The sequence below is a fragment of the Falsiroseomonas oleicola genome (genome assembly GCF_019029495.1).
Lineage (GTDB): Bacteria > Pseudomonadota > Alphaproteobacteria > Acetobacterales > Acetobacteraceae > Falsiroseomonas > Falsiroseomonas oleicola.
In genome coordinates this window covers 1,164,690-1,219,427 of record NZ_JAERQM010000001.1, presented here as the reverse complement: position 1 = coordinate 1,219,427, position 54,738 = coordinate 1,164,690, and the positions used below count along the sequence as shown (strand labels likewise).

53 protein-coding genes, 1 tRNA gene and 1 pseudogene (1 of these 55 cut by a window edge) are annotated in these 54,738 nt (G+C 70.9%); 21 read left to right on the top strand and 34 right to left on the bottom strand.

Annotated elements, in window-relative coordinates:
• Positions 1-61: 61 nt before the first annotated feature.
• Entirely contained in the window at positions 62-751 is a 690-nt protein-coding gene (locus tag JJQ90_RS26835) for a hypothetical protein (protein ID WP_329959381.1), read from the top strand.
• On the opposite strand, the gene JJQ90_RS05825 is transcribed toward JJQ90_RS26835, so the two are convergent.
• Entirely contained in the window at positions 744-2,969 is a 2,226-nt protein-coding gene (locus tag JJQ90_RS05825) for a primosomal protein N' (RefSeq protein ID WP_216873500.1), read from the bottom strand. The two genes, JJQ90_RS26835 and JJQ90_RS05825, sit on opposite strands and share 8 nt — an antisense overlap.
• Before the next feature lie 100 nt (positions 2,970-3,069).
• Here JJQ90_RS05825 and fsa point away from each other — a divergent pair, with 100 nt between their 5' ends.
• From fsa to JJQ90_RS05810, 3 genes are all read left to right on the top strand, one after another.
• Positions 3,070-3,726, top strand: coding sequence for a fructose-6-phosphate aldolase (gene fsa, locus JJQ90_RS05820; protein WP_216873499.1), 657 nt, complete (start codon positions 3,070-3,072; stop codon positions 3,724-3,726).
• Positions 3,727-3,835: 109 nt separating this feature from the next.
• Positions 3,836-4,549, top strand: coding sequence for a DUF484 family protein (locus tag JJQ90_RS05815; RefSeq protein ID WP_216873498.1), 714 nt, complete (start codon positions 3,836-3,838; stop codon positions 4,547-4,549).
• Positions 4,550-4,608: 59 nt separating this feature from the next.
• Positions 4,609-5,541, top strand: coding sequence for a tyrosine recombinase XerC (locus JJQ90_RS05810; protein ID WP_216873497.1), 933 nt, complete (start codon positions 4,609-4,611; stop codon positions 5,539-5,541).
• Between the two features lie 63 nt (positions 5,542-5,604).
• Here JJQ90_RS05810 and JJQ90_RS05805 read toward each other — a convergent pair whose 3' ends face one another.
• The 4 genes from JJQ90_RS05805 to lpdA form a co-directional block, all read right to left on the bottom strand.
• Complete coding sequence (locus JJQ90_RS05805) at positions 5,605-6,138, bottom strand: DUF4142 domain-containing protein (protein ID WP_216873496.1); 534 nt, start codon at positions 6,136-6,138, stop codon at positions 5,605-5,607.
• A gap of 98 nt (positions 6,139-6,236) precedes the next feature.
• Positions 6,237-6,584 (bottom strand): hypothetical protein, encoded by a 348-nt coding sequence (locus JJQ90_RS05800; protein WP_216873495.1) that lies wholly within the window; start codon positions 6,582-6,584, stop codon positions 6,237-6,239.
• Positions 6,581-7,651 (bottom strand): DNA adenine methylase, encoded by a 1,071-nt coding sequence (locus JJQ90_RS05795; protein ID WP_268958600.1) that lies wholly within the window; start codon positions 7,649-7,651, stop codon positions 6,581-6,583. Before JJQ90_RS05795 ends, JJQ90_RS05800 begins: the two co-directional genes overlap by 4 nt.
• Positions 7,652-7,865: 214 nt before the next feature.
• On the bottom strand, positions 7,866-9,257 hold the full coding sequence (gene lpdA / locus JJQ90_RS05790) for a dihydrolipoyl dehydrogenase (protein ID WP_216873493.1): 1,392 nt from the start codon (positions 9,255-9,257) through the stop codon (positions 7,866-7,868).
• Between the two features lie 123 nt (positions 9,258-9,380).
• Between lpdA and JJQ90_RS05785 the strand changes: the two genes are divergently transcribed.
• Together JJQ90_RS05785 and JJQ90_RS05780 are read left to right on the top strand one after the other, a co-directional pair.
• The gene (locus JJQ90_RS05785; protein WP_216873492.1) at positions 9,381-10,250 is read left to right on the top strand and encodes an AraC family transcriptional regulator; all 870 of its coding nucleotides are present in this window, start codon (positions 9,381-9,383) and stop codon (positions 10,248-10,250) included.
• Between the two features lie 8 nt (positions 10,251-10,258).
• Entirely contained in the window at positions 10,259-11,353 is a 1,095-nt protein-coding gene (locus tag JJQ90_RS05780) for a serine hydrolase domain-containing protein (protein WP_216873491.1), read from the top strand.
• Positions 11,354-11,363: 10 nt separating this feature from the next.
• Here the strand turns inward: JJQ90_RS05780 and JJQ90_RS05775 are convergent, their stop codons facing one another.
• Complete coding sequence (locus tag JJQ90_RS05775; protein WP_216873490.1) at positions 11,364-11,756, bottom strand: RidA family protein; 393 nt, start codon at positions 11,754-11,756, stop codon at positions 11,364-11,366.
• Positions 11,757-11,874: 118 nt separating this feature from the next.
• Between JJQ90_RS05775 and JJQ90_RS05770 the strand changes: the two genes are divergently transcribed.
• A complete protein-coding gene (locus JJQ90_RS05770) occupies positions 11,875-12,480 on the top strand; it encodes a TetR/AcrR family transcriptional regulator (protein ID WP_216873489.1) in 606 nt (201 codons plus the stop codon).
• Here the strand turns inward: JJQ90_RS05770 and JJQ90_RS05765 are convergent.
• A complete protein-coding gene (locus JJQ90_RS05765; protein WP_216873488.1) occupies positions 12,477-12,938 on the bottom strand; it encodes a DUF3237 domain-containing protein in 462 nt (153 codons plus the stop codon). The two genes, JJQ90_RS05770 and JJQ90_RS05765, sit on opposite strands and share 4 nt — an antisense overlap.
• A gap of 59 nt (positions 12,939-12,997) precedes the next feature.
• On the opposite strand from JJQ90_RS05765, the gene JJQ90_RS05760 reads away from it, so the two are divergent.
• Positions 12,998-13,969, top strand: coding sequence for a Bug family tripartite tricarboxylate transporter substrate binding protein (locus tag JJQ90_RS05760; RefSeq protein WP_216873487.1), 972 nt, complete (start codon positions 12,998-13,000; stop codon positions 13,967-13,969).
• Between the two features lie 4 nt (positions 13,970-13,973).
• On the opposite strand, the gene JJQ90_RS05755 is transcribed toward JJQ90_RS05760, so the two are convergent.
• From JJQ90_RS05755 to JJQ90_RS05725, 7 genes and pseudogenes are all read right to left on the bottom strand, one after another.
• Positions 13,974-14,291, bottom strand: coding sequence for a hypothetical protein (locus JJQ90_RS05755; RefSeq protein ID WP_216873486.1), 318 nt, complete (start codon positions 14,289-14,291; stop codon positions 13,974-13,976).
• Positions 14,292-14,370: 79 nt separating this feature from the next.
• A complete protein-coding gene (odhB, locus tag JJQ90_RS05750; RefSeq protein ID WP_216873485.1) occupies positions 14,371-15,612 on the bottom strand; it encodes a 2-oxoglutarate dehydrogenase complex dihydrolipoyllysine-residue succinyltransferase in 1,242 nt (413 codons plus the stop codon).
• 31 nt (positions 15,613-15,643) lie between these two features.
• The gene (locus tag JJQ90_RS05745) at positions 15,644-18,535 is read right to left on the bottom strand and encodes a 2-oxoglutarate dehydrogenase E1 component (RefSeq protein WP_216873484.1); all 2,892 of its coding nucleotides are present in this window, start codon (positions 18,533-18,535) and stop codon (positions 15,644-15,646) included.
• A gap of 114 nt (positions 18,536-18,649) precedes the next feature.
• Positions 18,650-19,546 (bottom strand): succinate--CoA ligase subunit alpha, encoded by an 897-nt coding sequence (sucD, locus tag JJQ90_RS05740; protein ID WP_216873483.1) that lies wholly within the window; start codon positions 19,544-19,546, stop codon positions 18,650-18,652.
• 4 nt (positions 19,547-19,550) lie between these two features.
• A pseudogene (gene sucC, locus JJQ90_RS05735) lies at positions 19,551-20,747 on the bottom strand (ADP-forming succinate--CoA ligase subunit beta); the annotation flags it as partial.
• An 88-nt stretch (positions 20,748-20,835) separates the two neighbouring features.
• Positions 20,836-21,789 (bottom strand): malate dehydrogenase, encoded by a 954-nt coding sequence (mdh, locus tag JJQ90_RS05730; protein ID WP_216873481.1) that lies wholly within the window; start codon positions 21,787-21,789, stop codon positions 20,836-20,838.
• A 225-nt stretch (positions 21,790-22,014) separates the two neighbouring features.
• The gene (locus JJQ90_RS05725; protein ID WP_216873480.1) at positions 22,015-22,248 is read right to left on the bottom strand and encodes a hypothetical protein; all 234 of its coding nucleotides are present in this window, start codon (positions 22,246-22,248) and stop codon (positions 22,015-22,017) included.
• Between JJQ90_RS05725 and JJQ90_RS05720 the strand changes: the two genes are divergently transcribed.
• Entirely contained in the window at positions 22,235-22,660 is a 426-nt protein-coding gene (locus tag JJQ90_RS05720) for a hypothetical protein (protein WP_216873479.1), read from the top strand. The genes JJQ90_RS05725 and JJQ90_RS05720 overlap by 14 nt on opposite strands.
• Before the next feature lie 124 nt (positions 22,661-22,784).
• Here the strand turns inward: JJQ90_RS05720 and zapE are convergent, their stop codons facing one another.
• The gene (gene zapE / locus JJQ90_RS05715; protein WP_216873478.1) at positions 22,785-23,948 is read right to left on the bottom strand and encodes a cell division protein ZapE; all 1,164 of its coding nucleotides are present in this window, start codon (positions 23,946-23,948) and stop codon (positions 22,785-22,787) included.
• Positions 23,949-24,057: 109 nt separating this feature from the next.
• Between zapE and JJQ90_RS05710 the strand changes: the two genes are divergently transcribed.
• The gene (locus JJQ90_RS05710; RefSeq protein ID WP_216873477.1) at positions 24,058-25,743 is read left to right on the top strand and encodes a glycosyltransferase family 4 protein; all 1,686 of its coding nucleotides are present in this window, start codon (positions 24,058-24,060) and stop codon (positions 25,741-25,743) included.
• A complete protein-coding gene (locus JJQ90_RS05705; protein ID WP_216873476.1) occupies positions 25,740-26,366 on the top strand; it encodes an HAD family hydrolase in 627 nt (208 codons plus the stop codon). Before JJQ90_RS05710 ends, JJQ90_RS05705 begins: the two co-directional genes overlap by 4 nt.
• A 239-nt stretch (positions 26,367-26,605) precedes the next feature.
• On the opposite strand, the gene pip is transcribed toward JJQ90_RS05705, so the two are convergent.
• Positions 26,606-27,556, bottom strand: coding sequence for a prolyl aminopeptidase (pip, locus tag JJQ90_RS05700; protein WP_216873475.1), 951 nt, complete (start codon positions 27,554-27,556; stop codon positions 26,606-26,608).
• Between the two features lie 116 nt (positions 27,557-27,672).
• Here pip and JJQ90_RS05695 point away from each other — a divergent pair, with 116 nt between their 5' ends.
• The 3 genes from JJQ90_RS05695 to JJQ90_RS05685 all read left to right on the top strand — a co-directional run bounded on the left by JJQ90_RS05695 (position 27,673) and on the right by JJQ90_RS05685 (position 30,692).
• Positions 27,673-28,425 carry a hypothetical protein gene (locus tag JJQ90_RS05695; RefSeq protein ID WP_216873474.1) on the top strand — a complete coding sequence of 251 codons (753 nt, stop codon included), beginning with the start codon at positions 27,673-27,675 and terminating at the stop codon, positions 28,423-28,425.
• An 87-nt stretch (positions 28,426-28,512) separates the two neighbouring features.
• Positions 28,513-29,475: a metal ABC transporter solute-binding protein, Zn/Mn family gene (locus JJQ90_RS05690; RefSeq protein WP_216873473.1), complete on the top strand. Its 963-nt coding sequence runs from the start codon at positions 28,513-28,515 to the stop codon at positions 29,473-29,475.
• A complete protein-coding gene (locus JJQ90_RS05685; RefSeq protein WP_216873472.1) occupies positions 29,472-30,692 on the top strand; it encodes a hypothetical protein in 1,221 nt (406 codons plus the stop codon). Before JJQ90_RS05690 ends, JJQ90_RS05685 begins: the two co-directional genes overlap by 4 nt.
• A gap of 8 nt (positions 30,693-30,700) precedes the next feature.
• On the opposite strand, the gene JJQ90_RS05680 is transcribed toward JJQ90_RS05685, so the two are convergent.
• Positions 30,701-32,581 carry an AI-2E family transporter gene (locus JJQ90_RS05680; protein WP_216873471.1) on the bottom strand — a complete coding sequence of 627 codons (1,881 nt, stop codon included), beginning with the start codon at positions 32,579-32,581 and terminating at the stop codon, positions 30,701-30,703.
• 137 nt (positions 32,582-32,718) lie between these two features.
• Between JJQ90_RS05680 and JJQ90_RS05675 the strand changes: the two genes are divergently transcribed.
• Positions 32,719-33,663: a methyltransferase domain-containing protein gene (locus JJQ90_RS05675; protein WP_216873470.1), complete on the top strand. Its 945-nt coding sequence runs from the start codon at positions 32,719-32,721 to the stop codon at positions 33,661-33,663.
• On the top strand, positions 33,660-34,622 hold the full coding sequence (locus JJQ90_RS05670; protein WP_216873469.1) for a Bug family tripartite tricarboxylate transporter substrate binding protein: 963 nt from the start codon (positions 33,660-33,662) through the stop codon (positions 34,620-34,622). The genes JJQ90_RS05675 and JJQ90_RS05670 overlap by 4 nt, the downstream gene beginning before the upstream one ends.
• Positions 34,623-34,634: 12 nt before the next feature.
• On the opposite strand, the gene JJQ90_RS05665 is transcribed toward JJQ90_RS05670, so the two are convergent.
• Complete coding sequence (locus JJQ90_RS05665) at positions 34,635-36,155, bottom strand: phospholipase D-like domain-containing protein (protein ID WP_230410348.1); 1,521 nt, start codon at positions 36,153-36,155, stop codon at positions 34,635-34,637.
• Positions 36,156-36,609: 454 nt separating this feature from the next.
• A complete protein-coding gene (locus JJQ90_RS05660) occupies positions 36,610-37,221 on the bottom strand; it encodes a gamma-glutamylcyclotransferase (RefSeq protein WP_329959378.1) in 612 nt (203 codons plus the stop codon).
• 40 nt (positions 37,222-37,261) lie between these two features.
• Between JJQ90_RS05660 and JJQ90_RS05655 the strand changes: the two genes are divergently transcribed.
• Positions 37,262-38,344, top strand: a complete 1,083-nt coding sequence (locus JJQ90_RS05655; RefSeq protein ID WP_216873468.1) for a DUF2125 domain-containing protein — start codon at positions 37,262-37,264, stop codon at positions 38,342-38,344.
• Here the strand turns inward: JJQ90_RS05655 and JJQ90_RS05650 are convergent.
• Positions 38,341-39,732, bottom strand: coding sequence for an amidase (locus JJQ90_RS05650; protein WP_216873467.1), 1,392 nt, complete (start codon positions 39,730-39,732; stop codon positions 38,341-38,343). The genes JJQ90_RS05655 and JJQ90_RS05650 overlap by 4 nt on opposite strands.
• Positions 39,729-39,917: a hypothetical protein gene (locus JJQ90_RS05645; RefSeq protein ID WP_216873466.1), complete on the bottom strand. Its 189-nt coding sequence runs from the start codon at positions 39,915-39,917 to the stop codon at positions 39,729-39,731. The genes JJQ90_RS05650 and JJQ90_RS05645 overlap by 4 nt, the downstream gene beginning before the upstream one ends.
• Positions 39,918-40,041: 124 nt before the next feature.
• Here JJQ90_RS05645 and JJQ90_RS05640 point away from each other — a divergent pair.
• Together JJQ90_RS05640 and JJQ90_RS05635 are read left to right on the top strand one after the other, a co-directional pair.
• Positions 40,042-40,118 (top strand) — tRNA-Arg (locus tag JJQ90_RS05640).
• Positions 40,119-40,339: 221 nt separating this feature from the next.
• The gene (locus JJQ90_RS05635; protein ID WP_216873465.1) at positions 40,340-41,116 is read left to right on the top strand and encodes a hypothetical protein; all 777 of its coding nucleotides are present in this window, start codon (positions 40,340-40,342) and stop codon (positions 41,114-41,116) included.
• Between the two features lie 592 nt (positions 41,117-41,708).
• Here the strand turns inward: JJQ90_RS05635 and JJQ90_RS05630 are convergent.
• The 5 genes from JJQ90_RS05630 to JJQ90_RS05610 all read right to left on the bottom strand — a co-directional run bounded on the left by JJQ90_RS05630 (position 41,709) and on the right by JJQ90_RS05610 (position 46,570).
• Entirely contained in the window at positions 41,709-43,403 is a 1,695-nt protein-coding gene (locus tag JJQ90_RS05630; protein WP_216873464.1) for a solute carrier family 23 protein, read from the bottom strand.
• Between the two features lie 119 nt (positions 43,404-43,522).
• Positions 43,523-44,401: a hypothetical protein gene (locus JJQ90_RS05625; RefSeq protein WP_216873463.1), complete on the bottom strand. Its 879-nt coding sequence runs from the start codon at positions 44,399-44,401 to the stop codon at positions 43,523-43,525.
• Positions 44,402-44,475: 74 nt separating this feature from the next.
• On the bottom strand, positions 44,476-44,892 hold the full coding sequence (locus JJQ90_RS05620) for a DUF6524 family protein (RefSeq protein ID WP_216873462.1): 417 nt from the start codon (positions 44,890-44,892) through the stop codon (positions 44,476-44,478).
• Positions 44,889-45,500: a hypothetical protein gene (locus JJQ90_RS05615; protein WP_216873461.1), complete on the bottom strand. Its 612-nt coding sequence runs from the start codon at positions 45,498-45,500 to the stop codon at positions 44,889-44,891. The genes JJQ90_RS05620 and JJQ90_RS05615 overlap by 4 nt, the downstream gene beginning before the upstream one ends.
• An 8-nt stretch (positions 45,501-45,508) precedes the next feature.
• Positions 45,509-46,570, bottom strand: coding sequence for a hypothetical protein (locus tag JJQ90_RS05610; RefSeq protein WP_216873460.1), 1,062 nt, complete (start codon positions 46,568-46,570; stop codon positions 45,509-45,511).
• 18 nt (positions 46,571-46,588) lie between these two features.
• On the opposite strand from JJQ90_RS05610, the gene JJQ90_RS05605 reads away from it, so the two are divergent.
• On the top strand, positions 46,589-47,188 hold the full coding sequence (locus tag JJQ90_RS05605; RefSeq protein WP_216873459.1) for a hypothetical protein: 600 nt from the start codon (positions 46,589-46,591) through the stop codon (positions 47,186-47,188).
• A gap of 11 nt (positions 47,189-47,199) precedes the next feature.
• On the opposite strand, the gene JJQ90_RS05600 is transcribed toward JJQ90_RS05605, so the two are convergent.
• The 8 genes from JJQ90_RS05600 to JJQ90_RS05565 all read right to left on the bottom strand — a co-directional run bounded on the left by JJQ90_RS05600 (position 47,200) and on the right by JJQ90_RS05565 (position 54,425).
• Complete coding sequence (locus tag JJQ90_RS05600; protein WP_216873458.1) at positions 47,200-48,000, bottom strand: bestrophin-like domain; 801 nt, start codon at positions 47,998-48,000, stop codon at positions 47,200-47,202.
• A 64-nt stretch (positions 48,001-48,064) separates the two neighbouring features.
• Entirely contained in the window at positions 48,065-48,379 is a 315-nt protein-coding gene (locus JJQ90_RS05595; protein WP_216873457.1) for a hypothetical protein, read from the bottom strand.
• A gap of 29 nt (positions 48,380-48,408) precedes the next feature.
• Positions 48,409-48,843 carry a hypothetical protein gene (locus JJQ90_RS05590; protein ID WP_216873456.1) on the bottom strand — a complete coding sequence of 145 codons (435 nt, stop codon included), beginning with the start codon at positions 48,841-48,843 and terminating at the stop codon, positions 48,409-48,411.
• 21 nt (positions 48,844-48,864) lie between these two features.
• Positions 48,865-49,596 carry a hypothetical protein gene (locus JJQ90_RS05585; protein WP_216873455.1) on the bottom strand — a complete coding sequence of 244 codons (732 nt, stop codon included), beginning with the start codon at positions 49,594-49,596 and terminating at the stop codon, positions 48,865-48,867.
• Positions 49,597-49,619: 23 nt separating this feature from the next.
• On the bottom strand, positions 49,620-50,675 hold the full coding sequence (locus JJQ90_RS05580; RefSeq protein ID WP_216873454.1) for a PstS family phosphate ABC transporter substrate-binding protein: 1,056 nt from the start codon (positions 50,673-50,675) through the stop codon (positions 49,620-49,622).
• Positions 50,676-50,710: 35 nt separating this feature from the next.
• Positions 50,711-51,547 (bottom strand): hypothetical protein, encoded by an 837-nt coding sequence (locus JJQ90_RS05575; RefSeq protein ID WP_216873453.1) that lies wholly within the window; start codon positions 51,545-51,547, stop codon positions 50,711-50,713.
• Between the two features lie 113 nt (positions 51,548-51,660).
• Positions 51,661-53,151 (bottom strand): dihydropyrimidinase, encoded by a 1,491-nt coding sequence (hydA, locus tag JJQ90_RS05570; protein WP_216873452.1) that lies wholly within the window; start codon positions 53,149-53,151, stop codon positions 51,661-51,663.
• A gap of 368 nt (positions 53,152-53,519) precedes the next feature.
• Positions 53,520-54,425, bottom strand: coding sequence for a LysR substrate-binding domain-containing protein (locus tag JJQ90_RS05565; protein WP_216873451.1), 906 nt, complete (start codon positions 54,423-54,425; stop codon positions 53,520-53,522).
• 251 nt (positions 54,426-54,676) lie between these two features.
• Between JJQ90_RS05565 and accD the strand changes: the two genes are divergently transcribed.
• Positions 54,677-54,738, top strand: partial view of an acetyl-CoA carboxylase, carboxyltransferase subunit beta gene (accD, locus tag JJQ90_RS05560; protein ID WP_216873450.1) — the 5' portion only. Its footprint extends 877 nt past the window's final position; only the first 62 of its 939 coding nucleotides appear in the window; it begins with the start codon at positions 54,677-54,679; its stop codon lies beyond the right edge, outside the window.

The following is a 54,738-nucleotide window of genomic DNA, read 5'->3' as shown; positions in this document are numbered from 1 at the left end:
AATTGACCAGCCGCATCTGCGCGGATAGTGCTGATGTGGAAACAATCTGCGGAAGGCCGGGGTGGCTTCATTCGAGCAGGCCCATTTGGCCTACACCTCGAGAGAACTCCAGGAGTTGCCGGCGGTCATCTCGGCGCCGCGCTTCGCCACCTACCTCCAGGCCCGCGCCAATGATCGCGCGGAAGCGCTTGCGCTCTACGACTGGAATCTGGCCGTTTCGGCTGCCTTTCTCGTGCCCCTCCAGATTTGCGAAGTCGCCATGCGCAACGGCGTGGCCGAAGCAGTGCAACGGGTTCATGGTGCGACATGGCCATGGTCCAATGGCTTCCTGCGCAGCCTTCCACGTCCCAGGCGCCAATCGGACTACAATCCGGAAGCCGATCTGCGTGCCGTCGCCGCCCGCCAGCCCACAACGGGCAAGGTCATTGCCGAGCTGAAATTCGCCTTCTGGGAGAATCTGTTCACGGTGGGACAGGATGACCGCCTATGGGCACCGAACTTCCGGGCAGCCTTCCCAGATGCGCCCTCTGCAGCGCCCATCGCTTTCCTGCGGGCCATTGCCTTTCGGGACCTGCAATTGATCCGTCGCTTCCGCAACCGGATTGCGCATCATGAGCCGATCTTCAAGCGCGATCTGACAGCGGATTACCAGCGGCTGCATGAACTGGTGGGCTGGCGTAGTCAGACCGCGGCACAGTGGATGCATCGTCGCCAGCAGGCGACGATGCTGATCTCTCGCATGCCTACATGAACCCCACCGGGTCCACATCCACCTGGACCCGCACGGAATTCGGCAGCACAACCCGTGCCAGCCATTCCCGGATCAGAGACTGCACCTGCACATCCTTCCGGGCTTTCAGCAGCAGCCGTCGCCGATGTCGCCCGCGCAGCAGGGCCAGCGGTGCCGGCGCCGGGCCCAGCACCTCCACCCCCTCCGCCCGCGGCGCCGCGAGGCCGAGGTCGCGGGCGGCGCGGTCGGCCTCCCGCTCATCCTCGGAACTCACCACCAGGGCCGCCAGCCTGCCGAAGGGCGGCCAGTGGCCCGGCCGGCGTCCGGCGGCCTCGGCACTCATGAAAGCTTCGAAATCGTGGGAAACGAGGGCCTGCATCACCGGATGGTCCGGGTTGAAGGTCTGCATCAGCACCCGCCCCGGCGCCTCGGCCCGCCCGGCACGGCCGGCCACCTGGTGCAGCAATTGCAGCGTGCGCTCCGCGGCCCGCAGGTCGCCGCCGGCCAGGCCGAGATCCGCATCCACCACGCCGACCAGCGTCAGCCCCGGAAAGTGCCAGCCCTTGGCGACGATCTGCGTGCCGATGATGAGGTCCACCTGCCGGTCGGAAATCGCCGCTGCCGCCGCCGCGGCCGCCGCGGGGCCGGGGATGGTGTCGCTGGCCATGACGATGCGGCGTGCATCGGGGAACAGCGCCGTGGCTTCCTCCACCACCCGCTCCACCCCCGGGCCGACCGGGGTCAGCGTGCCGGGGGCGTTGCATTCGGGGCAGACCGGCGGGATCGGCTCGGCATGGCCGCAATGGTGGCATTGCAGGCGCTTCTGGGCGCGGTGTTCCACCAGCCAGGCGGTGCAGTTCGGGCAGCGCATGCGGTGGCCGCAGGCGCGGCAGAGCGTCAGCGGCGCATAGCCGCGCCGGTTGAGGAACAGCATCGCCTGCTCCCCCCGCGCCAGTGTTTTCTTGATGGCCTCCACCAGGACCGGGGAAAGGAAGCGGCCGCGCTCGGGGGGGAATTTGCGAAGGTCCAGCGCCTCCACCACCGCCATCCCTGCCGCGCCGTGGCGCTCCGGCAGGTCGAGATGGTGGTAGCGGCCGGACTCCACATTGTTCAGGGTTTCGAGGGAAGGCGTGGCGGAGACCAGCACGATGCTCGCCTTGGCCAGCCGGGCGCGCACCACCGCCATATCGCGGGCGTGATAGACCACGCCCTCCTCCTGCTTGAAGGCGGTCTCATGCTCCTCATCCACCACGATCAGGCCGAGATCGGGGAAGGGCAGGAACAGGGCCGACCGGGCGCCGACCAGCACCTGCACCTCGCCTTCCGCCACCGCCCGCCAGGTCCTGGCCCGGGTCTTGGAGCCCAGCTCGGAATGCCACAGCGCCGGATCGACGCCGAAGCGCTTGCGGAACCGCTCCAGCCACTGCGCCGACAGCGCGATTTCCGGCAGCAGCACCAGCGCCTGCCGCCCCTGGCGCAGGCATTCCGCCACGGCGTCGAGATAGACCTCGGTCTTGCCCGATCCGGTGACGCCGGTCAGCAGCGTCACGCCGAAGTCCCGCGACGCCACCTGCGCGCGCAGCGCCGCCGCCGCTGCATCCTGCTCCGGCCCCAGTACCGGGCCGGGGCGCGCCAGGTCCGGCGGGTCGAAGGCAAGCCCCGGGGGCAGCAGCGCCGGCACCAGCAGCCCGGCATCGGCCATGCCGCGGATCACGCCGGGGGAGACGCCCGCCGCCGCGGCGAGGTCCGGCCCGGCCCGCACCTGCCCCGGCGCCAGCGCCGCCAGCACCCGGGCGCGACCCGGGGTGAGTTTCGTTGGCGGCCCGCCCGGCGCCGCCTGCCAGCCGGCGCGGGCCGGCGGCGGTTCCAGGCCGGCCGGGCTGCTCATCGCCATGCGCAGCACGGCGCCGGGCGCGCTCAGCGTGTAGCCGGCGACCCAGGCGACGAAGCGGCGCAGCGTTGCCGTCATCGGCGGTGCCGCCATCACCCCGGCGATGTCGCGCAGCTTGCGCTCCGACAGGTCGGGATCGGGCTCCCCATCCCAGGCGACGCCCACCAGCTCCCGCCCGCCCAGCGGCACCACCACGAAATCGCCGGGCGCTACGGACAGGCCGGCCGGAATGCGGTAGTCATAGGCTCCGGCGGCAAGTGGCAACGGCAGCAGCACCGGGATTCGTGGCGCGGAAGCCACGCCCGGCAGTTGGTTCGGTTGCGATGACTTCCACCCGGGCAGGGGCATGCTCTAGGCTCCGAGACGAACGAAACCGAAACAAGTTTGTTGGGAACGCCGCGCGGCCAGATCATTCGCCGCCACGGCGCGCCCGAAGGAAGTGCGGCTGATGAAATTCTTCGTGGACACCGCCGATGTGGCCGAAATCCGGTCCCTGGCGGAATCCGGCCTGGTCGATGGCGTCACCACCAATCCCAGCCTGATCGCCAAGTCCGGGCGCAAGATGGCGGAGGTGATCGCCGAGATCTGCGCGATCACGGAAGGCCCCGTGAGCGCGGAGGTCACCGCGACCGACTTCGCCGGCATGCTGGCCGAGGGCAAGTATCTGCGCGACATCGCCCCCAATGTCGCGGTGAAGGTGCCGCTGACGGAGGCCGGGCTGCGCACCTGCCGGGCATTGTCGCAGGAAGGCACGCCGGTCAATGTCACGCTGTGCTTCTCCGCCGCCCAGGCTTTGCTCGCGGCCAAGGCCGGCGCCGCCTTCATCTCGCCCTTCGTCGGCCGGCTGGACGACATCGCCACCGATGGCATGACGCTGATCGGCGACATCGTCCAGATCTACCGCAACTATCCGGGCATCAAGACCGAGGTGCTGGTCGCCTCCGTCCGCCACCCGATCCACCTGGTGCAGTCGGCCAAGCTGGGCGCGCATGTGGCGACCCTGCCGCCCGCCGTCATCCGGCAATTGCTGAAGCACCCGCTGACCGACAGTGGCCTCTCCGCCTTCCTCGCCGACTGGGCCAAGACGGGGCAGAGCATCCTGTGAGGTCGACGCCGCGACATGCCGGCGCACGCCATGGGCGTGACCAAGGCGCGTCGTGGCCGCCTGGCCGGTGGCATGCGCCGGCCATAGCCAAGAAGGTCTCGATATCGTCATGAGACGCTGCGCCGCGACCCTCCTCGACCCGTCCCTTGATGCGATGGCCGAGGAGGTCGCGGCGTATCTGCGGGACCACCCGGATTTCCTGGCCCGGCGGCCGGAGCTCTATCGCGCCCTGGTGCCGCCGCGCCGCATCCATGGCGAGAACCTCGCCGACCACATGATGGCCATGGTGGCCGCCGAGCGCAGCCGCACCCGGGCGCTGGAGGCGGAGGTGCTGGCCGCCGTCGAGGATGGCCGGGCCGGCGCCACGCTGGTTATGCGGGTGCGGCTCGCCGTGCTGGCGCTGATGCGGGCGCGCGATGTGGTGGAAAGCGTCACCCAGGAACTGCCCGCCCTGATGCGGGTGGAAAGCTGCAATCTGCTGGCCGAGCCCAGCCCCGCCGCGCCCGACCGGCAGCGCCCGCCCGAACTGGCCTTCGCCTTCCGCCGCGCCGGCATCCTGCCCCTGCCCGCCGGGGCGGTCACCCGGCTGGTCGGCCGGGGCCGCGATGCGCGGGTGCGGACGGAGGTGACGGAGGCGACCCTGCTGCATGCCGAGGCCGCCGCGCTGGTGACGCGGGATGCGCTGGTGCGCGTGCCGCTGGCCTGCGGCACGCCCTGCCTGCTGGCGCTCGGCGCGCGGGATGCGGTGGCGCTGCCGACGCGGCAGGTGGCGACCACGCTCGCCTTCCTCGGCCGCACCGTCGCCGCGGCGCTGTCGCGCTGATGACCAGCGCGCGGATGGTCAGGCGCTGATGACCGGCGCGCGGATGGTCAGGCGCTGAAATGGGGGGCGTGGAAGCCCTGGCCGGCTGGCTCGCCATGCTGGCCGCCGAACGCCGCGCCAGCCCGCATACGGTGGAGGCCTATGGCTCGGATCTCGGCCTGTTCCTCGGTTTCCTGACCAGGCATCTGGGGGAGGAGCCGGATGTGGCGGCGCTGGGCGCCCTGCGTCCCGCCGATCTGCGCGCCTTCATGGCCGATCGGGTGCGGGAGGGTGATGGCAATGCCACGCGCGCCCGGCGCCTGGCGGCGCTGCGCGGCTTCCTGCGCCATCTGGCGCGCCGGCATGGCCAGCCGACCACGGCGCTCACCGGCCTGCGCGGCCCGCGCGCGCCCAATTCCGTGCCCCGCGCCCTGACGGTGGAAGAAGCGCGGGAGGTCGCCTTCGGCATCGGCGCGGTGCATGACCCGGACCGGGCGGAACTGCCGAAGATGCAGGCGGCGCGCGACGTGGCGCTGTTCACCCTGCTCTATGGCTGCGGCATCCGCATCGCGGAGGCATTGGCGCTGGATGTTCGCGATGCGCCCAGGCCGGGGCAGGACGCGGCGCTGCGCGTGACCGGCAAGGGCAGCAAGCAGCGGCTGGTGCCGGTGCTGCCGGTGGTGCGGCAGGCGATGGGCGCATGGCTGGCCGAACATCCGGACCCGGCGCCGGACTCGCCCCTGTTCGTCGGCGCGCGCGGCGCGCGGCTCGATCCTGGCGTGGCACAAAGGTCGCTGCGCAACTGGCGGCGGCTGGCGGGGCTTCCGGAACATGCCACGCCGCATGCGCTGCGGCATTCCTTCGCCACCCATCTCCTGGGCGCCGGCGCCGACCTTCGCGCGATCCAGGACCTGCTGGGCCATGCCAGCCTGTCCACCACCCAGCGCTACACCCGCGTCGACGCGGCCGGGTTGCTGGAGACCTGGCGCGCCGCGCATCCGCATGCGGATTGAGTCACGCATGGGCGTCGTGGACGAAGGGGGCGCTTCACCGCCCCCTTCATCAAGCAGACAGGATCAGGCCGGCGGCGCCTGCAGGGCTTCGGCGCGCTGGAGGAAGTTGCGGATCGCCGGCTGGTGCTTCACCGCGAAGGCCTTGAGCGCCGGCACCTCGCCATTCTGGGCGTAGGAGTCGAACAGCATCACCGTCTCCTTATAGGCCTCGACCTGCATCTGGACGTACCAACGGTTCAGCTCGTCGCCGTCCAGGCCGCGCAGCCGCTCCAGCTTCGCCAGCATCGGGCCGTCGCCGGCGGAGGGCAGGCGCGTGGTGGCTTCCGGCATGGCGCGCAGCTCGGCCGCCATCGCGTTGTGCGCGTTCGTCGTATCCTGGGCGAACTGGCGGATCTGCGGATGGGTGCTCTTGGCCAGCAGCATCTCGCCGGACTGCGCGGCGAAGCTGTCGGCGATCGTCGCCCGTTCCACGAAGCGGTTCGCGCCAACGCTGGTGCTGTTCAGCAGGTCGAGCACGCCGGTCGGGCGGTCCTGCGCCATCAGCGAAGCGGCCGGCAGTAGCATGGCGGCGGCAAGGACAAGGCTGCGACGGTTCATGGCGTGTGTCTCCTGAATGGGTCTCGTTGTGCTTCAGGAAACGTCGCAGGCCGGTCAGGGTTGCCCGATGCGCCGGCTTTGGTGACAGACAGGGCAGATCAGCTTCGGCGGAACACCCGCCGCGTTCGGGCCTTCACGCCCTGCCAGCCGGCCTCGCTGCGCAGGATCAGGCGGGTTTCCATCACCTCCACCTTAGCCACCATCTTGGGCCAGCGCCGATCCGCCCAGTTCAACCCGCGATGCGCCCAGTGATACTGATGACGCAGCACGAACAGCCCCAGCGCGAAGAACACCGCCCCCGGCAGGATCGGCAGGACACCGCCGATCGGGCTGATGACGATGAGCGACCAGCCGGCGCATTTGCGGCGGAGGCAGGGGCGATATTCCATCATGGAAGCGGGCAGATGGCCCTTCCCGGCCAGCAAAGCAACATGGGCGCCGGTCAAGTCCCCGGGCAAGCCCCCGGCTTGCGCACCTCGCGCCAATCCTGGTCGCTGGGCAGGTCCAGCCGGCGCGCGCTGGCCAGGTAGATCCGCTCCATCGTCCCGGCCGGCCCGGGCGTGCCCACCTTCTCCCCGCGCGCGTTATGGATGCCGAGCCGGGTGCCGGCATAGCGCCGATGCGGCACCTCCAGAACCTGAAGGTAGCCGCGCCCCGCCAGCATCCGCTCCAGCGTCGCGCGGTCCAGGAACCCCTCCGCGCCGAAGGACACGACCAGGGTCGGCGCCCTCAGCGCGGCCACCAGCCGGGCGAAGGCCGGGCCGATGCCGGCGCGGCTGTTGAAGGCGCTGCGGTGGCTGCGGCAATCGAGGCGTTTCCGCGCCCGGCCATAGACCTCCGGCCGGTCCCAGCGCACCAGCGTTTCCCACAGGTGATAATTGGCGAGATAGGCGTGCTGGTCATAGGGCGGGTCGAGATAGGCGACCTCGCAATCGATCGAGCCGGCCAGCCCCACCGCATCCTCCCCCAGCGCCAGGCAGGGGCCGGCGGCGGGGCGGGGCAGCAATTCGGGCAGGCGCAGCGCCAGCGGCTTCAGGGCGCGCGGCGCCAGTTCGCGCAGGAAGGCCATCTGGTGGCCGGGGCTGCTATCCACCCGGTCCGCGGCCTGGACCAGCGCGGTCAGCAGCACCGCCTCCAGCTCCGGCTCCAGCTCCAGGCGCGCGATCGCCTGGCGCATCGCCTCCAGCCGCGCAGCATTCACGGGATGCAGATAGCGGGCCTGGACGGCATAGGTCTCGGTGAACCAGCCGGGGGCGGGCGGCAGATGCGACAGCTCCGCCAGAAATTTGCGCGCCCGCTCCCCCCAGACCTCCAGATCAGCCTGCACCATGCCGCGCGCCAGGGTCGCGGCAAAGCGCAACGCGTCATTCGCCAGCACCCGCCAGCCGGAGGCCTTCAACGCATGCGCCACCCGGGCGGACCCCGAAAACAGATCCGCGACAACGGCCCTCTCCCCAGCCGCCACCCCCACCGCCCCCAGGATCGGCCCCAACAGCGCCTTCTTCGACCCCAGGTATTTTATCAGGCTGCCGCTCCCGGCCGGCCAAGCGGGCCGGCGATCCGGCAGGGATAAGTGCTGGCTGCACAGCCCCTAAGGGCAGCGCGCACTCTACCGCGCGCTGTGGCCGCGAATGCGGCCCGCGCCCAAACCATCAACGCGGCCGGGCGCAGCAGTGCACCGGCGCGAAGGCAAGCGGCCGGAGGCCGCGCCCGCCGTTTGAGGGCAATTAAATATGCAAAGCCCGGCCGTCGACGGCCAGTGCGGCCTCCTTGACGGCCTCGTTCAGGGAGGGATGGGCGTGGCAGGTGCGGGCCACATCCTCGGCGCTGGCGCCGAATTCCATGGCGATGGCGATCTCGGCGATCAGCGTGCCGGCATCGGGGCCCATGATATGGGCGCCCAGCACCCGGTCCGAGGTCTTGTCGGCCAGGATCTTCACGAAACCATCGATATCGCCCATGGCGCGGGCGCGGGCATTGGCGGTGAAGGGGAATTTTCCCACTTTGTATTCGGCGCCACGCGTCTTCAGTTGCTCTTCCGTCTCGCCGATGCTGGCGACCTCCGGCCAGGTGTAGACCACGCCCGGAATGGCATTGTAGTTCACATGGCCATGCTGACCGGCGAGGATCTCGGCCATGGCCACGCCCTCCTCCTCCGCCTTATGGGCGAGCATCGGGCCGACGATGGCATCGCCGATCGCGTAGATGCCGGGGATATTGGTGGCGTAATGCGCGTCGGTCACGACGCGGCCGCGCTCGTCCAGCGCCACGCCGATCTCCGCCAGGCCGAGGCCGCCGGTGAAGGCGCGGCGGCCGATGGCGACCAGCACCACATCGGCCTTCAGCGACTCCGCCGCGCCGCCCGCCGCGGGCTCCAGCGTCAGCGTCACGCCGTCCGCGGCCTTGGTCGCGCCGGTGACCTTGGTCTTGAGCTTGGTCTTGATGCCCTGCTTGCCGAGCACGCGTTCGAACTGCTTGCCCACCTCGGAATCCATGCCCGGCACCAGCCGGTCGAGGAATTCCACCACCGTCACCTCGGCGCCGAGGCGGCGCCAGACGCTGCCGAGTTCCAGCCCGATATAGCCGCCGCCGATGACCACCAGGTGGCCCGGCACCTTGGTCAGCTCCAGCCCGCCGGTGGAGGTGACGATCTGCGTCTCGTCCACCTCGACGCCCGGCAGCGGAATGCTCTCGCTGCCCGTGGCGATGACGATGTGCTTCGCGGCGTAGGTGGTGCCTTCCACGGTCACCTGACCGGGCGCCGGGATGCTGGCGGCGCCCTTCAGCCAGGTCACCTTGTTCTTCTTGAACAGGAACTCGATGCCCTTGGTGTTGGAGGACACGACCTCCCCCTTCCGCGCCTGCATCCGCGCCAGGTCGATCTTCACGCCTTCGACGATCACGCCGTGATCGGCCAGCTTGTGCTTCGTCTCCTCATAATGTTCGGAGGAGTGCAGCAGCGCCTTGGAGGGGATGCAGCCGACATTGAGGCAGGTGCCGCCCAGCGTCGCGCGCTTTTCCACGCAGGCCACCTTCATGCCGAGCTGTGCCGCGCGAATCGCGCAGACATAGCCGCCGGGGCCGGCACCGATGACAATGAGGTCGAAGCTCTCGGACATGAAGATGATCCTGCGAATGCTGGGCGGACCATAGCCCGCGGCCCGCCCCGTGCAAGTCGTGGCAGGATCGCAAGCGCGATCAAGCCGGCATCGGTCAGGATGTGAAGGTCAAAGGATGCGCGGATGGCCACGAAACTTCTCACCCAGCAGGATTACGGCCGGCGCATCGCCCGGGCCATCGCGCTGATCGCCGCCGACCCGGCCCGCAATCCGGGGCTGGAGGCGCTGGCGGCGGCCGCCGCCTTCAGCCCCTATCACTTTCACCGCATCTACCGGGAGATCACCGGCGAGACCCCGGCCGATACCCTGCACCGCGAGCGCCTGTCGCATGCCGCCGGCCTGCTGGTGCGGGGCGGGCAGCCGGTGGCCGCGGTGGCCAGGGCCTGCGGCTATGGCTCCGCCGCCGCCTTCACCCGCGCCTTCCGCACCGCCTATGGCATCCCGCCCGCCGCCTATCGCGACTCCGGCGGCATCGGCCTGCGCCTGCCCATCCGACCGCATGAGGAGACGACGTTGTTCCCGATCGAGATCCGCCAGGAAGCGCCGCTGCGCCTGGCCACCCTGCCCCATCGCGGTGCCTATACCGCCATCGGTTCCACCTTCGACCGCCTCATCGCCTGGGCCGCCGCGCGCCGGCTTCTTGGCGCGCAGACCCGCTTCATCGCGCTGTATCACGATGATCCGAGCAGCGTGGCGGCCAAGGACCTGCGCTCCGAGGCCGGGCTGACGGTGCCGGAGGGTGTGGAGGGGTCGGAGGGCGTGACGATCCGCGACCTGCCGGCCAGCCGCTTCGCCGTGCTGCTGTTCCAGGGCCCCTATGCCGAGCTGGAACGCGCCTATACCTGGCTCTACCGCGACTGGCTGCCCTCCAGCGGCGAGGAACCGGCGGATGAGCCGGTGCGGGAGGAGTACCTGAACGACTGCCGCAGCCTGCCGCCCAGCGAATGGCTGACCGCGGTGATGCTGCCGCTGCGCCCCCGGACGGCCGCGTGAACCGCGCCATGCCCCGCCGCGCGCTGCTCGCCGCCAGCCTCGCCACGCCCGCCGCTGCCCAGGCGGAATGGGGCCGCGCCACGCCGGCGGAGGGCGGCTTCGTGGCCGACCTGGCGGAACGGCTGGATTTCGGCGTCCGGTCCGGCCTGCTGCGCGGCCTGCACGGCGTGCTGCTGGCGCGGGAGGGGCGCATCCTGCTGGAGCGCTACGATGACGGGGCGGACGAGGCCTGGGGCCGGCCGCTCGGTCAGGTGGCGATGGGGCCGGAGACGCTGCACGACCTGCGCTCCGTGACCAAGAGCGTGGTTGGGCTGCTCTATGGCATCGCGCTGGCGCGCGGCCAGGTGCCGCCGCCGGAGGCGCCGCTTTACCCGTGCTTCCCCGAGTTTCCCGATCTTGCCGCCGATCCGGCGCGGGCCGGCATCCGGGTGGAACATGCGCTGTCCATGACCATGGGGCTGCGCTGGGACGAAAGCGGCCCCTACCTCGATGCCCGCAACAGCGAGATCGCGATGGAGCAGGCGCGGTCGCGGCTGCGCTACGTGCTGGAACAGCCGGTGGTGACGCCGCCGGGCCAGCGCTGGATCTACAGCGGCGGCGCCACGGAGCTGCTCGGTGGGCTGATCGCGCGCGGCAGCGGCCAGTCCCTGCCGGATTATGCGCGGGAGGTGCTGTTCGGCCCGCTCGGCATCGGACGCTTCGAATGGCATGGCCGGGAGGCCGGCGAGGAATCCGCCGCCTCCGGCCTTCGGCTGACCCTGCGCGACCTGGCCCGGATCGGGGAGCTGGTGCGGCAGGACGGCGCGGTGGAGGGCCGGCAGGTGGTGCCGCGCGACTGGATCGCGGCCATGACCCGGCCCGTCATCCCCACCGGCGACGGGCTTCGCTATGGCTGGCACTGGTATCTCGGCCGCGAAGCCCTGGGAGCGGGGTCGCCATCACCCTGGTTCGGCGCCTTCGGCAATGGCGGGCAGCGGCTCTGGGTGCTCCCGGCGGCGGGACTGACGCTGGCGATCTTCGCCGGCCGCTACAACACGCCGGATGCCTGGACCGGCCCGACCCGTGTGTGGCGGGAGATCGTGCTGGCCAACCTGCGGCCGTGAGGCATCCGGCTCAGCCGGGGATGCGCGCGATGACCTTGATCTCGAAGTCGAAGCCGGCGAGCCAGGTCACGCCCACCGCGGTCCAGTTCGGATAGGGCGGGCCGCCAAAGGCCTTCAGCCGCTCGGCCGCCACCGTCTCCATCTGACGGGCCGGGTCGGTGTGGAAGGTGGTGACATCCACCACATCCTGAAAGCCGCAGCCGGCCGCTTTCAGCACCGCCGCGAGGTTGGCGAAGGCCTGGGCGACCTGGCCGGCGAAATCGGGCTCCGCCGAGCCATCCTCGCGGCTGCCGACCTGGCCCGAGACGAACAGCAGGTCGCCGGAGCGGATCGCCGCCGAATAGCGATTGGTCTCGTAGAGGGCCTGGCGGCCGGCGGGGAAGATCGCTTCGCGTGTGGTCATGTGTCGCTCCATCCAGATGGCGGGCCTAGCCCGCATTGCGGCGGTGGCACGTGAAAGATATACGCACCGTATGTCCAACTGGCGACATACGCGGCGTATGTCAATTGTGGAGATGCCGATGGTCGCGACGCGGCGGGCGCAGATGGTGGAGGAAACGCGCGCCCGGCTGATCCGCGCCGCGCGCGCCGCCTTCGCCACACAGGGCTATGCGGCGGCCTCGATGGATGAGCTGACGGCGGAGGCCGGGCTGACGCGCGGCGCGCTGTATCACCATTTCGGCGACAAGACCGGGCTGATGCAGGCGGTGGTGGCGCAGATCGACGCCGAGATGGCGACCCGCCTGGCGGAGGTGCGGGACCGGGCGCCGGATGCCTGGCAGGGGCTGCTCGATGAATCGGTGGCCTATATCGAGATGGCGCTGGAGCCGGAAATCCGGCGCATCATGCTGCTGGACGGGCCGGCCGTGCTCGGCGACCCCTCCCGCTGGCCGAGCCAGAATGCCTGCCTGCGCACCACCACGCAGACCATCCAGGGGCTGATGGACCAGGGAATTGTCCAGCGCCTCGATGCGGAGGCGACGGCCCGGCTGTTGAACGGTGCCGCGCTCAGCGCCGCGCTGTGGATCGCCGCGGCGGAGGACCCGCCTGCCGTGCTGGCCAAATCCATCCAGGTCTTCCGCAACCTGGCCACCGGCCTGCTGCGCCCGGCGGAGGGCGCCGGTTAGACGGCGAAGACGCGGATCAGCACGGCATCCGGCCGCCGCTCGCCGAGGCCTACGAACAGACCGCGGGTCAGCCACAGATGCGCCGGCGCCGCCGTCTCGAAGGCCGGCGCGGTGCGGAAATAGACCCGCTCCGGCGGCACCGGCTCGCCGCGCAGCAGCCGCGCCATATCCTCCGGCGCCGCATGGCGCAGGCCGCGATTGGTCACCTGGACCAGCGCGCCATCGGCCAGGCGCAGCGTGTAGCGCGCCTCGATCTCCGCCACGCCGTCGGGGCGGATCAGCTGGAAGTCCGCGCCGCCGGGCAGAACCTCCCCCACCAGCCGCGGTCCCGCGATATGGCCGCCGAGGATCGGCACGATGCGCCGTTCCCCGAGCGGCCCGGCGCCGAGAGAGACCGGCGGGCCGACCGCCACCTCCGCCAGCGCCACGAATTCGGAAGCCAGTGCCGCGCTTTTCATTGCCGATCCGTCCCCCGCCTTGCTTATTATGCAGCATAACAATCAAGGAGGACCCGTCCATGCCCCAGCCGCATCTGCCGCGCCGCGCCTTGCTGGCCGCCGCCGCCTTCCTGCCGCTCGCCGCCCAGGCTGCCCTGCCCGAAAGGCCGATCCGGCTGGTGCTCGGCTTCCCGCCGGGCAGCGGCCCGGATGTGGTGGGACGCCTGCTGGCGGAGGCCCTGCGCGAGGCCTGGCCCGCCGGGGTTGTGGTGGACAACAAGCCCGGCGCCGCCGGTGCCATCGCGGCGCAGGAGGTCGCCCGCGCCGCGGCGGATGGCACGACGCTGCTGTTCGGGGAGGTCGGCCAGCTCGCCATGGCGCCCAGCACCTATGCCCGACTGCCCTACGACCCGGCGCGCGATTTCGCCGCGGTGGCGGAGGTGGCGGCGATCGACTTCGCCTTCGTGGTACCGGCCAGCCTGCCGGTCGAGGAGCTGGACAGCTACGTCGCCTGGGGCAGGTCGCGGTCGCAGGTCTTCATGGGCACCTTCGGCGCCGGCACCCCCGGCCATTTTGGCGCCACCATGCTGGCCGCGCAGGCCGGGCTGCGGGCCGAGGCGGTGCATTTCCGCGCCACCGGGGACGCCATGGCCGCGATCCTGGGCGGCGATGTGCAGGGCATGTTCGGCACCATCGCCCTGGTCGCGCCGCATGTGCAGGCGGGGCGGCTGAAGGCGCTGGCGGTGACAGGGCCGGCCCGCGCGCCGCTGCTGCCGCAGGTGCCGACCATGGCGGAGCTCGGCCGGCCAGGCCTCGGCTTCCATGCCTGGTTCGGCCTGGTGGCGCCGGCCGCGACGCCCGCGCCGGTGCTGGCGGCGCTGGAGGAAGGGGTGCTGCGGGTGCTCGCGGCGCCACCGCTCCGCGCCCGCCTGGCCGAGACCGGCTTCCGGCCCGCCGGCCATGGCCGGGTGGATTTCGCCCGGATGATGCAGGCGGAGACGGTGCGATGGGCGGAGGTGGTGCGCGCCACCGGCTTCCGCGCCATCGAATGATGGTTCAGGCCAGCAGCGCGCCGACCAGCAGGCCCAGTCCGAACACGCCCGCCGCCATGGAGGTCAGTCCCCACCAGCGTTCCGGCGTGAAGCCGCCGGCGAAGGCGAAGACGGCGCCGAGCAGATAGGCGCCCGCGCCCTGTGCCACGTCGATGCGGGCCATCACCACCAGCGGCCCGATGGTGGCGAGCAGCCCGGCCAGGGTGCCGAGGCCGCGCCATATGCGGTCCGTGCGGGGTTCAGGGCGCAAGGCGGGCTCGCCGCGGGCGCGGTATTCGAGGGCGGCGCAGAGGGCGAGGAAGCCGAAGGCGAGGATCAGCATCGGGTCACCCTGGCAGCGGACATGAAAAAGCCCTTCCCCACGCCGGGCGGGGAAGGGCTTTTCGAGGCGTTCCGAAGAATCAGAGGTCCAGCATCAGCCGGCGCGGATCCTCGATGCTTTCCTTCACGCGGACCAGGAAGCTCACCGCCTCCTTGCCGTCCACGATCCGGTGGTCGTAGCTGAGCGCGATGTACATCATCGGCCGGATCTCGACCTTGCCGCCAACCGCCATCGGCCGCTCCTGGATCTTGTGCATGCCCAGGATGCCGGACTGCGGCGGGTTCAGGATCGGCGTCGACATCAGGCTGCCGTAGATGCCGCCATTGGTGATGGTGAAGCTGCCGCCGGTCAACTCGTCCAGCTTCAGCGCGCCATCACGCGCCTTCTTGCCGTAGGAGCCGATGGTCTTCTCGATCTCGGCGAAGCTCATCTGGTCCGCATCGCGCAACACGGGCACCACGAGGCCGGAGGGACCACCGACGGCGATGCCCATATGGACGGCGTGCTTGTAGACGATCTCGTCGCCGTCGATCTCGGCGTTCACCGCCGGGAATTCCTTCAGCGCCGCGACGCAGGCCTTCACGAAGAAGGACATGAAGCCGAGCTTCACGCCGTGCTTCTTCTCGAAGGCGTCCTTGTATTCGGTCCGGAGCGCCATCGCCGCGCCCATATCCACCTCGTTGAAGGTGGTCAGCATGGCGGCGGTGTTCTGCGCTTCCTTCAGCCGGCGCGCGATGGTCTGGCGCAGGCGGGTCATCTTCACCCGCTCCTCACCGGCACCCGGGGCACGCGCGGCCTTGGGCGCGGCGGCGGCCGGGGCAGGGGCGGCGGCGGGCTTGGACAGGAAGGCGAGCACGTCGCCCTTGGTCACGCGACCATCCTTGCCCGTGCCGGCGCCGACCTGCGCCTGCGTCACGCCGGCATCGGCCATCGCCTTGGTCGCGGCGGGGCCATTGGCGGCGCCTTCCGCGGGGCGGGAGACCGGACCCGGGGCGGGCTGCGGCGCCTCGGTCTTCGGCTGCGCCGGGGCGGCGGCGGCCGGCTTCGGGGCGGTCGGCGTGCCGGTGGAGGCGGGCTTGGCGCCGGCGCCCTCGGCGATGCTGCCAATCACGGCGCCGGCCTCGACCTCCGCGCCCTCATCGGCGCTGATGCTTTCCAGCACGCCGGCAACGGCCGCGTTGACTTCCACCGTGACCTTGTCGGTCTCCAGCTCCACCAGCGGCTCATCCATCGCCACGGCTTCGCCGGCCTTCTTCAGCCACCGCGCCACAGTGGCGGAGGAGACGCTTTCCCCGAGCGGGGGCACCACGATATCGGTCATCTGTCCTGCCTTCTGCCCTGTGGAGCGCTCATCAAAGGCCGAGCGCCTCGCGCACCAGGGTTTCCTGCTGCTGCTGGTGAACCTTGGCGAGGCCCGTGGCCGGGCTCGCCGCTTCGATGCGGCCGACATAGGTCGGGCGCTTCGCCTTGATCTCGATCTCGCGCAACACGCCCTCGACCTTGCGGTCGATGAAGGTCCAGGCGCCCATATTCTCGGGCTCCTCCTGGCACCAGACCACTTCGGCGTTGCGATAGGGCGCGAGGGTCTTCGCCAGCGTCGTCTTGGCGAAGGGATAGAGCTGCTCGACGCGGATGATCGCCACGTCCTTCACACCCTTCTCCCGCCGCTCCGCCAGCAGGTCGTAATAGACCTTGCCGGTGCAGAGCACGACGCGCTTCACCTGATCCTCCGCCACCAGGGCGTCGGTTTCCGGGATGATGTACTGGAAGGCGCTGCCCGGGCCGAAATCAGCCAGCGGGGAGACCGCCAGCTTGTGGCGCAGCAGCGACTTCGGCGTCATCAGCACCAGCGGCTTGCGGTAGTTCGCCTTCAACTGGCGGCGCAGCGCGTGGTAGTAATTGGCCGGGGTCGTCAGGTTGCCAACGCGCATGTTGCGCTCGGCGCAGAGTTGCAGGTAGCGCTCCAGCCGGGCGGAGGAATGCTCCGGCCCCTGGCCTTCGTAGCCATGCGGCAGCAGCATCACCAGGCCGGACATGCGCAGCCACTTGGTCTCCGCGCTGGCGATGAACTGGTCGATGATGACCTGGGCGCCATTGGCGAAGTCGCCGAACTGGGCTTCCCACAGCACCAGGGTGCGCGGGTCGGCCAGGGTGTAGCCGTATTCGAAGCCCAGCACGCCGAATTCGGACAGCAGGCTGTTGAAGGCCTCGAACTTCGGCTGGTCCGCGCGCAGGTTGTTCAGCGGGATGTATTCCGCCTGGGTCTTCTGGTCGATCAGATAGGCGTGGCGATGGCTGAAGGTGCCGCGCTGCACATCCTCGCCCGAGAGGCGGACGCGATGGCCTTCCAGCAGCAGGGTGCCGAAGGCCAGCGCCTCGCCGGTCGCCCAGTCGATGCCCTCGCCGGTCTCGATCGCCTGCCGCTTCGCCTCAAGCTGGCGCAGGATCTTCGGATTGGCGCCGAAATCCGCCGGCACGCGGGACAGCACGCCGCCGACCTCGCGCAGGGTCTCCAGGCTGACGGCGGTGTCGTGCAGCTTCTCGACTTCCTCGCCCACCGCGACCGACTTCAGGCCGGACCAATGGCCTTCCAGCCAGTCCGCCTTGTTCGGCTTGAAGGAGGCGGCGGCCTGGAAGGCCTCCTCCAACTGCGCGTTGAAGGCATCCAGCACCGCCTTGGAGTCCTCGGCCGGGACCGAACCCTCGCGCGCGAGCTTCTCGGCATAGAGGGTGCGGGTCGTCTTCATTTCCTTGATGCGGCCGTACATCAGCGGCTGGGTGAAGGCCGGCTCGTCCGTCTCGTTATGGCCGTGGCGGCGATAGCAGACGATGTCGAGCACGAAGTCGGCGCCGAACTGCATGCGGAACTCGGCCGCCATGCGGGCGCAGAACACCACCGCTTCCGCGTCGTCGCCATTCACATGCAGGATCGGCACCTGGATGCTCTTCGCCACGTCCGTGCAGTACAGGCCGGAATAGGCATGCGCCGGGACGGTGGTGAAGCCGATCTGGTTGTTGGTGACGATATGGATGGTGCCGCCGGTGCGGTAGCCGATGAGCTGGCTCATCGCCAGCGTCTCATACACCAGGCCCTGGCCGGCGAAGGCGGCGTCGCCATGCAGGGTGATGCCCATGACGCTGCGGCGCGACTTGGTGTCGCCTGCCATGTCCTGCCGCGCGCGAACCTTGCCGATGACCACCGGGTCAACCGCTTCGAGATGCGAGGGGTTCGGCTGGAGCGACAGATGCACCATCCGGCCATTGATCTCGACATCGGTCGAGGTGCCGAGGTGGTACTTCACGTCGCCCGAGCCCTGGACGTCGTCGGGATGGGCGGAGCTGCCCTTGAATTCGCTGAACACCGCGGTGAAGGGCTTCTTCACGATGTTCACCAGCACGTTCAGCCGGCCGCGATGGGCCATGCCGATCGTCACCTCGTTCACGCCCTGGCCGGCCGCGACCTCGATGACCGACTGGATGGCGGGGATGGTGGATTCACCACCCTCCAGCCCGAAGCGCTTGGTGGTGGCGTATTTCTTGGCGCAGAAGGCCTCGAAGCCCTCGGCCTCGGTCAGCTGCTGCAGGATCTGGCGCTTGGCCTGGCCGTCGAAGGCCTTGACCCAGGGCGCACCCTCGATCCGCCGCTGAATCCAGGACTTTTGCTCGGGATCCTGGATGTGCATGAACTCGGTGCCGATCGAGCCGCAATAGCTCGCGCGGCAGATGGCGAGGATTTCGCGGAGTGTCGCGGTTTCCTTGCCCAGCACGAAATCCAGGAAGATCGGGCGATCCATATCGGCTTCGGTGAAGCCGTAGGTCTTGGGGTCCAGCTCCGGATGCGGCTTCATCACCTGCAGGCCGAGCGGATCGAGCTGCGCTTCCAGATGGCCGCGGACGCGGTAGCTGCGGATCAGCATCAGGGCGCGGATGGAATCCAGCACCGCCCGCTGCGCCGCGGCCTTGTCCATGGTGGTGCCGGCGGCGGCGGCCGGGGCGGGTTTGTCGCCCTTCTTCGGCGCCGGGGCTTCCGGGTCCGGGCCGAAGGCGCCGCGGATGCGCGGTGCCCAGCTCGCGCCGACCGCATCGGTCAGCACCGCGCGGCCTTCGTCGTTCAGCGCCCCGAACAGCTCGGCGAAGGAGGGATCGACGCTGTCCGGCTTCTCCGCCCAGCGGGCATAGAGGTCGGCGAGGTAGGTCGCATTCGCGCCCGACATCGCACTTGCGAGGACATCCACTCCGGCCATTTCCGTCTCCGTTGCGCCCAGCCTCTGCCGGCGGGCCGCCACTACATAGGTCACCAGGCCCGCCGCCGTCAGGCCCTGAGACCAGAGCCTGACGCGACCCTGGTGACCGTTACGTTACTTCTTGAGCGCCTTCACCATGGTCGAGCCGAGCGCGGAGGGGCTGTCGGCGACATGGATGCCGGCCTTGCGCATCGCGTCCATCTTGGCTTCCGCCGTGTCGTTGCCGCCCGAGATCACCGCGCCCGCATGACCCATGCGACGGCCCGGAGGGGCCGTGGCGCCGGCGATGAAGCCCACCACCGGCTTGTTCGGCTTGCCCGGTCCGAAATTGTGCTCGGCGAGATACTCGGCGCCGATCACTTCGGACTGGCCGCCGATCTCGCCGATCATGATGATGGACTGGGTCTCGTCATCGGCCAGGAACAGCTTCAGGACATCGATGAAGTCCATGCCCTTCACCGGGTCGCCGCCGATGCCGACGCAGGAGGACTGGCCGAGGCCGGCCGCCGTGGTCTGCGCGACGGCCTCATAGGTCAGGGTGCCGGAGCGGCTGACGATGCCGACCGAGCCGCGGCGGTGGATGTGGCCCGGCATGATGCCGATCTTGCAGGCATCCGGCGTGATGACGCCCGGGCAGTTCGGCCCGACCAGCAGCGACTTGGAACCGGCCAGCGCGCGCTTCACCTTCACCATGTCGAGCACCGGAATGCCCTCCGTGATGCAGATGATCAGCGGCATCTCGGCGTCGATCGCCTCGAGGATGGCGTCCGCCGCGAAGGGGGCGGGCACGTAGATGACGGTGGCATTCGCCCCGGTCGCGTCCCGGCATTCCACCACGGTGTTGAACACCGGCAGGTTCAACTCGGGGTGCATGGTGCCGCCCTTGCCGGGGGTCGTGCCGCCGACATAGGTGCTGCCATAGGCGATGCCCTGGCTGGCATGGAAGGTGCCCTGGGCGCCCGTGAAGCCCTGGGTCATGACGCGGGTGTTGGCGTCGATCAGAACGGCCATGAGCTCAGGCTCCCTTAACCGCGGCCACGACCTTCTGGGCCGCATCCGCCAGGTTGTCGGCCGCGATGATCGCCAGCCCGGACTCCGCAAGGATCTTCTTGCCGAGGTCCACATTCGTACCCTCGAGCCGCACCACCAGCGGCACCGAAAGCTTCAGGTTCTTGGAGGCTTCCACGATGCCGTTGGCGATCATGTCGCACTTGGCGATGCCACCGAAGATGTTGACCAGGATCGCCTTGACGTTGACGTCGGAGGTGATGATCCGGAAGGCCTCCGTCACCCGCGCCGCATTGGCGGTGCCGCCGACGTCGAGGAAGTTGGCGGGGGAGGAGCCGTACAGCTTGATGATGTCCATGGTGGCCATCGCCAGGCCGGCGCCGTTCACCATGCAGCCGATCTCGCCGTCGAGCGCGACGTAGTTCAGGTCGTTCTTGACCGCGTCGAGTTCCTTCGGGTCCATCTCGCTGTCATCGCGCAGCGCCTCGAGGTCCTTGTGGCGGAACAGCGCGCTCTCGTCGAAGGACACCTTGGCGTCCAGCGCGACGATGTCGCCCTTGCCGGTCACGACCAGCGGGTTGATTTCGACGATGGCGCAGTCGAGCTCGAGGAAGGCGCCATACAGCGCGAGGACGAACTTCTGGAAGGCCGCGACCTGCTTGCCCTCAAGGCCGAGGCCGAAGGCGAGCTTGCGGGCGTGATAGGGGAAGATGCCCGAGGCCGGGTCGATCGCGACCTTCAGGATCTTCTCGGGGTGGTCGTGGGCCACCTCCTCGATCTCCATGCCGCCCTCGGTGGAGGCCATCACCGTCACGCGGCTGGTCTCGCGGTCGATCAGCAGGCCGAGATACAGCTCCCGCTTGATGTCGCAGCCATCTTCGACGAACACCCGGGACACCAGCTTGCCCTGCTCGCCGGTCTGCTTGGTGACCAGGACGTTGCCGAGCATCGCCTCGGCCGCTTCCTTCACGGCCTCGATCGACTTGACGACGCGGACGCCGCCCTTGCCGTTCGGGTCATTGGTGAAGCGGCCGGCGCCGCGGCCACCGGCATGGATCTGGGACTTCACGACATAGACGGGGCCGGGCAGCTTCTTCGCCGCTTCCACGGCTTCATCCGCCGTCCAGGCCACATGGCCCTCGAGCACCGCCACGCCGTAGCGGCGCAGCAATTCCTTGGCCTGGTATTCGTGGATGTTCATCCGATGTCTCCGGCAGGCAGGGCGCCCCGAGGGGCGTCAGACAGGCCGGCGGCCCAACGCCTTCAAGGCATTGGGCCGCCGGCAGGCGATCTCAGACGCCGAGCGCCTTGAAGTCCGCGATCAGCTTCTTCACCGCGTCGCAGGACTTGTCGAAGGCGGCTTTTTCCTCGGCCGTGAACTCGACTTCCATGATCTTCTCGACGCCGCCGGCGCCGATGACGACCGGCACGCCGACATAGAAGTCATCCTGGCCGTATTCGCCGTTCAGCTTCACGGCGCAGGGCAGGACGCGCTTCTTGTCCAGCAGGTAGCTCTCGGCCATCGCGATGGCGGAGGCGGCCGGGGCGTAGAAGGCGGAGCCGCGCTCCAGCAGCTTCACGATCTCGCCGCCGCCATTGGCCGTGCGGGCGACGATCGCGTCGATCTTCTCCTGCGTCGTCCAGCCCATCTTGATGAGGTCGGGAACGGGGACGCCGGCGACGGTGGAATAGCGGGTCAGCGGCACCATGGTGTCGCCATGGCCGCCCAGCACGAAGGCGGTGACGTCCTCGACCGACACGCCGAATTCCTGCGCCAGGAACAGGCGGAAGCGGCTGGAATCCAGCACGCCGGCCATGCCGACCACCTTCTCCGCCGGCAGGCCGGAGCGCTGCTGGAGCACCCAGACCATGACATCGAGCGGGTTGGTGATGCAGATGACGAAGGCGTTCGGGGCGTAGGTCTTGATGCCCTCCGCCACCTGGCCGATCACGCCGGCATTCTTGGTCAGCAGGTCGTCGCGGCTCATGCCCGGCATGCGCGGGAAGCCGGCGGTGACGATGACGACGTCCGCACCCTCGATGGCGGAATAGTCGCCGGTGCCGATCATGTGGCTGTCGAAGCCGTCCACCGGGCCGGACTGCATGATGTCGAGCGCCTTGCCAGCGGCGACACCCGGGAAGACGTCGAACATGACGACGTCACCCAGCTCCTTCAGACCGATGAGATGGGCGAGCGTGCCGCCGATGTTGCCGGCGCCAATGAGCGCGATCTTCTTGCGGGCCATGCAGCGGTCCTTGCCTTGTGGTGCTTCGCAGGGATTTCAAGACGGCGCCCCCGTTCAAAGCTCGGGGGCACGCCCTGCGGGGCTTCCTACTCCCGCCCTGCAAGCCGGGCAAGGCGGGGCTGCATGACTTACGGCCTTGCCGGGGCTGGAAAAGGCCATCGAATTGGGCGGATTGCCGCCCATTCAACCAGAATCCCCACCCTTCCGGCTGGGGGCCGCCATCCCCTACAGGGGCATGCAGCGCACAATGTCGCTATGGCCACGCGCCAGGGTGGCGAAGGTGCCCACCGGGCAGTCGCGCTGCGTCATGGTTACCGCCGGCAGGCCGGCCTGCCAGCCGGCGATCCCGCTGGGGCGCATATTGCCGCGGGAAATGGTGGCGGCGGCGGCGCCGCGCACCACGGTGCCCTGGCGCGCGGTGCGCACCGTGACCTGGCGGTTGGCGGTGCGGCTGCGCATCGCCTGCTGGCGCGAGGCCGTGCGGGCGGTGGTCCGGGACGCGGTCCGGCTCGGCGTGCGGGCGGTGGTCCGGGACGCGGTCCGGCTCGGCGTGCGGGCGGTGGTCCGCGCCGCGCTGCGGGTGACCGTGCGCGCTGTGCTGCGCGTCGCGGTCCGCGTCGCGCTGCGGGTGGTCGTGCGTGCCGCGCTGCGGCTGGTGGTGCTGCGCGCCGGCGTGGTCCGGGCAGCCGTGCTGCTGCGAACCGTGCTGCGCGGCGTGGCGCGGGTGGAGGCGCGGGTCGCGGGGCTGGCAGCGGCATTGGTTCTGCTCACCGCCGTTCCGCTCCGGTCGTCACGCCTGGCGGCATCGGCCGGTTGCGGAGCGAAGACAAGCACGGATAGCAGGGCAAGCAGGATCATCCGCATGCGATAATATTCCCCCGATCTTCACGACCCCGCCCCAAGCAGGGCCGTGGCATCCCCCGAACCCCTGAAGGGCTCCCATGCGCGTTACTAGACTGATCGCCCCATGGCCTGTCAACGCGCATTTCTGGATGTTACGTGAGGTGCTGAAGCCCTAGCCAATCCTGGCTTTGCATCTCGTTCAGCCGGCTCGCCGTCCGTGCGAACATGGCAGCATTATGGCCTTCTTCATGCAGCCGGTCCGGCACCGCCTGGGCGCTGGCCAGAAGCTTCACCCGATGTTCATACAGCGCATCCACCAGCGTGATGAAGCGCCGTGCGCGGTCGAAGTTCTCCGGCCCCAGGCGCGGGATGCCGTCCAGCACCAGCGTGTGGAAATGCGTGGCGATGGCCAGGTAGTCGGCCGGACCCAGCGGCTGGCCGCAGAGCGACTCGAAGTCGAACCGCGCCACGCCGCGTGCCGCCTGCGGCACTTCCAGTGACCGGCCGAGCAGGGTCAGGCGGGTGGGCGTGCCATGCGGCTGCCCGGTCAATTCCTCGAAGGCCGTGTCCAGCGCCCGGGTCGCCCGCTCATCGGCCGGCACATGCCAGGTCGGCAGCGCCCGGACCCGGTCGCGCCGGTAATCCCGCGCCGCCTCCAGCGTCAGCACCTCCAGCCGGCGGGAGATCAGGCCGATGAAGGGGAGGAAGGCGTCGCGGCCCGGGCGGCCCTTGAACAGGTCGGCCGGCGCGGTGTTGCTGGTGGCGACAACCACCGTGCCGCGGGCGAACAGCGCCTGGAACAGTCGGCCCAGGATCATCGCATCGGCGATGTCATGCACCTGGAATTCGTCGAAGCAGAGCAGCGCGGCCTCCGCCGTCAGCGTATCGGCCAGCGGCGGGATCGGGTCGGTCGTGTCGCCGTGCTGCTTCTTCCAGGCATGGATGCGCCGGTGCACATCCTGCATGAACTGATGGAAATGGATGCGGCGCTTGCGGGCCACATCCGCCGTCTCGAAGAACAGGTCCATCAGCATGGATTTGCCGCGGCCGACCTCCCCCACCAGATAGAGGCCCATCGGGGTGCCGGCCGGCGCTTCCTCCGCCGCCACAGGCTTGCGGCGGGTGAAGCGGGCGAAGAAGCCGCCCTTCTCGGGCTCCTCCGGATGCGGGTCGTAGCCCCGGGTGCGGCGCCAGAGGTCCTGAAGCACCTCCGCCGCCCGCGCCTGGGCCGGGTCGGCGGCCAGCGCGCCCTCTGCCAGGCGGGCACGGTAGGTGGGCAGCGGACCCCCGCCGGCGGAATGCGGCCGATCGTTCATCGCCGCGCGATACCGCGCCCCGCGCCGCCCGGCAATTCCCTGCCCCGGTCCCGGCCGATGCGCCGCCGATCCGATTGACGCGCCAGCGCCGCTTCCGCAGCCTTCGCCCATGCCGATTCCCGCCGCCGCCGCCCTTCTCTATGCCCCCGACGGCTATGATGACGGCCGCCCGCAGGTGATGGGCCGGCAGGCCGCGGGCGCCGGCCTGCTCGGCGGGCTGGTGCGGCATGCGGGGTTCGACCGGCTGGTGGCCCTGACCCGCGGCGCGGCCGATGCCGCCGCCTTTCGCGCCCAGGTCGCGGCGCTGGGCGCCGCGGTGCCGGCCGAGACGCTGGCCGAGGCGGATTTCGCGCAACTCGCCCGGATCGGCTGCCTGATGCTGCCGGGGCCGGAGCTGTCGGAATATGCCTGGCGCCGCCGCCGGTTGATGGGCGGGGCCGGGCTTTCGCTGGTCGGCATCACCCATACCATCGCCTCCGAGGCCGCGATGGACAGCCTGGCGGAGCTGCTGCTCGCGCCCGTCCAGCCCTGGGACGCGCTGGTCTGCACTTCCACCGCCGTGCGCGGGGCAGTGCAAAGGCTCTGGCAAGGGGAGGGGGCCTATCTGGCGCGGCGGCTCGGCGCCACGCGGGTGGAGGGGCCGGCCCTGCCGGTCATCCCGCTCGGCGTCGACACGGCAGCCCTGGCGCCGGACCCGGCGGCGCGGGCGGAATGGCGGCGGCGGCTGGGCATCGCACCGCAGGACATCGCCGTGCTGCATCACGGCCGCCTGTCCTTCCACGCCAAGGCGCATCCGCTGCCGATGTTTTTGGGGCTGGCCCGCGCCGCCGCCGCCGCGCCCGCCGGCGCGAAGGTGGTGCTGATCCTGTCGGGCTGGTTCGCGGATGCCACGCAGCGCCGGGCCTTCTCCGAACTCGCCAGGGCGCTGGCGCCGGAGCTGCCGATCCGGCTGGTGGAGCGGCCCGAGCCCGGCACCACCCTGCGCGCCGCGGCGGATATCTTCACCCTGCTCTCCGACAACATCCAGGAAAGCTTCGGCTTGGCCCCGGTGGAGGCGATGGCCGCCGGCCTGCCGGTGGTCGCCAGCGACTGGGACGGGCTGCGCGACACGGTGGAACACGGCGTCACCGGCTTCCGCATCCCGACCCTGATGGCCGGCGCGATGCCCGACCTGGCCCAGCGTCACGCCCAGGGCGACGAGCCCTATGACCACTACATCGCCGGCGTGGCGCAGTTCACCGCCGTCGATGTCGGCGCGGCGGAGGCCGCCTTCGCGGCGCTGATCGGCGATGCCGCACTGCGCGCCCGCATGGGCACCGCCGCCCGCGCCCGCGCCATCGCGACCTATGACGGGGCGGCGGTGATGCGCCAATACGCGCAGCTCTGGGCGGAACTGGCGAAGCTGCGCCAGTCCGGCCGCGGGGAGAGGGCGGCGCGGCTGCGGGGAGAGGAGCCGGTGCCGCGCCGGCCGGACCCGGCGATGCTCTTCGCCGACTATCCGAGCCGGCGGCTCACCCCCGAGACGCGGCTGTGCCTGGCGCCCGGCCTGCCGGACGCGGCCGCCGCTTTGGCCCGGCTGCTGGCCATCGCCGCCATCCCGGGCGGCGCCGCGCGGCGCGACCTGCTGCCCGGCGCCGAGACCTTCCAGGCGGTGCTGGCCCAGCTCGAAGCGGGCCCGGCCAGCGCGGGCGCCCTGGTCGCGGACCAGCCGCCGGGATATGCGGCGCGGCTGTTCCGGGCGCTGGCCTGGCTGGTGAAGATCGACGTTCTGCGCGTGGCGGAGGAATCAGCGTGACCATCCAGGCCATCATCTTCGATTGCGACGGCACGCTGGTGGACAGCGAGACGCTCGGCGCCGTGGTGCTGGCGGAGGCGCTGCTGGAGGCCGGGCTGGAGATGACGGCCGAACAGACCCTGCAGGCCTTCCGCGGCAAGCGCCTGGCCCTGGCCATGGCGGAGGCCACCGCGATGCTCGGCCGCCCCTTGGCCGCCGATTTCGAACAGCGCCTGCGCGACCGCACGGCGGAGGCACTGCGCGCCGGGCTGCGGGAGATGGCGGGCGCGACGGCGCTGGTGGAGGCGCTGCACCTGCCCTTCTGCGTCGCCTCCAACGCGCCGCGCGCCAAGACCGAGCTGAGCCTGACCCTCACCGGCCTGCTGCCGCATTTCGCGGGGCGGATCTTCAGCGCCTATGAGGTCGGGTCCTGGAAGCCCGACCCCGGCCTGTTCCTGCACGCCGCCGCCGCCATGGGCACGCCGCCGGCGCACTGCCTGGTGGTGGAGGACAGCGAGCCGGGGGTGCAGGCGGCGCTGGCGGCGGGGATGCAGGTGGTGGCGCTGGTGCCTGAAGCGGCGCCCTGGCTGCCGGAGGGGGTGCGCAGCATCGCCGGGCTGCGTGAGCTGCCCCGGCATCTGTAATACCAGCGGCCGAAAAGGATGACCTGCGGCCGGTGAAGCCGGCCGAGGTCGCGAATGCGGCCCGCCGCTTATGCGGCGAGCCAAGCCCGCAAAGCGGGCGCCCGGCGCCTGAGGGCCTGGAAAGGTATACCAACGGTCGATGAAATCGGCCGTTGGTATAATACCAGCGGACCGGTCTCTTGACCGGTCCGAGCGCCCGAATGGGCGCCGCGGCTTATGCCGCGAAGCCAACGGACAGCTCACGCCCGCCGCCGGAACCGCTCCACCGCGCTGACCAGCGCCGTCCGCACCCCCGGCTCCAGCGCCGAATGCCCGGCATCCGGAATCACCGTCAGCCGCGCCCGCGCCCAGGCGGAGGCCAGTTCGAAGGCGGTGTCGCAGGGGCAGACCATGTCGTAGCGGCCCTGCACGATTTCCGCCGGGATATGGGCAATCTTATCCATGTTCCCCAGCAGCCCCTCGGACGGCAGGAACAGGTCGTGGCGGAAGTAGTGCGCCTCGATCCGCGCCAGGCCGAGTGCGCTGCGGTCCTGGGCGAAGCTCGCCACCGTCTCGGGGCTTGGCAACAGGGTGGAGCAGGAGCCCTCATACAGGCTCCAGGCCCGCGCCGCCGGGCCATGCACCATCGGGTCGGGGTCGCAGAGGCGCGTCAGATAGGCGGTCAGCAGGTCGCCGCGCTCGGCGGGGGACACATGCTCGGCGAAGGCGGCCCAGGCATCGGGGAAGACCCGGCGCAGGCCATAGAGGAACCACTCCACCTCCGAAGCCCGGCCGAGGAAGACGCCGCGCAGCACGCAGCCCGTGACGCGATCGGGATGCGCCTGGGCATAGGCCAGCGCCAGGGTGGAACCCCAGGACCCGCCGAAGAGCAGCCATTTGTCGATGCCGAGGAAGCGGCGCAGCGCCTCGATATCCTCGACCAGATGCGGGGTGGTGTTGTCCCGCAGCTCGCCCAGCGGGCGGGACCGGCCGGCGCCACGCTGGTCGAAGATCACCACGCGCCAGTGATTGGGGTCGAAGAAGCGGCGATGGATGGCGCCCGCCCCGGCACCCGGCCCGCCATGCAGGAACAGCGCCGGCTGGCCGCGCGGATGGCCCACCTGTTCCCAATACATGATGTGCCCCGCCGACAACGGCAGAAGCCCGGTCTCATAGGGGGCAATATCGGGATAGAGGTCGCCGCGGGGCATGTTTGCCCTTTAAGGGCGCGACCCGCCCCGAGTCCATAAGGGTTGTTGCGCCCTTCGATGCGGATTCCCGCACGCGGACCCTTCGCCCCGGGGCCGTTCGTCCCTAGTTTGGTGACATGGCCGAGACCCCTTCGGCCGGCTCCCGCTCCGCCACCGCCAGCGCACTCCGCTGCGGCGTCTGCGGCACGGAGAGCCGGCACGCATCTTTTCGCCCCGCGCCGCCCGAACAGGCGCCGGACCTGGACCTGCGGCCGGGGGAGCCGGTGCGCTCCACCATGGCGCGCTGGCTTCAGCAATGTCCCGGCTGCGGTTATGCCGCGCCCGACATCACCCGCGCCCATCCGGCGGCGGCGGAGGCGGTGCGCGCCGCACCCTTCCGGGCGCTGCTGGCGGAATCCGGCACGCCGCCTTTGGCGCGCCGCTTCCTCGCCTGGGCCCTGGTGCTGGAGGAGACTGGCGCGCTGCATGCGGCCGGGGAGGCGACGCTTCAGGCGGCCTGGGTGGCGGATGACCTGGGGCGCCAGGACCTCGCCCGGGCCTGGCGCCTGGATGCCGTGGCGCTGTGGCGTGGCGGGCCGCAGCTCGATGCCGAGCAGACCGTGCGGGTGATCGACGCGCTGCGCCGGGCGGAGGCCTGGGGCGATGCCAGCGCGACGGCGGAGGCGCTGGCCCTGTCCGAACCGCCGGAGGCGGTGGCGCAGGTGGTGGCGCTGGAGCGGCGGCTGATCCAGGCGCAGGACATCGGGCGGCACACCGTCGCCTCCGCCCTGCCGCCGCCCTCCCGCCGGCCGCATGTGACGCATCATCGCGTCGCACCGCGCGGCGAAGGCCTTCTGGGGTGGCTGCGGCGGCTGTTCGGGCGGGGCTGACCCGCGCGAGGGGCGGGGCAAGGGCCTTGCCCGTCCGCTCCCTGGCGCATAAAGTTACATTATAACATTTCGTAGGACACAGCGCCCATGCGCCGGCGTTCCCTTCTCGCACTGCCTGCCTTGCTGCTGCCTGGCCTCGCCGCCGCGCAAGGCGCGCCACAGGCCCCGCTGGTCGTGGCTTCCTTCTCCATCCTCGGCGACATGGTCGCGCAGATCGCCGGCGACCGGGTGCGGCTGCGCGCCATCGCCGGGCCGAATGTGGATGCGCACAGCTTCTCCCCCCGGCCTTCGGACGCCCAGGCGCTGCGCGGCGCGGCCCTGGTGGTGCGCAACGGCCTTGGTTTCGACGGCTGGATGGACCGCATGCTGCGCGCCGCCGGCTATCGCGGCGCCGTCGCCACCACGACCCAGGGCATCACGCCCCGGATGATGGACAGCGACGGCCATGACCACGGGCATGGGCACAGCCATGGCGGCGGCGGCCGGCGCCACAGCCATTCGGTCGGCCCGCGCCAGGTGCCGGACCCGCATGCCTGGCAGGATCTGCGCTTCGGCATCCAATACGCCCGCACCATCGGAGCCGCGCTGGAAGCCGCCCTGCCGGCCCAGGCGGCGGCGATCCGCGAAGGCACCGCCGCCTATGTCGCGCGGCTGGAAGCGCTGGATGGCTGGGTGCGCGCCGAAATCGCCGCCGTGCCGGAAGCCCGCCGCAAGGTGGTCACCAGCCATGACGCCTTCGGCTATTTCGGCGCCGCCTATGGCGTGACCTTCCTCGCCCCCCAGGGCATCTCCACCGAGGCGGAGCCCAGCGCCGCCGATGTCGCCCGCCTGATCCGCCAGATCCGGGCGGAGGGCATCACCGCCGTCTTCCTGGAGAACATGGGCAACCCCGCCACCCTGACCCGCCTGGCGGAGGAGGCCGGGGTGCGGGTGCGCGGCCGGCTCTTCGCCGATGCGCTGTCCCTGCCCGATGGCCCGGCGCCGACCTATGAGGGCATGTTCCGGCACAATGTCGGCCTGCTGGTGCCGGCGATGCGAGGTGCGGCATGAGGCCGCTTCTCGCGGCGCTCGCCGCCCTGCTGCCCTTCGCCGCCGCGGCCCAGGACAGTGCCGCCGGCTTCCGCCCGCATCTGGCGCAGGAGGTCGATATCGGCCTCTACACCGTGGGCACCACCAGCGCCTCGGACGCCGCCCGGCGCGGCACCAGCACCTATCTCTATGGCGAGCTGGCCGCCGGCCTGCACCTGGCGCCCGGCTTCTCGATCCAGGGCGTTCTGGCCTTCGAGCCGATCGGGGAGGGGGATGCGCTGGGCGGCACGCCGGATGGCGGCACCACCTTCTTCCGCCGCCAGTCGGCCTTCCTGGAAGCGCTGTACCTGGAATGGAAGCCGGATGCGGACACCACGCTCCAGGCCGGCCGCTTCGTCGCCCCCTTCGGCCGTGGCCATCACGACTTTCCGGGTATCCTCACGCGCATTCGCGCGCATGAGGTGAACGCCATCACCGACAGCCTGGGTTTCGGCGCCAGCCGCACCTTCCTCTCCGACCCGGTCTTCGGCGAGCACGACATCTCCGCCGCCATCTTCACCCTGGACCGGACCTTCCTGTCCTCCACCCTGGCCACGCGCCGGCGCTGCTGCGACGAGGCCTATGAGCGCTTCAACCGCAACACCCGCGCCCAGGGCGGCCCCGGCAATACCGGGCAGATGGACAATGCCGTGCTGGCGCTGGATGGCGATGGTTTCGAATGGGCGCCGGGCCTGTCCTACCACCTGGGCGTGCTGACGCGCGGCGCGGGGGATGACGGCACCGCCCGCGAATGGGGCTACACCGCCGCGCTGCGCTACGAACAGCGCTGGTCCCCGACCCAGCGCACGCTGTTCTTCGCCGAGGGGGTGCAGTTCCGCAACGCCGCCGCCCGGCCGCGCACCGAGGTCACGCTGCTGGGCTTCGACCCCGATACGGGTGACGAGGTCGAGACCATGCTCGACACCAGCATCCGCGAACGCCGCAGCTTCACCACGCTGGGCGTGCAGCACCGCATCGGCGAATGGCGCGGCACGCTGGCCTGGCAGCGCGACCAGCGGAAACGCAGCGTCGAGGCAGTGCCGACGGAGAACTACGTCGAAGCCTCCATCGGCACCGACCTGCCCTACAACTTCAGCATCGATGCCGGCTACCAATATGGCCGCTACGCGCGGGAGGAGGTGGGCGGCCTCGGCACCAGCCACGCCGTGCTGATGCGGCTGGGCTGGCGCGGCTTCTGATCCGGCCGCTACTTCGCCGCCGCCACCGTCGGCGCCGCCAGTCGCGGCGCCGCACGGGCCGCATCCGCAACCCGGCCCTCCACCGCCGTGGCACCTTCGCCGCGCAGCGCCTCGGGCAGCCGGCCGTCCAGGCCGGCACCCACCACCAGCGCGGCCACCTTCGCCTCCGGGAAACGGCGGCGCAGACGGCGCAGCAGGTATCGGGAGGCCGCGGTGGATGCGCCGCCTTCCAGCGTGCAGAGCCAGGCCTGCCGCACCGATTCCGCCGGAATGCCCGTCAGATCGCCGCCGCGCACCAGCTCCACCGGGGCGGCGACGGCGCCGATGCCCCGCTTGCGCAGCACCTGCGCCAGGATCCCGGCGGCGGCCGTGTCGAAGGGGCCGCGCCCGGCCATGCAGATCACCGATCCGGGCGGTACCAGCGATTCCGGCGGCTCCGCCACCTTCGCGGCGGGCGGGCCATCGGCGTGATCGGGCTCGGCGATCGGCGAGTCGGGCGGCAGGTCATCCTCCGCCTCCTCCTCCAGATCTTCCACCAGCGTGCCGATGCAGCCGCGCAGGGCCGCCAGCCGTTCCGGCGCGAAGCTGCCGCGCAGCGCGTCACCCTGCGCCAGCGCCAATGCCGGCAGCGCCACCGTGTCGTAGTAGTCGGACAGCCGCTTCTCGCGCAGCGCCACTTCCGCCTGCTCGCCCAGCGCATCGGCATCACCGGCCAGCGCACGCTGGTAGAAGGTTTCAGGGGGATCGAGCGGTGGCCTGTCCCCCAGCGCGACCTCCAGGAATTCGAAGCGCTCCACATGCCGCCCCAGCACCACCAGGCAGACCGTCAGCGGCACGGCGACCAGCAGCCCGATCGGCCCCCAGAGCCAGGTCCAGAAGGTCGCCGCGGCGATCACCGCGATGGGTGACAGGCCGGTGGAATGGCCGAAGACCAGCGGCTCGAACACCTGGCCCATCAGCCCTTCGCTGATCGCGAACAGCACCAGGACCATCAGCGGGATGGACCAGCCGGGATCGACGGCCAGCGCCAGCAGCAGCGGGAAGGCGATGGCGACGATGGTGCCGACGAAGGGCACGAAGCGCATCAGCCCCGCGACGATGCCCCAGAGCATGGGCTGCGGCACGCCGATCAGCATCAGCGCGATGGTGATGAACACACCATAGGCGGCGTTCATCGCCGTCTGCGCCAGGAAGAAGCGGGACAGGCGATAGGCCGCGTCATCCATCGCCGCCATGGTGCGGTGCAGGTCGCCGGCGCCGACCAGGCGGATCACCCGGTCGCGCAGATCCTCGCGATACAGCAGGATGAAGATCACCAGCACCACGACGATCCCGAAGGTCGCCAGCGGATAGAGCAACGGCTCCAGCACGCTCTGCAGCAATTCGAAGGGCTTGGGGTCGGGCATCCGGACTTCGACCGGCAGCGGCCGCACAGCGTCGCCGCCGATCATCGGCGGGGGAGAGGGTGCCGCTGCGCGTTCCGCCCCGGCGGCCAGGCCGCGCAGCATCTCCTGCGCCCGTTCCAGCAGCCCGCCACTGGCGTTCAGGGATGCGAATTTGCGCGACAGCTCATACTGGTAGATCGGAATATCGCCCGCCAGTTCGGCGAGCTGCCGGCCCATGACCAGGCCGAGGAAGCCGATCACCGCCACGGCCGCGAGCACGGCCGCCAGCACGCCCGCCAGGCGCGGAATGCCGACGCGCCGCAGCGCGCGCGCGATCGGCGCCAGCACGAAGGACAGCAGCACCGCCAGCGCCAGCGGCACCAGCAGGTCGCGCGCGAAATACAGCACGGCGACCACCACCAGCGCCGCCTGGGCGATGGCGGCGCCGCTCTGCGGCACCCCCGCGGCGCGCACGCCGCGATGCGCGGACGGGAATTCGGGCATGGGTGGTCGGTCCTTGGGGCGATGTCGCATCCGGAACGCCGTCGCACCGGTTCGGTTCATCGTATTTCAGCAGGAGCGACCGGTTTCCGCCCGGCGCCGCTTTCCGGTAGCCTGCGCCGGACCCCCGCGGAATCAAAATGCCACCCCAGACCGACGCCACCCCCTGCGCACCATCCGTGCCGAACCCGTCACAGGAGGTTCCGGTTCCCCCGGGCTATGCCGCCGGCGCGCCGGTGCCCTGGTGGCTGAAGCTCGGCGTGAAGCTGGTGCTCGGCGCCCTGCCGGTGCCACCCGAGGCCTGGCGCCGGCTCGGCCTGCGCCGCCATTCCTTCGATGCGCTGGACCCCGTGCGGCTGGTGCACCCGCTGTCCTGGCGGGCGCGGCGTTTCGAGGCCCTGGCCGGGCGGCCGCCGCGTGCCGTGCTGGAAGTTGGCCCCGGCGCCATGGTGCTTCGCGCGCCCATTGCCGCCGCCCTCGGCCTCGGCCCGATCTGGTACCTGGATGTGGAGGATGCGGCGCCACGCGACCTCGCCCCCTATCGCGCGGCGGCGGAAGCCGCGCGCCAGGCCGGGCTGACGCCGCCGGACCTGTCCGGCTGCGCGAACCGGGAGGAGGTGCTGGCCGCCTGCCATGCGCGCCTGCTGGTCGGCGGCGCGGCGCGGCTGGCGGAGGTGCCGGAGGCTTCGGTGGACCTCACCTTCTCCGAGGTCGCACTGGAACATGTGCGCAAGGCGGATCTCGCCCCGTTGCTGGCGGCGCTGCGCCGGGTGGCGGCGCCGGGAAGCCTCGGCCTGCATGCGGTGGATTTCCACGACCATCTCGGCGGCCGGCTGCGCCATCTGGCCTTCGGGCCGGGGTTCTGGGAAGGGCGGTCGGTGGCGCGCGCCGGGCTCTACTGCAACCAGCTCGGCCTGTCGCAATTCCTTGCCGCCTTCCAGGCCGCCGGCTTTGCCGCCACGGTGCCGGAGCGCCTGGTCTGGCAAATGCCGCTGCTGCCGCCGGGGGGCGCGCATCCGACGCTGGACCGGGCGCCGGAGGATGACCGAATCTGCCACGCCGCCATCGAGGTGCGACCGAGATGATCCCACGCCGCCTGCTGCTCGCCACCCCCGCCTTGCTCCTTGCAACCGGCGCTTCCGCACAGCCGGCCTGGGCGCCCGAACGGCCGCTGCGCTGGATCCTGGGCTATCCGCCCGGCGGCGGCTCCGACCTCATCGCGCGGCTGCTGGCGCAATCCATGGCCGGCACGCTGGGCCAGCCGGTGGTGGTGGAGAACCGGCCGGGCGGCGGCGCGCTGCTGGCCAGCGAGCTGGCCGCCCGGGCGGCGCCGGATGGCCATACGCTGTTCACCGGCGACAATGGCATCCTGGTCTTCAATCCCTTCCTGCATGACCGGCTGCCCTATGACCCGGTGCGGGATTTCCGGGCGATTGGCGGGCTGGCGCGGTTCCAGCTTCTGGCGCTGGTGCCGGCGGACAGCAATCTGCGCGACCTGGCCGGGCTGCGGGGCCTGGCGGGGCTGAGCTATGGCTCCTCCGGTGTCGGATCGCCGCAGCATCTGGCCGGGGCGCGGCTGCTGCGCCAGGCCGGCGCGACGGAGGCGACCCACATCCCCTATCGCGGCGGCAGCGCCGTGCTGACCGACCTGATGGCCGGACGCATCGGCTTCGCCATGCTGGATACGGCCGCCGCGCTGCCCCAGATCCGTGAGGGCCGGCTGCGCGCTTTGGCGATCGGCTCCGCCCAACGTTTTCCGGCATTGCCCGATGTGCCGACGGCGGTGGAGGCCGGGATGGAGGGCTATGTGGTGGAGGCCTGGCAGGGGCTGGTGGTGCCCGCCGCCACGCCGCAGCCGACGGTGGACCGCCTCGCCGCCGCCCTGTCTGCCGCCCTGGCCGATCCGGCGGTGCTGACCCGCCTCAACGCCGGAGGCATCGGCGCCATGGCCAGCGGCCCGGCGGCATTCGACGCCATGCTGGCGGCGGAACGCGCGAGCTGGGGGCCGCTGATCCGGCAGATGGGCATCCGCCTCACCGGCTGAACCTCCGGCCCGTCAGCCCGGCGGCGGGGGGCGGTGCCGGCGCAGGCGGCTGAAGCGGCGGAACAGGCCGCGCTTCGCGATCGCCTCGAACATCTCCTCCGGCCCTTCCGGGTCCAGCACCTCATGATCCGCCAGCCAGGCCTCCACCGCGCTGAGGTCCGGCGTCTCATAGGCCACCAGGGTCCGGCCGGGGCGGCGCAGCGATTCGATGGTCTGTATCAGCGATCCGCTGCGCGCCAGCGTCGCCGCCACCTCCGCCGGGGTACTGCCCAGATGCTCCGCCAGCAGCCCGTCCCGCACCCCGGCGATGGCGGGGCGCAGCGCCGCATTGGCGTGCAGCCCAGCGTCGATCACCACGTCGCATTCGGTGTCGAGCCGCAGCGAGCGGTTGTTGAAATTGGAGGAGCCGACGCGGAGCACCTGGTCGTCGATCACCAGGATCTTGGCATGCACATAGATCGGCTGCCCGCCCGCCGTCACCGGATGGTAGATGCGGAAGCGGCCATGTGTATCAATGCGGCGCAACGCCTCTCGCAGCCGGGCCCGGGCGGAATCCATGGCGATGGGCTCCAGCCAGCCCTGCGCCGAGTCCGGGTTCACCAGCACGATCTCCGGCCCGTCCGCCTCCTCCAGCCGCCGGGCGATCGCCTCGGCGATGCGGCGGGAGGCGAAGTACTGGCTTTCGGCATAGATCATCCGCCGGGCGCTGGCGATCAGGTCCAGATAGAGCCGCTCGATCTCCCCGACGGCCGGGCAGTCGGGCATTTCCGGCCTGCTGCGGGCGATGCCCAGATCGATGTCGCGGAACTGCACGGGCAGATCCTCGGGCCAGCCATCCTCCGCGACGTCGAGCGGGGCGAGCGGCTGGCCGCCGGCCCGCGCCCACCGGTCCCGGGCCAGTTCGCCGAGCGCCGCCGCCGCGGGGCCGTCGAACGCCATGGTGGCGTCGTGCCAGGGCTGGTAGGCATGGCCACCCGGGTCGGTGCGGCGCGGCTCCGCATCGGCGTGGTCGCTGGTGTCCCAGCGATGCGCGGTCATGTCGATGCCGCCGCAGAACGCGATGGCATCGTCGATCACCACGATCTTCTGGTGGTGGGAGCCGGCGGGCGGATGCCGGCTGTCCAGCCGGGATGTGATGCGCGGATGCGCCTTCCAGCGCAGCAAGGTGAGGATGGTGGTGCCGCGGAACAGGGCCTTCAGCGCGCCGAGGTCCCAGTGCAGCAGGCAGATCTCCAGTTCCGGCCGGCGCTTGACCAGCCAGAGGATGAAATCGCCCAGCCGCCGCGGCGCATCGGGCGAGTCCTCGCCCGGGATGAGCTCGATCCTGGCATCGAAGTCCCAGCCGATCAGCAGGATTCGGCGTCGCGCCGCCAGCATCGCGGCGCGTGCCGCCCGGAAGTAATCCGCCGCGTCGACGACGACCGTCGCCCGACGGGCACGTTCGATACGCCAGCAATTCTCACCCGGCCGCAACAGGCCCGTGGCGCCGTCGCCTGCCGGCGAGTGGTTTTGTGCGAGCTCGGCCTCCATCATCTCCCCTGCTGCGATGCCGCGTCCTGGCCGGGACGCCGTTGCGGACGATGCCATCCTGGCACGCGCTGCAGCGCAGCGGTGGGGTGAAGGTTCCCGTGACGGTTACGGGGCCGCGCCGCTGCTGGCGCCGAGTCAAAGCGGGGTCGAGGGGATGTCAGGGCCTGTGGATAAATCTGTGGGTTGACAGGGGCGGATTGCAGGCCGCTCCGCGCCGCTGCTGCCACCGCCTGTCTCTTTCCCGTTGCAAACCATTGATCGAACGTCAATGCGGTCACGCGGCCACTTTGGCAAGTCTTTGAAAAAACAACGTATTTTAGAATCGGGCCTCCGCGAGCCTTTTGCAGGTCAGGTCGCCGGGCAGGCGAGGCCCCGTGCAGGCGTATGATGGGCGGCGGCGGTGGATTAAATCGGTCTCGCGCCGCACAAATTGACCGGATTCGGGGCGGGCACCTGCTCAATCCGGAAGCGGCGCCGGCACCTCGGGCAGCAGGGCGGCGATGCGCGACAGGCCGCGATCCCGCACCCCCATGGCCGCCAGATGGCTCAGAGTGTTCAGCAGATAGTCACGGTTCGGACCCATCTGCCCCACGCCCTGGGCAATGGCCCGGGCCGCGGCGGCTTCCGCCAGGCCGCGCACATACAGCCGGCAGCCGCGATTGGCCACATAGGTCACCGCCGGCACCACGGGCCGCCCCGGCTGGTCCAGGCAGCGCACCGGCAGCACGCGGCGGTGATAGACCACCTCCGACCCATCAGGCAGTTCACGATCGTCCAGGTAGCGCAGCACCTCCGCCGCCGCCGCGCCGGGCACGCGGAACACCACGCCCCGGCAGGCGCCGCCGCGATCCAGCCCCAGCACCAGGCCGGGCGCCTCCGGCGTGCCGCGATAGCGGTGCGACCACAGGCAGAAGCGGCGATGGAAGCCGGGCAGCAGCGCCGGATGGCAGCCGGCATGGTCGAAGCCGGGCCGCCAGATCAGCGAGCCATAGCCGAAGACCCACATGGCGCCCTGATGCAGCGGCGGCGGTTCGGGCGCGATGGGGAGAATGGAAGGGGGTGCCTGCACGGGGGGACGCGTTCGGGCTATAGCGCCCCGTATCATGGACATGAAGCCCCCCGCCGCCCCGCGACGGCGCCGCCCGCTCGGCCAACGCCTCGCCCTCGGCGTGGTGGTGCTGCTGCTTCTCCTCGGCGCCGGCCATGCCGTGCTCTGGCGGGTGATGGCCAGTCAGCTTGAGGCTGGGCTGGCCACCTGGGTGCAGATCCGCCGCGCCCAGGGCTGGCGTGTGGACCACGCCGCCCCGCAACGCGGCGGCTGGCCCTTTTCCGCCACGCTCACCTTGGGCGCCGTGCGGCTGGAGGGCGGCAGCGCCACCCTGCCGGGCGGCATGGTGCTGGAGGCGGAGCGGGTGGTGCTGCGCGTCACCCTGCCCTGGCTGCACCGCCTGCGGGTGGAGATGCCCGGCGCCCAGCGCCTGCGCATCGCCGGCGGCGAATGGCGCTTCGCGGCGGATGAGCTGGTGGCGCTGGTGCCGCTGGAGCGCGACACCCCGCCGCGGGAGGCGCTGCTGCTGGCCGAGCGGCTGCGGCTTTCCACCCCCGCCGGCCCGATGGAGGTGGCGCGCGCCAACCTCGCCCTCGCCAACTCCTCCACCGCGACGGAGGGCGAGCCGGCCCTGGCATTCTCTCTGGTGGCGGAGGCGGTGGACCTGCCCATGCCGGCCGACGCCCTCGGCCCCTTCGGTCGCCGCATCGAGACCTTCGCCGCGGATGCCGCGCTCAGCGGGCCGGTGCCGGGTGGCCGCGTGCCGGCGCAGCGGGCGGAAGCCTGGCGTGATGGCGGCGGCGTGCTGGAACTGCGCAGCCTGACGCTGCGCTGGGGGCCGGCAGAGCTGCATGCGGCCGCGACGCTCGCGCTGGATGCGGGGCTGCAGCCGACCGGCGCCGGCTCCCTCCGCCTGACCGGCGCCGGGCCAGCGCTTCAGGCGCTGTCCGATGCCGGGCTGGTCGGCCGCCGCGCCGCCGGCACCGCGCGGATCATGCTGCCGCTGATGTCCCGCCCCACGGCGGCCGGCGCCACGGAGATCGAGGTGCCCCTGACGATCGAGGACCGGACCATGGCCGTGGCGCGCATCCCGGTGATGCGCTTCGCGCCGCTGGACTGGCCGGGAACCAGCGCCGCCCGTTAAGCCCCTGCGCGCCGCGCCCGCCAGTTGGTGGCGCGTTCGAAGGCGTGGCCGGCGCGCAGCACCATCGCATCCTCGAAGGGCCGGCCGATGAGCTGGGCGCCGACGGGCAGCCCACCCGCGCCGAAGCCGGTGCAGACCGTCAGCGCGGGCTGGCCGGTCAGGTTGAAGGGGATGGTCAGGCCCGGCGTCTCCAGGCTGGCGAATTTCGGAACATCCTCGATCCGCGGCGCCTCCGCCGGCTGGGCGGCCGTCAGCAGCAGGTCCAGATCCGCCATCGCCGCCGCGACCTGCTGGCACAATTGCCGGCGGCGGCGCTGCGCCTGGAGGTAGTCCGCCGCCGTGACCAGCGCGGCGAGCGCCAGCCTTTCCCGCAGGATTTCGCCATAGTCGCGGAAGCGGCTGCGGAGCCAGGGCTCATGCACGGCATGCGCCTCCGACATCAGGATCAGCCAGCCGGCCGCGTGGAATTCCGCCAGCGGCGGCAGCGTCACCTCCCGGATTTCGGCACCCTCGGCGCGCAGCACCTCGGCCATGTGGTCCACGCCGGCGCGGACGGCGGGGCTGGCCTTCAGGTCGGTCTCGTGGAAGTGCCGGACGATGCCGATGCGCAGGCCGCGCAGGCCATCGTTCAGCCCGGTGAGAAGGTCGGGCGCCGGGCGATCGGCGGAGGAGGGGTCGGCCGGATCATGGCCGGCCATCGCCTGCAGCAGCAGGGCGCAATCCTCCACCGTCCAGGCCAAGGGGCCCGCCGTGTCCAGGCTATGCGCCAAAGGCAGCACGCCGGCGCGGCTGCACAGCCCGTAGGTCGGCTTGATGCCGGCCAGGCCGCAGAGCCCGGCCGGGCCGCGGATGGACCCGCCGGTGTCGCTGCCCGTGGCGCCCAGCACGATGCCGGCCGCCAGGGCCGCCGCGCTGCCGGTGGAGGACCCGCCGGTGAAATGGGCGGGATTCCAGGGATTGCGGGCGGGCGGCCAGGGCAGGTCGAAGGAGGGGCCACCCCAGGCGAATTCATGCGTCGCCGTCTTGCCGATGGTGACCGTGCCCGCCGCCGCCCAGTCCCGCACCGCGGCGGCGTCACGGGTGGGGACATGGTCCTCCAGGATGCGGGAATGCGCCGTGGTGGGGATTCCGGCGGTCTCGTAGATATCCTTGTGGCCGACGGGGATGCCGTCCAGCGGCCCCTTTAGGTCGCCCGCCATCTGCCGCGCCTCGGCCGCCTTCGCCTGGGCGCGGGCGAGGTCCGGCGTCAGGCGGATGAAGGCGTGCAGGGTCGGGTTGCGGCTTTCGGCGGCGGCCAGGGACATCCCGGCCAGTTCCACCGGGGACAGCCGCTTCGCCGCGATCTGCCGCGCCGCCTCGGCGATCGACAGGGGCAGGCCCGTGCTCATGGCCGGGCCGCCTGGAAGATCGTGGCGGGTTCCAGCGCCACATCCGGCTGCGGCCGCAGCCTTTCCAGCGCGGCGGCGAGGTGGCGGGAGGCGCGGTGCACGCTGGCGCGCTCCTCCGGCGTCAGTTGGATGCCGGCGCGGGCCATCATGGCGTCGAACAGCACTTCGGGCAGCGGCTCCGGCATGGCGGGCATCCTTCCTGGCCGTCCGATCATGCGGATATCCGCGCGCCTGTCATCCCATTCCGCGCACGGCGCGGGCCATCCCCCCTCGCGGGGCAGGGCGGGGCTGTGGTAATTGCGCTGCGGCGTCTCCGTAGCTCAGCCGGATAGAGCACCAGATTCCTAATCTGGGGGCCGTGGGTTCGAATCCCGCCGGGGACACCATTAGCCTTTGTTCTCGAATGTTTTTTCCGTTTCCTGCGCTTCAGCCCCACGTTAAGCCCCACACCCGGTGGGGGTGGTCGCAGCACGCGCGGTGAATGTGCGGCGTACTTCTGGGACAATGTGGATCGGCGCACAGCGCGGCGAGGCCACAGCCGGCCCCGTCCTGTAAGGGCTGTAGTGCATCCCGAACGGCGCCCACATTGCCCGGCTACGGAGGTAGGATGCGCGCCGCAATCAAGCAGATAAAATTGATAGGAGCGGAAGCTTTATCAAAGCCGTGGCTATGGTTTTCGCTTAGCTGCTTCTTCGGCGTGCTAGCCATTCTGAAGCATGGAGATGAACCGAAGCTACGCGGCCTCGCCGAGCTTTTCCGCGGCGCATCAGCTATTGCCTGGCCACTGCTGGTCATGTGGGCCGTCTGGATTTTTCGCCGAGAGGCTCAAGCCCTTATCGGAAGGGTTCGGAAGTTTGGACCGGCTGGCGCGGAATTCGCTGACGCGGCGGTGTCCTCACAGCTAGCAAATCGCCCATTCGAGGAAATCCGCAAAAATTTCGGGACAGACGGCGCTCTCGGCGATGTCGTCACTGCAAAAATCAAAGATATCCATACAGTTATGGATACCGACGTAGGAGACAACTCGCTGAAAAGGGAGACGTGGCTGCTCGAGAAGTACGCGAATGCCGCGCTGATAAACAATGCCCTGTTCAACTATCTCGCCATCTTTCGATCTCAACTAGAAGCGCTGGAGGCTATGTTAGCAAGTGCCGATCCGATCGATCTTCGCCCGTTCCACGAGCTGCACGTCCAGCGATACACAGCTGCAACGCAAGACCAAATCGACGTAAAGCCGCCGCTCGATTTCGAAACCTGGCTTAGGTTCTTGCACCTTCAAAATTATGTGGAAGCAAGGGAGAATCACGGTAGCGCTACGGCGGAAGGTTCTGCATTCATTCGATACGTTAGAGCGCAAAACCTTCCTCGTTTTCAGTTGTTTTGATACCTTTCGCGCTGCATCATCGGAAAATCTCGGGATTTATGAAAGACGGGCTCCCCACGCTGGTACCTTGGGCGAGGCGGTTAGAGCACGCTGCGTTCGCTTGAACGCATATTGCTCTATAGATATAGATCTACCACCGCCCCCCGACCGGCGCACTATAGGTCCCTAGCGGGACCTAGGTGCGCCATGCCCCACAGGCCGAACGCGTTGCCGCGCCACACGCGGATTAGGGCGAAGCCGGCTTGTCCTAGTGCGACGTAGAGCGTGCGGTCGGTGAAACCGGGGCGTAAAGCCTCCGCCGTCTTGACGTCCAGAGCCTTGCGGCGCCGCGCCATCTACCCTCGCACCAGACCTTCTAGCAAGGTTTCAGGGAATCGAACTTCAGCGGCCACCACAATCGCCCCCACACTCGGCACTGGTTAGGGGTGATTACGGGTGATCATCTGTGACCATGCCGAAGGGCGCAAAACGCGAGGCCGGGTGCGGCTTTCAGCCGAACTTTGACCACCCGTGACCATCTCTAATTATTCGCAGCGATTGCCGGGGAGACCACTTTCCTTGGTCGCCGGCCGGCAGGTCTGCCCCCCGCCCATCAATGATCGTAATGCAGCCGCAGCTCCTGCCGCCCGTCCGGCAGCACGGCCTCCGTCGCCCGGTCGGCCGCGCGGCGCAGCATCAGCGCGGCGAGGCGCGCGGCCAGGGCGGCGTCCTCGGCATCCTCCAGACTTGGCGGGCTGCCATCGGCGGGCAGCAGCGCCTCGCCGGCCCAGCGCAGCGTGACATCCAGGTTGAACTCGTCGAAGCGCGCCGCCAGCTCCACCGCCGCGCCGGGGGCGAGCAGGCCGGGCAGGGCCTGGGCCACCTCCTCCAGCGCCGCTTCCAGCCGGGCCACCACCTCCGCCCGCGCGCCCCAGGCGGCACCGGACTGGTGGGCGAAATCCTGGAGCACCGCCGCCCCATCCTCCGGCCGCCAGACCAGCCGGCGCTGCTGCGCGGTGCCGATCCGGAAGGCCGCCACCAGCCCCAGCGCCACCACCATGGCCAGCACCAGGGAGGATGACACCAGCAGCCGCGCCGCCGGCGGCAGACCGACAAATATCTGCGGCGCGGCGTCGTAGGACAGGCCGATCACCAGCGCCACGCCCACCACCAGGGTGCGCCGCGCATCCATCAGCCGCTGGGTGACGATGCCCATGCCGGTCACCGCGATGAAGGCCGCCGCGAAGAACAGCGCCGCGCCCAGCACCCCGCGCGGCACCGCCAGCACCACCGCCGCCGCCCCCGGCACCAAGGCGAGGCCGATCCACAGCGCGCCCACCGCCAGCCCGACCCGCCGGGCCGTGACCCCGGTGGCGATGGCGAGGCCGACGCTCGCCGTGTAGCTGTTCACCCCCGGCACGCCGAGCAGGCCGGCCATGCAGGTGCCGAGCCCGTCCGCCAGGGCGCCGGCCCGCATCTGCCCGTAATCCGGCCGCCGCCATTGCGGGTCGGTGGCCCTCTGGCAGGCCACCACATCGCCGCAGACCCGCACCAGGCAGGCCAGCGCCCCCATGGCGAAGCCGGGCAGCAACGTCCATTCCAGCGCCGGCATCGCCACCGGCCAGTGCGGCAGGTGCCAGGCCACCGGCACCGGCAGCAGCGTCCCGCCCATGGCAAGCACGCCGGCCACATGCGTCGCGAAGCCCAGCACCAGCCCGGCGAGCACCGCCACCGGCCGCCAGCGCGGCCCGCCCCAGATGGTCGCGCCGATGATGACCAGCAGCGCCACCGCCGTGGCCGGCAGGTCATCCGTGCCGCGATCCATCCCCGGCCCGAAGCCGAGCATCAGCCGCAGCGCCAGCAGGCCGAGGCTGACGCCGATCATCAGCACCACCAGCCCGACCAGCTCCGTGGGCAGCCAGGGCCGCAGCCGCTTCACGGCGAAGGACAGCAGCACCTGCGTCACCCCCGCGACCAGCGTCATCGCCGCCACCGCGCCAAGCCCGCCGAGCTGCGCCGCGATCAAAGTGGGCGGCAGGTAGATGGCGGTGAAGACGGAGGGCAGCAGGAAGCCGGAGCCCACCCCATGCCGCCCCCAGGCCTGAAGCAGCGTGCCGATGCCGAGCGCCAGCATGGCCAGCGAGAGATAGGAGGACAGCATCCCGGGATCGGCGCCTGCCGCATCAGCGACGATCAGCGGAAAGACCAGGGTGACGGAGCCGAGGCCGATATGCTGGAGCGCGGCGGGCCAGAGGATGCCGGGCGGCGGCGCGCTGCCCAGCGTCCAGTGCGTGGTGGTATCCTCCATCCGCCTCCCTTGGGCCTGCACGGGCCGGTGGGGGAGACTACACGTCCCGGTTGCGAATTGTGAACCGCGACATGGCCGGCGGCCTCATCTTCCCGGGAAGCCCTGGGGGCAACGGCGGTTCAGGCCGCCTTCGCTGGCCCCGCATCCAGCAGCTTCGCGAACCAGGCGATCGAGCGCCAGATGCCCTCCGGCCGCGGTGTCATCCCTTCCCGCTGCAGCAGCGCCGCGGTGCGCCGGCTGGCTTCCGCCGGCGGCAGCACCCCGCCCGCGAGCCGGCGATACAGCGCCGCCGCGCGGGCCACATCGTCGCGCGCCACGCGGCGTTCCCGGTCGGCACGGCTGCGCAGGAACACCACGATCTCCCGTTCCGCCGCCGCGCTGGTGGCCTCCCCGCGCGCCGCGGCGGCGGCGGCGAGCGTGGCGCGGGCGCCTTCCGCCGTCAGGCCGTGGCGGGCGACGCCCTCCACCAGCAGGGCGCGCTCCGCCTCCGGCGGCAGCGGACCATCGGCCAGGCGCAGCCGCACCAGCTCCGCGAAGCCGTTGGGCGGTGGCGCCACCGCCTCCGCCCACAAGGCCGGGCGGGGGCGGGACCCGGTGCAGGCGGCGCAGGGCAGCAGGGTGGTGCTGCCATCCAGCTCCATCAGCCGCAGCTCCACCGTCATGTCGGGATGGCGGCGCAGGACCTCGGCGGCGGCCTGTTCCATCACCGTCTGGTGCTGCACCAGCTCATCCGCCGGGTCATCCGTCAGGCGGCGCTTGGTGAACAGGTTCATCGCCCCGCAGTCGCGGTGATTGACGAAGACCACCTTGCGCACGCCGTGCAACTGGCGCGATGCGGCCAGGTTCTCCCACAGCGCCTGGCTCCAGGCCGGGCGGGCGGGGTCCACGGCGGCCAGCGCCGCGCCGGCGATGCGCAGCTCCGCATAGCGGTTGGTGCGGCCCACCGCCTCCATCAGATGCGTCACGTCATCGACCAGGCGCGGGTCGATGCAGCTCACCAGGAAGACATCCGCCTTGCGGGGGGCCGCAGCAGCGGTGGGCGATGCGGGAGCAGCTGCAGGGGCAGGAACCATCACTTGCCGACCTCCTCGGTATGGCTGATGCCGCCCAGCCGGTGATCGATGTGGGAGTAGGACAGGCCGGCGGTGAACAGCGCCGCGAGGCTGACGAGGCCCCAGATCAGCAGCGATTCCGGGGCAAGCAGCGAGGTTCCGGAAAGCTGTCCGAGCGTCATCCCGGCGCCGATGCAGAACAGTGCCACCAGGATCATGCCGCGCCGCTTCAGCACGCCGCGCGCGGTCTTCCACAGCAGCAGCAGCGCCGTGCAGAGCAGCGCGCCGATGGCGATCTTGGCCCAGAACCAGGCGAAGCCATCCAGCAGCCAGTGCAGGTAGGAATAGCCGGAGGGGTTGTACAGCGCGAAGACGATGAACAGGCTGAACAGCCCCCGCGCCACCACGCCGCGCCAGTCGAAGCGCGCCGCGCTCATCGCCCGGCCAGCGCCTGCGGCAGGGCGGCGCGCCGGGTGACCAGATCGGCGAGCGCCGCGACCGCCGCATCCACCGCGCGACGGCGCTGCAGTTCCGCGCGCCACTCCGCCAGCGCCGCGGCGGCCGGGCCGTGCAGGGTCGCCAGCGCCTGATCGGCGGCCTCCAGCGCGCCCTGGTCGAGCAGCGCCTCCGCCGCCGTGATGGCGGCCAGCGCCGGGCTGTCACCGCCGCCGAAACGCGCGCCGAGGCGCATGGCGGTGGCCATCCAGCGCTGCCAGCGGCTGTCGCCCTGGCCCATCTCCGCCAGCACCGCCGCATCGGCCGCCACGCCGAAGCTGGCGGCGAGCTGGCGCGGCAGCGGCGCGCCCTGCGGCGCGATCGCCTCCAGCGGCGCCAGCAGCGCGACCCAGGCCGGATCGTCCCCGGTCAGCGCCCGGGTCACAGCCAAGGCGCGCGGGAAGGGGGCGGGCCGCGCCAGATGCGGCAGCAGCAACTCCGCCCCGGCCAGCGCCAGAAGGGCGCGATCGGGCGTGACGGGCTGCGCCCGGGCGGGCAGCGCCAGCGCCAGCAACAGCGAAAAGGTCAACAACCCGCGCATCAGCATCATCCGCACCATCATCCGCACCCCTGGGCCTCCGGTCGCAATGCGGCGTGGCGCGTGGCGAGGGCCGCCGCGACCGCCACCCGCCCCTGTTCGGCGATGCGCCGCTCCGCGCGTTCCAGCGCTTCCAGCGCCTGGGCCTCGAAGCTGCTGCGGTTGAGCGCCGAGTCGACGCGGTTCAGCACATAGTCGAGGCCCCAGGACAGGCCGACGCCGCCCGCCACGCCCACCGCGACGCCAGGCGTGCCGCCCAGCGCGTAGCCGAAGGCGCCGCCGGTCGCGACCAGGGACCCAGCCTCGCTGACCCGCAGCGCCACGGCGCCGAGCCGGGCCGCCATCGGCCGCATGGAGCGCAGGAAGACGCTGCTGCTGTCGGCACCTTCCTCCACCACCAGGGTCAGCGGATCGGTGCCGCCCGGATCGGGCAGGGCGTCCGCCAGCGGCCGCGACGCCGCCAGCAGGTCGAGGCGCGGCACCCCCACGGCGGCGGGTGCGATCAAGGCCACCTGCGGCAGGGCCGCGGCCTCCCGCGCCACGCGGGCCAGGGCCTCCTGCCAATCGAGTCCCGCGACGAAGGCGGCATGGGCGCGGTCGGCCTCCAGCGTGCCGGGCGGCAGGACAGGTTCCAGCACGCGCTGGCGAAATGCCTCCCGCACCGGGGTCGCCATGCCCTGGGCGATGCGATCCGACAGGGTGATGGCGGGGTCCTCGCCGGCGACTCCATCGGCCACGCCCTCCGCCACGCCGCGCATGGCGAGGCCCAGGACGCGATAGGCGGTCATGTAGCTCTGCACCCAGCCATAGGCCCAGTCGCCGAAGGCCGGCACCGCCTCCCGCGCCGGGGCCAGGCGCATGGCGGCGGCATCGGCCAGCAGCCGGCCGGCCAATGCCTCCAGCCGCGCGGCCTCGGCGACCAGGCGGGCATCCCAGGCGGCCAGCGCCTGTTCGGGCACGTCGCGCAGGCCGCAGCTTCCGTCCATGTTGCGCACGGCCATCGGCGCGGCGGAGGCCGGCAGGGCGAGCAGCAGGACAGCCAGGGCAATCCCCGCCTCGCGCCATGGACGCAGCCGGGCCATCGGACCTAGCTTCCGCGCATGGAATTCAGCGGCATCGGGACGATTCTCTGGGGCGGGGCGGAGGCGGCGCTCGCCATCCTGCTGGCGCTCGGCCTGCTGCGCCTGGCCAGCATCCTGTACGGCATGCTGGCGCCGCATGATGCGGAGGCCGTGCCCTTGCTGCATGTGCTGGCGCTGGCGGCCGGGCTGGCCAGTGGCGTCGCGCTGCTGCTGGCGGTGCCGCATGGCGATGATTTCCGCCTGTCGCGCATCTTCGTGGCGGAGGGGCCCTGGACCCTCGACCTGCCCGGCTTCCTGGCACGGCACGGCCTGCCAAGCCGCGCCACCCTGGACCATGCGGCGGAGCAACTCCGCCAGGGCGGGCTCGGCGCGATGCCCGGCGGGCTGGCGCTGCTGCTGCTGGCCAGCGGGCCACTTGCGGCGCTGCGCTGGTGGCGCGGCAAGGCGCGGCTGCGGGCGCTGGCCGCCTTCCTGCTGTTCGCCGCCAGCACCGCGCTGCTGCTGCACTACGCCATCCATCTGCTGGCCTGGATGCTGGCGCTGTTGAACTTCTGGCTGTTCGCCGTGCTGCTGGTGCTGTTCCAGCGCTGGCGCTACGCACCCCGTGGACATCATTGAACGGGGGGGCATCACGTCACCTCCATCAACGCCAGGAAGGGTCGCGGCGTCAGCAGCGCGGCGTCGCCGACGAAGGGAAAGGCGAGCTTCAGCGCCACCAGCAGCACCGCGCCGACGATCAGCGCGATCACCGCGCCCATGGTGTAGTGCAGCGCGATGTGGCCGCCGCCGAAGAACCACTGGAAGCTGATGGTGGCGACGGAGACGGTCAGCACCAGCGCCCAGATCAGCCCCGACAGGCTGCGCGACATCACCGAAAGCCGCGCGACGCGCGCCTGCGCCACCTCTGCCAGCCAGCCCGGCATCACCTGGCCCAGCGACTGCTGGCTGGTATTGACGCCATTGGCATCCAGGAAGGTTCGCGTCAGATGCTGGAAGGCGGCTTCGGAACCGGTGCTCGGCACACCCGCCTGCATCGCCGGCCAGTCCTGCGCCACCACGGCCCCGGCATAGAGGCGGATGGCCGTGCGCATCTCCTGCCGCAGCGTCGCGAAATCCGGACCGCTGAAGGTATCGACCGACAGCGCCAGCATGTAGAGGTTGTTGGTTTCCTGCTGCAGGCTGTCGCGCGCGGATTGATAGATGTCCCAGGCGCCTACCAGGGCGAGGGCGGCGACGACGGCGTAGATCTCCACCACGAAGCCGTATTTCACCGCGCCGATCTGCACGTTCGCCGCGAATTCCTGCGGTGTGAAGATCTGGTGCATGACATGGCCCAGGCCGAGCGCGAGCAGCAGCGGCACTGCGGTGGTCAGCGCGATGGCCATCCACCACGACATGGCGGCGATGTGGTGTGGCAGGGAAAGTTCCAATATCGCCCCTCCTGGGCAGGCCGCGGGACCGCCGTGCCATCCTGGGCACGGCGGTGCCTTCGCCTCAGTCGATGTCGATGTCGGCCTCGGTCCAGACCCAGTGACCCAAAGCGAGCCCCGCCGCCGCGCCGATCGCGGTGGCCAGCGCGCCGCCATGGATCAGCGCCGAGCCCGCCACGGCGCCGGCGAACAGGCCGACGCCGAGCGCCATGGCATGGCCCGCCGTGATCCGCTGCGAGGGCACTTCCGGCAGCGTGACCGACGGCAGGGTGACGGAGGGAATCGCCGGCGTCGTCAGCACGGCGGCGCCCTGCGCACGGGCGGCCTGGGGGGCCAGCGCGAGGCCCAGCATCAGCAATGCGGCAAGAAACGTCTTCATCGATTCACCCCTTCAGAGATGGAAAAAACTCAGCCCTCGATCGCGCGATACCAGCGGCGCGTGCGGATCAGGCGGCCGGATGGCTTGGGCTGGAGTTCCAGCTCCTCCATCTGCCGCTTCACCCGCGTCGCCGCTTCCCGCGGCGTCAGACCGTCTCCGGCGCGGGCGCGGTAGAAGGCGACCGCCTTGTCGAAATCCGGCCGCGCGACACGGCCACGGCGATCCGCCATGGTCTTCAGCAACATGCCGGAGGAGCGGCCGAGCTCGCCTTCCATGGCGACCCCGTCCTGCTCCGCGGCGGCGCGCAGCAAGCCGCTGGCCTCCTCCAGCCGCAGGCCGTAGCGGGTCAGCCCTTCCTCCAGCAGCCGGCGTTCCTCCGCCCGGTCGAGGAAGCGGCGGCCCTGGAGTTGCAGCTTCACCAGCTCGGCGAAGCGCATCCGGCCATCCTGGTCGGGAGCATACATGTCCGTCGTCTCCGCTCGGCGTTACAGCGATGCCGGACGCAGCGCGGGCGGCTGCGGCTGCGTCGGCATGTCCATGCCCTGAGGCTGCGTCGCCATGCCCTGCACCCGCGCATTCAGCCGGTCGATGGCGCGCAGGATGCGGCTGGCCTCGATGCCCAGCGGCGCATCCGTCGGCGTCAGCACGAACTTCACGCGCGGCAGCGGGAACAGGTCGACATCCACCTTGTCCACGGTGAAGCCGCCGATCTCCGTCGCATCCAGGATGCCGCGCACGATGGTCCGCTGCACCAGCGCCACCGGCCCCGGATTGCGCGCCGCATGCCGTTCCAGCATGCGCTCGACATAGTCGCGATCGGCTTCCGTCAGCTCCCGCGCCTGGCCGAAGGTCAGGCCGAAGGTCGGGATCAGGCCGATGCTGCTCTCGATCTCCTTCAGCTTGTAGCCGGCGATGTCCATCAGCCAGGTGAAGTCGTCATCCTGCGTCCGGCTGCGGTTCAGCGCGCCGTGGCGGCGCATGAAATGCGTGGTGCCGCCGCTGAAGCCGAACAGGTCCAGCACGCTGCCCAGCAGTTCCTCCGCCCGCTCGCCGATCCCGCCGCTGTCCGGCAGGTCCTGGAGCGGCACGGTGACGCGGGTGCGATCATCCGAAGCCGCGGGCTGCGCCAGCGCCACATCGCCCACGAGCGGCAGGGTGGCGAGGGCACCGGCGAGCAGCCAGGCAGTGGCGCGGCGGGCGGTGGGGGCGATGGGCATGGCGCGGCGCTCCTGCGTTCGGGTCATCGGGAGATCAGGGTCAGGCGCTCGGCGGTACGGCGCTGCGCGGCACGCTCGCCGGGGCCAAGGGGCACCAGGCCGGTGACGGAGAGGTAGCCGCCCGGGCCGGAGGCCGCCTCGCTGGCGGCTTCGTTCAGGAATTCGCGGATGCCGCGCACCACGCCGACGCCTTCCTGCATCCGCGTATGCTGCCGCTTGGCGTAGAGGTAGACGGTGCGCGTCGCGACATAGTCCTGCGCGTAGATCGAGGCCTGCGTCGGCAGCACGCCATCCAGTGACAGCGCCACCAGGTTGCCGCCGCTGGCGAGCAACTGGTCGAAGGAGATCACGCCGATGGTGCCGGGCGGGGCGGCGAGCAGCGCGGCCGGCACTTCAAGCCCGCCCATCCGCTGGATCCGCCCATCGTCCCGCGCCGTGATGCATTTGCCGCGGCGATAGGCAGCCTCGAACAGCAGGCGGATCGCCTTCACGTCACGGCAGCCACCCTCCAGCACCATGTCCTCGAACAGGCCGTTGGTGCCGGTGCCGAGATTGGGGGCCAGCACATGGATCTCCGTGCGCGGCAGGCTCGGCGCGACGTCGGACCACATCGCGCGGCGGTTCGGCACGAATTCCTCGTCGTCGATCCGTTCGGCGGCCAGCGCCTCCCACACCTGGCGGGAGGTCAGATTGGGCGTCGGCTCGCCACGTCGCACCGCCAGCAGCACGGCGCTGAGGCCGAGCCGCATCTCCACCACCTCCCGCACCCCATGTCCCTGGCAGGTTTCCAGCATGGTGCGCGGCATGCGCCGCACCGTGATCGCGATATCCGGGGTCTGCGGCCCGATCCCCGCGCAGAACAGCTCCAGCGCCGCGGTGGTCGGCAGGCCGCGCCGCGTCGGCTCCAGCGCACCCTCGTAGCGCTCGGCGAAACTCGCGCCGATCATGCGGGCGACGGTGCCGGCAGAGGTTGAGCTGATGACAACCAGGCGGTCGCGCATGGCGCCCTGCGCCAGGGCCGGCGCCGCGGCGCCGACGGCCATGGCAAGGCCGAGGAAAAGGCTGCGAAGGTGGCCCATGTTGGACTCCCGGGGGGATGGAGTGAAAAGGGGGATCAGGGCCGGCGGGTGGCGGCGGCGAGCGTGGGCTGCGTCGAGGGGGGGTTCAGCGCGCGCAGAAGCGTTTCCTGCACGGCCTGTTCCACCGCCATGCGGGCACGCGCCTGCGCCAGCCAGCCGGCGACCAGGGGTTGCAAGGCGGGGTCCAGCGCGCCGGCATCGGCCACGGCGCCGGCCAGGTTGCCGCGCCGCAGATGATCCGCGATGCCGGAAAGCCAGCCGCGCAGCGTGCCGGTGGCCTGGTTCAGCAGCGTCGTCTCGCTGGGGGCGCGCGCCAGAAGCTGCGGCGCCAAGGCGTTGAAGCGTTCACGCAGCTCCGCCTCGGCCGGCAGGCCGCGCGCCGCATGGCTCGCCAGCACTTCCGCCAGGGGACGCGGCAGGGCGCCCGGCGGGGCGAGTGCGACCATCGCCTGGTATTCGCGGAGCCAGGGGCGCGGCGTCGCGACGCTGGATTGCAGCAGCAGCGCCGCCATCATGAAGCGATCGGCCATCGGGCCGCGTTCGGCCAGGGTCGCCACGCGCTGCGCGCTGGCCTCGGCCAATTGCGCCGCGCTTTCGGCCCTTGCGATCTCATTCGCCATGCGGGCGGAGGCCTGGCGCAACAGCGTGTCCAGCGCCGCCGCCCGATCCTCCACCGCCAGGACGATGGCGGGGGTGGTGGCGCCAGCGGAAATCGGCGTGCCCGGCCAGAACAACAACAGCGCCGCGGCCGCCGCCGCCGCGCCCAGCGCGAAGCCCGCCAACGGCGCCGCTGCGCGCCGCCGGAGCGCCGCTTGGGGCCGTTCCATCAGGAACGGCGCGGGGTCGTCCCGCAAATTCAGTTCGATCGCCACGATTGTGTCGCCCCTGAACGTCGACCGCTTGTCGGTCGGCGCCCGGAGGATGACGGGGAGTGGTTGTGAAACCGTGAAGGTAACGCCGCGTTATGCTGCGGCGCGAAGTCGGACTACCCGGCGGAGGCCGCGTCGAAGCCATCCGGCACCCGGCCGCTAGGCTTCGCCGTGTCGTAGGCGCCGCGCGCCAGGAAGCGCCCGTCGCCCGGCTGCGCCAGCACTTCCCCGCCGCGCACCGCCACTTTGCCACCCGCGATGGTGACATGCGGAAAGCCCTTAACGGCGAAACCCTCCCACGGCGTGTAGTCGATGGCGTGGTGCAGGTCGGCATTGCGGATGGTTCGCTCGGCATCCGGATCCCAGATCACGATATCGGCATCGGCGCCCGGCATCAGGCTGCCCTTGCGCCCCGCCAGGCCGAACAGCCGCGCCGCATTGGCCGAACTCAGCCGGACGAAGTGCGGCAGGTCGATGCGGCCCTTCGATACGCCTTCCGAGAAAAGCACCGGCAACCGCGTCTCGATGCCCGGCACGCCATTCGGAATCGCGTTGAAGGCCGGCGTGCCATCCGCGCGCAGATTGGCGCTGCCCATGCCATAGCCGCCACTGCCCGGCGCACGCTTCGCCGTCGCGAAGGAAAAGCCGCAATGGTCGGAGGACACCACATCCAGCGTGCCATCCAGGATGCGGCGCCAGACCTTTTCGTTCTCCCCTTTCTCCCGCAAGGCCGGCGAGCACACCGCCTTGGCGCCCGCGAAATCCGGCCCCTGCAGGTCGTCATGCGACAGGGTCAGATACTGCGGGCAGGTTTCACCCCAGACCTTCACGCCACGCGCCCTCGCCCGGGCAATCTCCTCCGCCGCCTCCTCACAGCTCACGTGGAAAATCTGCACCGGCTGGTCCACCAGCTCCGCCAGCGCGATCGCGCGATGCGTCGCCTCCCGCTCCACCACCGGCGGACGCGACCAGGCATGCTGCAAGGGATCGGTCAGTCCGGCCTTCAGCAGCGCATCGATGCGCCAGCCAATGGCCTCGTAATTCTCCGCATGGATGGTGACGAAAGCCTGGTGCCGCCGCGCCACCGCCAGCACCTGGATCAACTGCGCATCATCCAGCCGCAGCGGATCATAGGTGAGGAACACCTTCAAACTGCGCACACCCCGCGCGATCAGCGCCGGAATCTCCCGCTCAAGCACCTCCGGCGTCGGATCGGTGATGATCTGGTGAAAGGAATAATCACAGCGCGACCGCGCCGCCCTGGCCTCATAGCCCGGCGCACTGGCCGCCAGCGAATGCCCCTTCCACTGCGGCAAAAAACAGATGAACGAGGTCGTCCCGCCCGCCAGCGCCGCCGCCGAGCCACTGGCGAAACTCTCCTCATGCACCGACCCGTCCTGGCCCAACTCCTCCAGGTGGCAATGCGGATCCAGGCCACCCGGCGTGACAATCATGCCCCGCGCGGACACCTCCTCCCGCCCCGCCGACAAACCGCGGCCCAAAGCCACGATCCGCCCACCCAGAATCCCAATATCCCCCTCAAACACCTCCGCCGCCGTGGCCACCAAACCACCCCGCACCACCAGGTCAAACGCCCGCTCCACCATCACCGAAACCCTCTCATCGCCAAACCATCACCGTGCGCATCCACCCCGCCCTTGTCCACCAGAGGTCGCGGCCGGGATGGCGATGGTTCCGAGGGAATGGCGTGGGAGGTGGTGCTGGTGATTGCAGGGGGACGCTGTCCCCCTGCACCCCCTGCCAGGAGGCAGTGGCCTCCTGGACCTCAGGACCTTGAAGGGAAATGGAGAGGGGCCCGCGGTACCGCATGTTCGACGGTCCCTCTGGCCCCTCTCCATTTCCCTTCATGAATCAAAGGGTTCCAAGGGGCCACTGCCCCTTGGCAGGTGAGGTGCGGGGAGGACAGCGTCCTCCCCGCGAACAACCAGCGCCACCCTCTCCGGGGCCATTCCCCTCAGACCACGCCTTCGGCTGCGCCTGTGGCGAAGGGGGCGAGGCGGCTGCGGATGAGGGTGGCGATGGCGTGGATGGCGGCGCGGCGGGGGAAGGTGGTGCGGGCGACGAGGCGGATTTGGCGGCCGGTGTTGCCGTGCAGGGGGCGGAGGGTGATGCCGGTGTCGCGGGCGGTGCCGGCGGCGAGGCCGGGGATGAGGGTGGTGCCGTAGCCGGCGGCGACCATGTTCATGAGGGTGGAGAGGGAGGCGGCGCGGAGTGCGCCGGCGTGGGGGCCGGCCTGGCCGCAGGCGGCCAGCGCCTGGTCGCGCAGGCAGTGGCCGTCGGCCAGCACCAGGATGTCGGGGGCCAGGTCTTCTTCGTGGATGCGGTCCTGCTGGGTGAGTTTGTGGTCGGGGGGCAGGGCGGCGAGGAAGGGTTCGGTGAACAGGTCCTGCGATTCCAGGTCCGGGGTTTCGCTGTCGGTGGCGAGCAGGGCGGCGTCGAGGTCGTGGCTGCGGAGCCGTTCGAGCAAAGCGTGGGTCATGTCTTCCCAGGGTTCGATGACCAGGTCGGGCAGGGCGTCGCGCAGCGGGCCGAAGACCAGGGGCAGCAGGTAGGGGGCGAGCGTCGGGATGACGCCGAGGCGCAGCCGGCCGCGCAGCGGGTCGCGGGAGGCCTGGGCTAGGGCCAGCATGGCGTCGGCGGCGTCGATGGCGGTGCGGGCATGGGCCAGCAGGGCTTCGCCGGCGGCGGTGGGGACGACGGATTTGTTGGTGCGTTCGAACAGGACGACGCCGAGTTCCTCCTCCAGCTTGCGGAGTTGGGTCGACAGGGTGGGCTGGCTGATGTGGCAGAGTTCGGCGGCGCGGCCGAAGTGGCGGTGTTCCGCCACGGCCAGCGCGTAGCGCAGGTCGCGCAGGTTCATGGGGTGCGGACCTCCCTGGTTTGTCCTTGGCGATTGCCTTTACCAGGGGTGGTTCGCGGAGGATCATTCATCCTGTCTATCGTTGTGGTTGATGCGCGCGATGTCCAGGGGCGCGGTGCGGATGGCATCCGGGTGGTGCGCCCTCTTGCGCCGGGCCGGGTATTGCCCCTACCTCCCGCCCCGCATGGGCGGCCGCAGGCTGTCCGCGCGGCGCGTTCCGGCGCGCGACCGGCGCTTGAGGGCATGGACGCATGAACTGGATTTCCGACTGGGCGCTGCCGAAGGTGAAGGCTCTGTTCGGGCAGCCGCGGGA

What these genes read in the sequence shown, in the direction of transcription:
- JJQ90_RS05630 (WP_216873464.1), bottom strand. Translation starts at nt 43,403, where the DNA reads ATGGAGGATACCACCACGCACTGGACGCTGGGCAGCGCGCCGCCGCCC.
- JJQ90_RS05665 (WP_230410348.1), bottom strand. Translation starts at nt 36,155, where the DNA reads ATGATGGAGGCCGAGCTCGCACAAAACCACTCGCCGGCAGGCGACGGC.
- JJQ90_RS05685 (WP_216873472.1), top strand. Translation starts at nt 29,472, where the DNA reads ATGAGGCCGCTTCTCGCGGCGCTCGCCGCCCTGCTGCCCTTCGCCGCC.
- JJQ90_RS05580 (WP_216873454.1), bottom strand. Translation starts at nt 50,675, where the DNA reads ATGGGCCACCTTCGCAGCCTTTTCCTCGGCCTTGCCATGGCCGTCGGC.
- hydA (WP_216873452.1), bottom strand. Translation starts at nt 53,151, where the DNA reads ATGGTGGAGCGGGCGTTTGACCTGGTGGTGCGGGGTGGTTTGGTGGCC.
- JJQ90_RS05610 (WP_216873460.1), bottom strand. Translation starts at nt 46,570, where the DNA reads ATGGCCCGGCTGCGTCCATGGCGCGAGGCGGGGATTGCCCTGGCTGTC.
- JJQ90_RS05810 (WP_216873497.1), top strand. Translation starts at nt 4,609, where the DNA reads ATGGGGGGCGTGGAAGCCCTGGCCGGCTGGCTCGCCATGCTGGCCGCC.
- JJQ90_RS05815 (WP_216873498.1), top strand. Translation starts at nt 3,836, where the DNA reads ATGAGACGCTGCGCCGCGACCCTCCTCGACCCGTCCCTTGATGCGATG.
- JJQ90_RS05650 (WP_216873467.1), bottom strand. Translation starts at nt 39,732, where the DNA reads ATGAGCACGGGCCTGCCCCTGTCGATCGCCGAGGCGGCGCGGCAGATC.
- JJQ90_RS05655 (WP_216873468.1), top strand. Translation starts at nt 37,262, where the DNA reads ATGAAGCCCCCCGCCGCCCCGCGACGGCGCCGCCCGCTCGGCCAACGC.
- JJQ90_RS05755 (WP_216873486.1), bottom strand. Translation starts at nt 14,291, where the DNA reads ATGCTGATCCTCGCCTTCGGCTTCCTCGCCCTCTGCGCCGCCCTCGAA.
- pip (WP_216873475.1), bottom strand. Translation starts at nt 27,556, where the DNA reads ATGCCCCGCGGCGACCTCTATCCCGATATTGCCCCCTATGAGACCGGG.
- JJQ90_RS05745 (WP_216873484.1), bottom strand. Translation starts at nt 18,535, where the DNA reads ATGGCCGGAGTGGATGTCCTCGCAAGTGCGATGTCGGGCGCGAATGCG.
- JJQ90_RS05585 (WP_216873455.1), bottom strand. Translation starts at nt 49,596, where the DNA reads ATGCCCATCGCCCCCACCGCCCGCCGCGCCACTGCCTGGCTGCTCGCC.
- JJQ90_RS05595 (WP_216873457.1), bottom strand. Translation starts at nt 48,379, where the DNA reads ATGAAGACGTTTCTTGCCGCATTGCTGATGCTGGGCCTCGCGCTGGCC.
- fsa (WP_216873499.1), top strand. Translation starts at nt 3,070, where the DNA reads ATGAAATTCTTCGTGGACACCGCCGATGTGGCCGAAATCCGGTCCCTG.
- JJQ90_RS05620 (WP_216873462.1), bottom strand. Translation starts at nt 44,892, where the DNA reads ATGAGCGCGGCGCGCTTCGACTGGCGCGGCGTGGTGGCGCGGGGGCTG.
- JJQ90_RS05675 (WP_216873470.1), top strand. Translation starts at nt 32,719, where the DNA reads ATGCCACCCCAGACCGACGCCACCCCCTGCGCACCATCCGTGCCGAAC.
- JJQ90_RS05825 (WP_216873500.1), bottom strand. Translation starts at nt 2,969, where the DNA reads ATGCCCCTGCCCGGGTGGAAGTCATCGCAACCGAACCAACTGCCGGGC.
- sucD (WP_216873483.1), bottom strand. Translation starts at nt 19,546, where the DNA reads ATGGCCGTTCTGATCGACGCCAACACCCGCGTCATGACCCAGGGCTTC.
- odhB (WP_216873485.1), bottom strand. Translation starts at nt 15,612, where the DNA reads ATGACCGATATCGTGGTGCCCCCGCTCGGGGAAAGCGTCTCCTCCGCC.
- lpdA (WP_216873493.1), bottom strand. Translation starts at nt 9,257, where the DNA reads ATGTCCGAGAGCTTCGACCTCATTGTCATCGGTGCCGGCCCCGGCGGC.
- JJQ90_RS05760 (WP_216873487.1), top strand. Translation starts at nt 12,998, where the DNA reads ATGCCCCAGCCGCATCTGCCGCGCCGCGCCTTGCTGGCCGCCGCCGCC.
- JJQ90_RS05565 (WP_216873451.1), bottom strand. Translation starts at nt 54,425, where the DNA reads ATGAACCTGCGCGACCTGCGCTACGCGCTGGCCGTGGCGGAACACCGC.
- JJQ90_RS05615 (WP_216873461.1), bottom strand. Translation starts at nt 45,500, where the DNA reads ATGATGCTGATGCGCGGGTTGTTGACCTTTTCGCTGTTGCTGGCGCTG.
- zapE (WP_216873478.1), bottom strand. Translation starts at nt 23,948, where the DNA reads ATGAACGATCGGCCGCATTCCGCCGGCGGGGGTCCGCTGCCCACCTAC.
- JJQ90_RS05670 (WP_216873469.1), top strand. Translation starts at nt 33,660, where the DNA reads ATGATCCCACGCCGCCTGCTGCTCGCCACCCCCGCCTTGCTCCTTGCA.
- JJQ90_RS05695 (WP_216873474.1), top strand. Translation starts at nt 27,673, where the DNA reads ATGGCCGAGACCCCTTCGGCCGGCTCCCGCTCCGCCACCGCCAGCGCA.
- JJQ90_RS05785 (WP_216873492.1), top strand. Translation starts at nt 9,381, where the DNA reads ATGGCCACGAAACTTCTCACCCAGCAGGATTACGGCCGGCGCATCGCC.
- JJQ90_RS05605 (WP_216873459.1), top strand. Translation starts at nt 46,589, where the DNA reads ATGGAATTCAGCGGCATCGGGACGATTCTCTGGGGCGGGGCGGAGGCG.
- JJQ90_RS05710 (WP_216873477.1), top strand. Translation starts at nt 24,058, where the DNA reads ATGCCGATTCCCGCCGCCGCCGCCCTTCTCTATGCCCCCGACGGCTAT.
- JJQ90_RS05725 (WP_216873480.1), bottom strand. Translation starts at nt 22,248, where the DNA reads ATGCGCAGCCGCACCGCCAACCGCCAGGTCACGGTGCGCACCGCGCGC.
- JJQ90_RS05770 (WP_216873489.1), top strand. Translation starts at nt 11,875, where the DNA reads ATGGTCGCGACGCGGCGGGCGCAGATGGTGGAGGAAACGCGCGCCCGG.
- JJQ90_RS05690 (WP_216873473.1), top strand. Translation starts at nt 28,513, where the DNA reads ATGCGCCGGCGTTCCCTTCTCGCACTGCCTGCCTTGCTGCTGCCTGGC.
- JJQ90_RS05645 (WP_216873466.1), bottom strand. Translation starts at nt 39,917, where the DNA reads ATGCCGGAGCCGCTGCCCGAAGTGCTGTTCGACGCCATGATGGCCCGC.
- JJQ90_RS05680 (WP_216873471.1), bottom strand. Translation starts at nt 32,581, where the DNA reads ATGCCCGAATTCCCGTCCGCGCATCGCGGCGTGCGCGCCGCGGGGGTG.
- JJQ90_RS05635 (WP_216873465.1), top strand. Translation starts at nt 40,340, where the DNA reads ATGCGCGCCGCAATCAAGCAGATAAAATTGATAGGAGCGGAAGCTTTA.
- JJQ90_RS05775 (WP_216873490.1), bottom strand. Translation starts at nt 11,756, where the DNA reads ATGACCACACGCGAAGCGATCTTCCCCGCCGGCCGCCAGGCCCTCTAC.
- JJQ90_RS05590 (WP_216873456.1), bottom strand. Translation starts at nt 48,843, where the DNA reads ATGTATGCTCCCGACCAGGATGGCCGGATGCGCTTCGCCGAGCTGGTG.
- JJQ90_RS05805 (WP_216873496.1), bottom strand. Translation starts at nt 6,138, where the DNA reads ATGAACCGTCGCAGCCTTGTCCTTGCCGCCGCCATGCTACTGCCGGCC.
- JJQ90_RS05780 (WP_216873491.1), top strand. Translation starts at nt 10,259, where the DNA reads ATGCCCCGCCGCGCGCTGCTCGCCGCCAGCCTCGCCACGCCCGCCGCT.
- JJQ90_RS05765 (WP_216873488.1), bottom strand. Translation starts at nt 12,938, where the DNA reads ATGAAAAGCGCGGCACTGGCTTCCGAATTCGTGGCGCTGGCGGAGGTG.
- mdh (WP_216873481.1), bottom strand. Translation starts at nt 21,789, where the DNA reads ATGGCCCGCAAGAAGATCGCGCTCATTGGCGCCGGCAACATCGGCGGC.